Origin of the sequence: Allobosea sp., from assembly GCF_030695125.1 — a bacterium.
Taxonomy (GTDB): Bacteria; Pseudomonadota; Alphaproteobacteria; order Rhizobiales; family Beijerinckiaceae; genus Allobosea.
The window spans coordinates 110,887-167,047 of record NZ_JAUYTP010000031.1; the positions used below are offsets into that span (position 1 = coordinate 110,887).

Sequence of the window (56,161 nt, forward strand, 5' to 3'; positions counted from 1 at the left end):
CCGGTGAGGCCCAGCCGCTCGACATAGGGGCTCTTGAACAGGTCGGCCCAGCCCTTGGGCGGGGTCGCGAACTTCTTGGGGTTGTAGGCGATGCCGACGACCTGGGCGTTGCAGGTCACGCCATGCGACTTGATCAGGCCCGCGGGCACCTTCGCGGCATTGGTCAGCTTGGCGGGGTCGATCGGCTCGAACAGGCCGGCGGCCTGCGCCGCCGCGGCCGGGCCGGGATCGAGCACGAAGCAGTCGAAGGGCGGCACGCCGCGCGCGGCGCGCACCTTGGCGACCTGATCGACGGCAAACAGCGCGTCGAAGGCGACGTCGACACCAGCGTTCTTCTTCAGCGCAGGCGCGACGACGCCGCGATAGGCCTCCTCCCAGGTGCCGGGATAGATCGCGGCGGTGAGGCTGCCGGAGGCGCTGGCGCGCAGCGGCAGGAGCGACGCCAGGCCGAGCGCGCCGGCGCCGGCCAGGAGATCTCGACGGTTCATCTGTGTCATCGGCATGGGCTCCGGATCAGGGTTGAGAGGCGGGAAAGAGAACGGGGCGGGCGTGGTCGGCGAGCCCGCAATAGGCGGTGCCCGAGCGGCCCGAGGCCATGCCGGGACGGCGCGACATGGCAATCTTCAGCGAGCTGCCATCGGCACTGGTGACGTCATGGATCAGTTCGCCGCCGATCGGCAGGCTCAGCTTGAGCTCGACCGGGAAACGGCCCTCGCCGGCTTCGTCGGCGAGCCGCATCTGCTCGGGACGGACCGAGACGAGAACCGGCTGGCCCGGCGCGAAGCGGGCGGCGGACGGCACGGTCCAGGCGGCGCCGTTGCCCAGCGTCACCGCGTAGCCGCCCTCGACAGGCGCCGCGATCTGCCCGCTCAGCAGGTTGCTCGAGCCGATGAAGCTGTTGACGAAGAGCGTGGCGGGCTCGTCATAGATCTGCACCGGCGTGCCGAGTTGCTCGATTTTGCCCTGGCTCATCACGGCGATGCGGTCGGCGATCGCCATCGCCTCGTCCTGGTCGTGCGTGACCATGATCGCAGTCAGGGCGAACTGGCGCTGCAGTCGCTTGATTTCGATCTGCATGTCGAGGCGAAGGTTCTTGTCGAGCGCCGCGAAAGGCTCGTCGAGCAGCAGGATGCGCGGCCGCATGGCCAGTGCCCGTGCCAGCGCGACACGCTGCTGCTGCCCGCCGGAGAGCTGCTTGGGCTTGCGGTCGCCGAAGCCCGCCATCTGCACGGTGGCGAGCATCTCCTCGACACGCTGCGTCTGGACGGAGCGGCTCTCGCCGCGGGCGGCGAGCCCATAAGCGATGTTCTCGGCCACCGTCATATGCGGGAACAGCGCGTAGTTCTGGAAGACGATGCCGATCTCGCGGCGGTTGGGCGGCAGGGTGTCGATCGGGCGGCCATCGATCAGGACCTTGCCGTTGCCCTGCTGGATGAAGCCGGCGACGATCCGCAGCAGCGTGGTCTTGCCGCAGCCGGAGGGGCCGAGCAGCGCGACCAGTTCGCCGCCCTTGACCTCGAGCGTGACGTTGTCGACCGCCAGCCCGCCGCCATAGCTGTGCGTGATGCCGTCGAGCGTCAGCGGCTGGGCGGACATGGTCGCGGAAGGGGCAGGCGCAGACATCGTGATGGCGACGATCCTCAGGCGGGCCAGAGCCGCCTCGTGAGCAACTGCCATGCCAACCGGATTCCGCAGATCCCGTCGCAGATCGCCGGACGCCTTTCGAGGGCGGGACGCTGCCGTCGCGGCCTTCTGCCTCGATATCTCTCCCGTCCCCGGGCCAATTCGCCCGCTTTGCGAGCGAATGCCTTAAATTCAAGCAAGCCCTATCAGGCGACCCCGCTCTATGCGCTCAAGCCAGCATGCGGGTGTCGCCGCAGACCGAGATCTCCTGTCCCGAGATCGTCTTGGCGAAGGGCGAAGCGAGGAAGACGATCTGTTTGGCGATGTCGGCTGGATCGACGAACTGCTTGATCGAGACGCCGGCGAAGAGGCGCTGCGTCATCTCTTCATGCGAGACGTTGAAACTGCGTGCCTTGTTGGCGATGACGCTCTGGATGCGCGGCCCCTCGACAAGGCCGGGGCAGATCGCGTTGGCGCGGATGCCGAATTCGCCGAGTTCGGCAGAGAGCGCCTTGGTGAAGCCGATGACGCCCCATTTCGCCGCGGCATAGGGCGAGCGCAGCGGGAAGCCGTGCTTGCCGGCCTGGCTGGAGAGATTGACGATCGAGGCGTTTGTCGACTGCTTGAGATGCGGGACGGCGAGCCTGGTGCAGTTGAACTGCCCGGTGAGGTCGATGGCGACGCAAGCATCCCAGTCCTCGGGGGCGATCTCGTCGACGCGTCCCGTCGGGCCCGCGATGCCGGCATTGTTGACCAGGCAGTCGAGCCCGCCCAGCGCCGCCAGCGCCTCCTCCATCAGCCGCGCGACGGCGGCCCGGTCGGAGACGTCGCAGACCGACTGCGTCATCGCCGGATCGCTCTTCGCCATGTCGGCTAGCGCGGCGCGATCCACATCGCAGATATGGACCTTCGCGCCCTCGGCCGCGAAGGCGCGCGCCGTGGCGCGGCCGATGCCGTTGGCGCCGGCCGTCACCAGCACGCGCAGCCCCTCGATCTGCAGATCCATTGCGTCTCTCCCCGTCAGGCCCGAAGCTGGCCCGTTTCCGCGATATGCGCGGCGGCGGCCGCGATGTCGTCTTCGAGCGCCGCGCGGGCGGCCGGCGCGTCCCGGCGGCGCACGGCCTCCAGCAGGCGGGCATGGGCCTGCATGGCGCTGCCGCCTTCCAGCCGGCGCGGCTCGTGGCGCATGTCGAGATTGAGGATCGGGCCCGCCTTGAGCCAGAGCCGCTCGATCATCTCGATCAGGCTCGGCATGGCGGCCGCCTCGTAAAGCGCGAAATGAAGGTCGCGATTGGCGGCGACGGCCGCGGCGCTGTCGGGCGGATCGGCGCTCGCCGCCTGGCGAAAGGCCGCATCAAAAGCCACGATCCGGTCGATATCTGCCGGCGTCGCCTGCCGCGCCGCCTCCTCCGCCGCGAAGCCCTCGACGACGAGGCGCAGCCGCGTCAGCTCGCGAAACTGCGCCAGCGAGAGCACGGGCACGCGCACCGCCCGGCCGGGCAGCACCTCGAGCGCGCCATCGGCCGCGAGCCGGCTGACCGCCTCGCGCACCGGCATCATCGAGACACCCAGCGCCTCGGCCACGCGGCGCAGTGACAGCTTCTCGCCGGGCGCCAGACGGCCCGCAACCAGCAGCGTGCGCAGCTCGCCTGTGACGCGCTCGCCCAGCGTCTCGCGCGGCAGCGCGCCGATGGCGTCGAGCGCCGAGGCGTCGGTCTCCCCCGGGGGAGCCGACCGCTCGGAGGCGGTTCGCAAGGGCTGGACAGCGGCGTTCATGTCTGCCAACCTAACTGTGATCACAGATCACGACAAGCGGCATCAGACCGCTAAACACCATCCGCCGACGCCCCAACGGCGCGGCACTCGTTCTGGGAGGAACGTCCATGTCAGACCTGTTGAAGACGACCCGACTCTCGCGCCGGCAGGCGCTGGCCGGACTCGGCGCCGGCACCGCCGCCGGCCTGATCGCCAGCCCCTCGCTCATCCTGGCGCAGACGCCCGACGCGATCCGCTTCGGCCATCTGACGCCGCGGACGGGCTTTCTCGGCCCGCTCGGCGAATATGGCGTGATGGCGGTCGATCTCGCGGTCGAGGAGATCAACGCGGCGGGCGGCGTCAACGGCCGCAAGCTCGAGGCGCTCAAGGAGGATTCGGTCAATCCGCAGACCGCCTCGACCAAGGCCGAGCGCATGATCGAGCGCGACAAGGTCACCTGCATCCTCGGCGAGATCTCCTCGGCCTCCTGCCTGACGATTTCGCAGGTGGCGGCGCGCAACAAGACGCTCTTCGTCAACACCGGCGGCAATTCCGACGCGCTGCGCGGCGAGAGCTGCAACCGCTACATGTTCCATGTCGAGCACCAGAACTCGATGTATGTGAAGAGCTGCGGCCGCTCGCTGATGGCGCAGGGGCTGGTGAAGGGCAAGAAGTGGTTCTCGCTCACCGCCGACTACGCTTTCGGCCATGACCTGCTGAAGGTCGCCAAGCGCTTCATGGAGGCCAATGGCGGCCAGTTCGCCGCCGACAAGCTGGTGCCGACCGACGCGACCGACTTCTCCGCGCTGCTGCTCGAAATCCGCGCCGCCAAGCCCGATCTCGTGATCTCGAACCTCGCCGGCAATCAGATCACCAACTTCCTGAAGCAGTATTCGGAGTTCGGCCTGACCTTCCCGGTCGCGGGCTTCGGCTTCGACACGGCGCTGGCCTGGGCCGCCGGCAAGGACAATTTCGCCGGCATCTGGCCCTGCGTCTGGCACCATCTGATCGACACCCCCGGCACCAAGGCTTTCGTCGCTGCCTTCACCAAGAAATACGGCAAGCCGCCCGAAAACCAGGCCTGGGGCGACTACATGGCCGTGAAGATCATGGCGCAGTCGATGAACGAGCTGAAATCGACCGAGACGGCCAAGATCCTGGAGCATTGGGAGAAGGGCGCGAAGTTCGACGTGCTCAAGGGCCGGCCGGGCTATTTCCGCGCCTCCGACCACCAGCTCATCAGCGAGATGTACACGATCACGGCGCTGCCGGCCGCGCAGGTCAAGAACCCGTGGGATCTTTTCACCTCCTCGGCCGCCGTGCCCGGCCCCAACGAGGACATGGAGGTCATCGCCACCAGCGGCGACGAGGCCGTCTGCAAGATGAGCTGATCGGGCTTATTCGCCCCTGACACCCGCGCCGTCATCCCGGACAAGCCGCGAAGCGGCGCCGATCCGGGATCCATTCCTGAACCGTTCAGGCATGGATCCCGGGTCTCCGCTTCGCTCCGCCCGGGATGACCGCGCGTTTCCTAGCCTCCATGTCCGACCGGAAGTCATTCCTTGCTCACCCTCTTCATCCAGCAGGTGCTGAACGGGCTGCTCGACGGGGTCTATTACCTCCTGATCGCGCTCGGCCTGTCGCTGATCTTCTCGCTCGGCGGCATCGTCAACCTGGCGCATGGCGCCTTCTATGCGATCGGCGCCTATCTCACGATCGTGCTGGCCCCGCATATCGGCTTCGGCGGTGCCATGGTGGTCTCGCCGGTGCTGGTCGCTCTGATCGGCATCGTCGTCGAGCGCGGGCTGTTCCAGCGCTTCTACCGCTCGGACCCGATCCTCTCGCTGCTTTTGACCTTCGGGCTCGCCATGGTCGCCGAGCAGTCGCTGCGGATGATCTTCGGGGCGCCACCGCTGTCCTTCTCGATCCCGCCGGCGCTGCGCGGCCAGATCTTCATCGGCGACTTCATCTATTCGCGCTACCGGGCGATGCTGCTCCTGATCGCCGCGGCCTGCGTACTGGGCCTCTGGTTCCTGCTGCAGCGCACCGCCTTCGGCCGCGTCGTGCGCGCCGGCGTTCAGAATCCCGACATGGTCGGCGCGCTCGGCATTTCGCTGCAACCCTACATGGTCGCGGTCGCCGGCATCGGCATCGGGCTGGCGGGGCTGGCCGGCGTTCTGCTGGCGCCGATCTATTCGATCCATCCCGCCATGGGGCAGGAGATCATCACCCCCGCCTTCGTCGTCGTCGTCATCGGGGGCCTGGGCTCGTTCTGGGGCGTGGTGGTGGCTGCGCTGATGGTCGGGCTGGTGAAGGGCATCACCATCGGTCTCGGCTACACGCAATGGTCGACCGCCGTGATCTACCTGATGATGCTGCTCGTCCTGCTGTTCCGGCCCCGCGGCCTGTTCGGCGAACGCATCCAGCGTTTCGAGTGAGGACGCGATGACTCCCCTCCAGCGCGACCACGCGCCTCTCTTCATCGCCGCTGCCGGCCTCCTCGCTTTGCCCTTCCTGATGGACGTCATCGGGCTCGGCACGACGTCGGCGACCGAGATCGTCGTCTTCGCCATCGCCTGCATGGCACTGAACATCCTCGTCGGCACGACGGGACTGGTTTCCTTCGGCCATGGCGCCTGGTTCGGGCTTGCCGCCTATGCCGCCGGGCTGATCCAGCGCAACTGGCTGCCGGGGCAGTTCGCCCTGCCGATCCTCCTGGCTGTGCTGTTCGTCGGCCTGATCGCGTTTGCGTTCGGGGCGCTGATCCTGCGCCGCAAAGGGGTCTACTTCTCGCTGCTGACGCTGGCGCTGGCCGCCATGACCTACTCGGTCGCTTTCCGCTGGACGGCAGTGACCGGCGGCGAGGACGGGCTCGGCGGCATCAAGCGGCCGCTGTTCCTCGGCATCGATTTCGAGCAGGCCTCGCGCTTCTATGTCCTCGTCGCGTTGATCGGCATGGCGGTGGTCTATGGCCTCTGGCGCTTCCATCGCTCGCCCGTCGGCACCGTGCTGGTGGCGATCCGCGAGAACGAGCAGCGGGCGCGCTTCCTCGGCTATGCCACCGACCGCTACAAGCTGATCGCCTTCACGCTGTCGGCCGCGCTGACGGGGCTGGCCGGTTCGCTGCTGCTGTTCAACAACCGGATGACCTCGGCCGAGCCGATCTCGGTCGCCTTCTCCGGCGAATTGCTGGCGATGGTCGTCATCGGCGGCATGCGCTCCTTCCTCGGGCCGGCGCTGGGCGCGCTGTTCTTCGTGATCTTCCGCGACTACCTCTCCAGCATCACGCCGAACTGGCTGTTCTGGTTCGGCCTGCTCTTCGTCGGCTTCATCGTGTTCTCGCCGACCGGCATCGTCGGCTTCGGCGAGCGCCTGCTGCGGCCCTTCCGCAAATCAGTCGTGGGCGATGCCGCGATGTCGGAGCGCAAGGCCGGCACTGTGACGCTGCCGGCCTTCATGAAGCCGAGCGACCCGACCGACGGGCCGATCCTGACCGCGCGGGGGCTGGCCAAGAGCTTCGGCGGCATCAAGGCGGTCGAGGGCGTCGACATCACCATGGCCGACCGCCGGCTGCATGCGCTGATCGGCCCCAATGGCGCCGGCAAGACCACGGCCTTCAACCTGATCTCCGGTCTGTTCCCGCCTGATCGCGGCGAGGTGCGGCTGCGCGAGCGCTCGATCGGCGGGATGTCGCCCGAGGCGATCACGCAGGCCGGGATCGGGCGCGCCTTCCAGATCACCAACCTGTTCCCGACCTTGTCGGTCGAGGAGAATGTCAGGCTCGCCGTGCAGGCCCGCGCCAGCGCACGCTTCGGCTTCTGGCGGCCGGCCGGGGCGCTCGACGAAGTCAACGCCCAGACGACCACCGTGATCGACACGATGGGCCTGCGCGGCATCGAGACGGCGGAGGCGGGATCGCTGAGCTATGGCGGGCAGCGGCTGCTCGACATGAGCCTGGCACTTGCGACCAAGCCGCGCGTGCTGCTGCTCGACGAGCCGCTGGCGGGCCTGGCGGCGGCCGAGCGCGAGCGCGTCGGCAATCTGATCAAGTCGATCTCGACCGACCTGCCGGTGCTGCTGGTCGAGCATGACATCGACCGTGTCTTCGCCATTGCCGACCATGTGACGGTGATGAACGAGGGCTCGGTGCTGGTCGACGGCACGGTCGAGGATGCGCGCTCATCGCCGCGCGTGCAGGAGATCTATATCGGCTCGGGCGCCCATGCACTCGCCGAGAAACCGCGCCAGAGCGCGGCGCGATCGGGCGTTCTGCTCGGCCTCGACAAGGTCGATACCTTCTATGGCAAGAGCCACATCCTGCGGCAGGTCTCGCTGGACGTGCATGAAAACGAGATCGTCGCGCTGCTCGGCCGCAACGGCGCCGGCAAGTCGACCCTGCTGAAGACCATCACCGGCATCGCCCCGCCGGCGACAGGCACGATCACGCTGGCGGGCCAGAACATCGCCGGCCAGCCACCGGCCTCGATCGCGCGCGCCGGCATCGCCTATGTGCCGCAGGGCCGCGGGCTGTTCGCTGGCATGAGCGTCAAGGACAATATGGAGCTCGGCCGGCTCAAGCGCGTCACCGGCAACGGCACGCATTGGGACGACGACAAGATCTTCGCCTTCTTCCCGCGCATCAAGCAGCGCTGGCACTCGCCGGCGGACTATCTGTCTGGCGGCGAGCAGCAGATGGTGGCGGTGGCGCGCGCGCTCTCGGGCGACACCCGCGTGCTCCTGCTCGACGAGCCCTTCGAGGGGCTGGCGCCGGCCGTCGTCGAGGAACTGTTCGAGGCCTTCGACAAGCTCCGCCAGGAGATCGGCATCGTCATCGTCGACCACCATCTCGACCTCGCGCTGGCGTTGTCGGACCGCACCGTCGTGCTGGAGCGCGGCACGGTGGTTCACACCGGCCCCTCGCGGGCGCTGAGCCAGGATCTCGCGCTCCGGCGGCAGGTGTTGTGGCTGTGAGCCAAACCGTTCTCTTTCTCAGCCCTCATCCTGAGGAGCCGCGCAGCGGCGTCTCGAAGGATGGTCCAGGAGATTCCGGAAGCATCTGGAGCATCCTTCGAGACGCGATCCTGCGGATCGCTCCTCAGGATGAGGGCCGAAACATGACTTGCCCGAAGGACTACCTCCCATGACCAGCATCGCCATCGTCGGTTCGGGCCTGATCGGCCGCGCCTGGGCCACCGTCTTCGCCAGCCATGGCTGTTCCGTCGCGCTGCATGACGTCGCGCCCGGCGCGGCGGAGGCGGCGCGGGCCCATATCGGCACCAATCTCGAGGAACTCGCGGGCCATGGGCTGGTCGCCGACCCGGCGGGCTCGCTGTCCCGCATCCGCGTCGCCGGCGACCTCGCCGACGTGCTGACCGGCGCCGACCTCGTGCAGGAGAACGGGCCGGAAACCGTCGCGGCCAAGCAGCAGCTCTTCGCCGAGATGGATGCGCTCTGTCCGCCATCCACCATCCTGGCCTCCTCGACCTCCTTCATCATGGCCTCGGTGTTCAGCGAGACCCTGGCGGGCCGGTCGCGCTGCCTCGTCGCACACCCGGTCAACCCGCCTCATCTCGTGCCGATCGTCGAGCTGGCGCCGGCGCCCTGGACCGACCCGGCGGTGGTCGAGCGGGCCAAGGCGATCTACGAGCAGGCCGGCCAGGTGCCGATCGTGCTGCGCAAGGAAAAGCCCGGCTTCGTTCTGAACCGGCTGCAGGCCGTGCTGCTGGCGGAGGCCTTCCGCATCGTCGGCGAGGGCGTCGCGAGCGCCGAGGATGTCGACAAGACGATCCGCGATGGCCTGGGCCTGCGCTGGTCCTTCATGGGGCCGTTCGAGACGATCGAGCTCAACGCGCCCGGCGGCATCCCCGACTACTGCGCGCGCTATTCCGCCTCGCTCGACCGCATGGTGAAGTCGTCCGAGGGGCTCGGCAATCCGTTCGACACGGCGACGGTCGAGACCGTGATGAGCGAATGGCGCGGCGCGCAGTCGCCCGACCGCGTCAAGCGTCTGAGCGACTGGCGCGACACGCGGCTGGCGGCACTGCAGGCGCACAAGCGCGCCTCGAAAAGCAAGCCGGAATGAAGAGCCTTAGCCGTCATTGCGAGCGCAGCGAAGCAATCCAGGGGCGGCCGCGCTCGATGTCCTCCTGGATTGCTTCGCTCCGCTCGCAATGACGATGAGCCGACAGACGATACGAACAGCCGAAAGGACACCTCTGCCATGGCGAAGAACCGCAAAGTCATCATCACCTGCGCGGTCACCGGCGCGATCCATACGCCGTCGATGTCGCCGCATCTTCCAGTGACGGCGGAAGAGATCATCGACGCGGCGGTGGGGGCGGCGGAGGCCGGGGCGGCGCTGGTGCATGTCCATGCGCGCAACCCCGTCACCGGCCAGCCCGACCAGTCGCCCGAGGCCTTCGAGCCCTTCCTGAAGGTGATCAAGCAGCGCTCGAACTGCGTCATCAACATCACCACCGGCGGCGCGCCGACGATGGGCGTCGAGGAGCGGCTGGGCCCCTGCGCGCATTTCAAGCCGGAGGTCGCCTCGCTCAACATGGGCTCGATGAATTTCGGGCTCTATCCGATGCTGGCGCGGTTCAAGGACTTCCAGCACGACTGGGAGAGGCCCTATCTCGAAGGCTCGAAGGACCGGATCTTCAAGAACACCTTCCAGGACATCGAAAACATCCTGACCACCTGCGCGGAGAACAACACGCGCTTCGAGATCGAGTGCTACGACATCGGCCATCTCTACACGCTGGCGCATTTTGTCGATCGCGGACTGGTGAAGCCGCCCTTCTTCGTGCAGTCGGTCTTCGGCATCCTTGGCGGCATCGGGCCGCACCCGGAAGACGTCATCCACATGAAGCGCACGGCCGACCGGCTCTTCGGCGATCAGTACCAGTGGTCGGTGCTGGGCGCGGGACGTCATCAGCTCCCGATCGCCGCCATGGCGGTCTCGATGGGCGGCAATCTGCGGGTGGGCCTGGAGGATTCGCTCTGGCTCGGCCCGGGTCAGTTCGCCAAGTCGAACGCCGACCAGGTCCGGGCGGCGCGGATGATCATCGAGGGACTCGGCCTCGAAGTCGCCACCCCCGACGACGCCCGCGCAGTGCTTCAGCTCAAAGGCGCCGACAAGGTCAATTTCTAGACGCGGCGGCAGACCCTTGCTGCTTCGTCCTGGAGAGCGTGTCGCCAGGGTCTGGGTTACTTCCCCCAGCGCAGGGCGAGCGGATCGAGTTCGCGGGCGAGCTCGATCAGCCCCTCGCGGGTCTTGGGATGCAGCGGCGTCAGCGGATGGCGCACGGCCTCCGACTTGATCACGCCGCCCTCCTTCATCACCGCCTTGGCCGAGCGCAGGCCGCATTGGCGGTTCTCGAAGTTGATGATCGGCAGGACCTTCGCATAGAGGGCCGCCGCCTGCTTGCGGTCACCCGCCGCATGGGCGGCGAGGATCGGCTTGATCAGATCGGGGATCATGGCTGATGTCATCGTGCCGGTCGCGCCGGCGTCGAGATCGGCCATCAGGGTGATCGCCTCCTCGCCGTCGAAGGGGCCCACCACCGCATCGCCGCCGGCCTCGATCAGCGCGCGCAGCTTGTTGGCCGTGCCGGGCACCTCGATCTTGAAATAGCGGACGAGCGGCACCTCCTTCGCCAGCCTGATCATGAAGGGCACGGTCAGCGTGACGCCCGAGAGCGGCGCATCCTGCAGGATGACGGGCAAGCCGCAGGCCTCAGTGACCTGCTTGAAATGCTCGATCATGCCCTGCTCGTCGGCCTTCAGGAGCGCGCCGTGATAGGGCGGCATCATCATCAGCATCTTGGCGCCGGCATCGGCGGCGGCCTTGGCGCGCTGGGCGGCGATGCGGGTCGAGAAATGCGAGGTGGTGACGATCACCGGCACGCGCCCGGCGACCTGCTCCAGCGAGAGATGCATCACCTGCTCGCGCTCGGCATCGGTGAGCAGGAACTGCTCGGAGAAGTTCGCGAGGATGCAGATGCCGTCGACGCCCTGGTCGACCATCAGATCCATCACGCGGCGGTTGCCGTCGAGATCGAGGTCGCCATTGTCGTGGAAGATGGTCGGAGCGATCGGCAGGATGCCCTTGTAGGGTTCGGTCATGGTGGGTCTCATCGTTGCGGGAAGAGCGGGATGGATTCGGCCGCGCGGCATCGAGGCGGCGGCATGATCAGTCGGACAGGCCGATGACGAAGCCAATCGCGGCGGCGATCCGTGTCGTCTCGTCGGAGCTCAGGCGCCCGATCGGGTCCCCGATCCGGCTGCGCATCAGCGTGACGGGCTTGTCGGCCATGACCTGCGAGCGCTCGCGCAATCCGTTTGTTGGCGTCGGTTCTATCGTGATGCGGAAATCCGGAGCATCGATCAGCAAGGACGTCATCTGGCAAAGGACCACGGAAGCGTGCGCATCGGGCATGGCCCGGCTCTGCATCACGACCGCCGGTCGCGGCTTGCCATAGTCGCCGGCGGCCGAGACGATCACGACGTCGCCGCGGCGAAGGCTCATTCGGGTTCGTCAGGATTGTCGAATTCGGAGACCGACTCGATCCAGCGCAGCGCTGCCAGCTCGTCATCGGGATCGAGGCGGGCGACCTGTTCGGCAATCCGGGCGCGAACCGCGGGCGAGCGCGCGTCAGGCAACAGCAAGCGCACCTCGCGCAAGCCCTGCTCACGCCGACGTTGCCGCATCTCGCGCATCCGTTCTGCGACCGCGGACATGAGACGGCCTCCCGTTTCGAGCGGAGATCGTAACGCGTTACGCCAGGACCCGCAATCGGTAGCGGCATGGGCGGCTCAGCCCTTGGCCGCGACCGTCACGGTCCGGCCGCGCAACGTGCGGACGGCCGAGCCGATCAGCGGCAGCAGCAGCAGGGCGAGCCCGATGCCCATCAGCGTCGAGACCAGCGGGTTCGACCAGAAGATCGAGAGCGAGCCCTGGCTGAAGATCATCGACTGGCGGAAGGCATCCTCGGCCTTGTCGCCGATGACCATGGCCAGGATCAGCGGCGCGATCGGATAGTCGAGTTTCTTGAAGATATAGCCGACAATGCCGAAGGCGAGCGCGACCCAGATGTCGAACTCCTTGCTGGCGACCGTGTAGGCGCCGATGAAGCAGATCATCACGATCAGCGGCGCGACGATCGAGAAGGGGATGCGCAGGATCGAGGCGAAGAGCGGGACCGTGGCGAGCACCACGACCACGGCGACGACATTGCCGAGGTACATTGAGGCGATCAGCCCCCAGACGAAGTCCGGGCGCTCGATGAAGAGCATCGGGCCGGGGTTGAGCCCCCAGATCATCAGGCCGCCCATCATCACGGCGGCGGTGGCCGAGCCGGGGATGCCCAGCGCGAGCATCGGCAGCATCGCGGCGGAGCCGGCGGCATGGTCGGCCGTCTCGGGCGCGATCACGCCCTCGGGCTCGCCCTTGCCGAACTTCTCCGGGTTGCGCGACGAGCGCTTCGCCATGGCGTAGCTCATGAAGGAGGCCGCCGTCGGACCGCCCGGCGTGATGCCCATCCAGATCCCGATGGCGCTCGAGCGCAACAGGGCGACCCAGTAGCGCGGCAGCTTCGCCGCGGTCCGCAGGACATCGCGGACGCGAACCTTTGCGGCGACGCCCTCGAAGCGCAGCCCCTCCTCCATCGTCAGCAGCAACTCGCCGATACCGAACAGGCCGATCACCGCGATCAGGAACGAAATGCCGCCGAGCAGGATGTCGAACTCATAGGTCAGTCGGATGTTGCCGGAGACCGAGTCCATGCCGACCGAGGCGAGCGCGAAACCGACGCCCATGGCGACGACCGCCTTGAAGGGCGAGGCGCCTCCGAGCCCGATGAAGCTCGCGAAGGTCATGAAATAGACGGCGAAATACTCCGGCGAGGAGAAGCGCAGCGCGAATTTCGCGACCCAGCCGGAGAGCAGCGTGATCAGGATGACGCCGGCCAGCGCCCCGATGCCAGCCGAGAGGAAGGCGAAGGAGAGGGCTTCCGTCGCGCGGCCCTGCTTGGCCATGGGGTGGCCGTCGAAGGTCGTCGCCACCGAGGAGGGCTCGCCGGGAATGTTGAACAGGATCGATGTGGTCGAGCCGCCAAACAGCGCGCCCCAGTAGAGCGAGGTCAGCAGGATGATCGCCGAGACCGGGTCCATGGTAAAGGTCAGCGGCAGCATCAGCGAGACGCCGTTGGGCGCGCCGAGGCCCGGCAGCACGCCGACGAGGATGCCCAGCAGCACGCCCGCCATCATCAGCATGATATGGTGGGTGGTGAGCACGACCGAAAAGCCGTGCATCAGCGAGGCGATGTTGTCCATGGCGGCGTCCTCGTTGGCGAACGGCGGGCTCTAAAGCCCGATCAGGCGCTCGACCGGGCCCTTCAGCAGCCCGATCTGGAAGAAGCGCTCGAACACGAGATAGAAGACGAGCGCCGCGCCCAGCGCGCTGGCGACCGACACAAGCCAGCCATAGCCGCCCTGGAAGCGCATCGCGTAGAAGAGATAGGCGATGGTGGCGACATACATGCCGGCGAACGCCGTGATCAGCACGAAGCCGACGAGCGGCGCGAAGAAGGCGATCACGCGGCCGGCCCGCTCGCGATCTAGGAAGATCTCCCCGACGATGGGCGCCCCGCGCCGGCGCTGGGCGAAGGTGACCACCAACGTCCCGACACTGGCGAGCGCCACGAGGGCGCCGGTGTAGAAGGGAAAGGCACCGGGCTGCGGACCCGACGAGTCCCAGCCGATCCCGAATTCGAGCGCGCCCCAGACGACGACCAGCCCGAAGGCGAGCGTGACGAGCGCGGTCGCGGTTTCCGCCCAGAAGCGCGTGATCATGGAGCGTTTCCTCCCGGCCGGAGCGGCCGCTCGAAACTGGCAGGGAGTGTTCGAAGACAAGCCGGACGGCCGGGAGGCCGTCCGGAGAGGCATCGGCCGGGCTGCGTCAGTTGACGACCCAGCCCTCGGCCTGGAAGACCTTCTTGTTGGCCGCATCGTCCCTGGCGACGAAATCGGCAAGCTCCTTGCCCTTCATGAACCGGGCGGTCTGGGCCGTGCGGGTAACGAACTCCTGCCACTCCGGCGTCTTGGAGACCTTCTCCAGCACGCCTTCGTAGAAGGCGACCGCATCGGCGGGCACCTCGGCCGGCAGCCAGACGGTGCGGGGCATCTGGAAGGTCTCGATCGGCAGGCCGGCTTCCTTGCAGGTGGGAATATCGCCCCAGCCCTTGCCCTCGAAGACGGGCTCGCCCTTGGCGAGGCGCACCGGCGAGAAGACGCAGAGCGGCTTCACCTGGCCGGCCTTCCACTGGCCGATGTTCTCGTTGGGATTGTTGACGTTGGAGTCGATGTGGCCGCCGGCGAGCTGCACGGCCGCGGCGCTGCCGCCCTGGAACGGGACGTAGATCATCTTGGCGCCAGTGGCCTCCTGGATCATCATCGTCAGCGTCTGGTCGGTGTCCTTGGACTGGCTGCCGCCCATCTTGAAGCCCATCGGCTTGGCCTTGATCGCCTCGATGTAGCTCTTGGCATCGGCATAGGGCGCATCGCCCTTGACCCAAAGCAGGAACTCGTCGAGCGCCAGCGCCGCGACCGGGGTCAGGTCGGAGACCTTGTAGCCGAGCTTGGCGACATAGGGCAGCAGATAGGCGTTGTTGGTGCCGAAGACGACGCGGTGGGCGTCGCCCTTGCCGGCCTTGCCGTGGATATAGCCCTCGGCGCCCGAGCCGCCGCCCTTGTTCACCACCACGATCGGCTGGTCGATCAGCTTGTGCTTGCTGATGATCGACTGGATCATGCGGGCGAAATTGTCGGTGCCGCCGCCGGCGCCCGAGGTGACGACGAATTCGACCGGCTTGGTCGGCTGCCATGCATGGGCGGCAGTGGCTCCGCTGATCGCGATGGCGCCGGCGAGTGCGGCTGTGATGCTGAAGCTCTTCATGCGTTGTCTCCCTGGATGATCGGTTTTCGCGGCCGCTCTTGGATGGCGGCTTTTGAAAGGATGGCCGGCTCAGGCGGCGGCCTTGGCCCTCGCCTTGCCGTCCTGCGCCATCTTGATGGCGAGCGCGAGCGCGGCCCGCGTCGCGCCGAGATTGGCGATGCCCTTGCCGGCGATCTCGTAGGCGGTGCCATGGGCGGGGGTGCAGATCGGGAAGGGGAAGCCACCGATCAAGGTGACGCCGCTGTCGAAGCCGATCAGCTTCATCGCGATCTGGCCCTGGTCGTGATACATTGTGAGAACGGCGTCGAAATCGCCGTTGCGGGCGCGCAGGAACACGGTGTCGGAGGGAAACGGCCCCTCGACGGTGAAGCCCTTCGCCTTTGCGGCCTTCACCGCGGGCTCGATGGTGTCGATCTCGTCGCGGCCGAAATTGCCGCCGTCGCCCGCATGGGGGTTGATGCCCGCGACCGCGATGCGCGGCGGCTCGAAGCCGGCGAGGCGCAGATTGGCGTCGGCCAGCGTCAACGCCTTGAGGATGCGCTCCTGCGTGACATTGGCGGCAACCTCCGAGAGCGGAATATGCGAGGTCACCCGCGCATTCCAGAGCTTGCCGAGGATGTTGAACTCGCTGGCAGGGCCTTCGAAGCCGATGGCGTCGCGCACAAAGCGGATTTCGTCGTCATAGCCGGGATAGGCAAAACGCATCGCCGCCTTGTTGAAGGGCGTGAAGAAGACCGCATCGGCCTGGCCGGCGGCTGCGAACTGGAGCGCGCGGCGGAAGTTCTCGGTCGCGGCCTTGCCGCCCGCGAGCGTCGCCTTGCCACGCTGCAAATCGGCTGGATCGTGATTGCCGAGATCGACGAAGACGGGCCGGTCGCCAAGCGGAAGGGGCTCGCCGTCCCGCACGAGCCGCACCTGCGGATCCACCGAGCCGTCTTCGATGCCGAGCGCGAGCAGCCGCGCATCGCCGAAAACGACATAGCGCGCGGCAGCGCGCAGATCGGGCTCGGCCAGGATGCGGGCGGTCAGTTCCGGGCTGATGCCCGAAGGGTCGCCCATCGCCACGGCGATCACCGGCAGTCCGCCCTCCATCCGCTCGCTCATGCCCTGCTCCATTTCCTGCCTTGTCGCTGCGAGGCCATCTGGCTAACACAGGACTTTCTTGCCGGCAAGTATGCTGCATGCAGCATATTCAACTCCCCCGGCAGGCAAGGTGATTGGGCACTTTCGGACAGCGCGGGCTGCGTCCGGCGTTTGACAGCGCGCGGTGCGCATGTCGTAACCGGCGCAGACAGGACAGGTACACAAGCGATGAGCGAGCCTGCGATCGACTATCCCCGGATCACGCGGCGGACCCTCCATGACGAGGTGCTGGAGCGGGTTCGCGACATGATCATCGAGGGGCGGCTCGAACCGGGGCAGCGCATCAACGAAGGTCTGGTCGGGGCGCAGCTCGGCGTCTCGCGCACGCCGCTGCGGGAGGCGATCAAGACGCTGGCCAGCGAAGGTCTCGTCGAGATCCTCCCGGCCAAGGGCGCGATCGTCAGGCGCTTCTCGGCCCGTGATCTCGCCGATGTGCTGGAGGTCCTGAAAGCGCTGGAGCAGCTCGGCGGCCGCATCGCCTGTGAAACCGCCAGCGATGCGACGATCGAGGGGATCCATGCGCTGCATCGCGAGATGATGGCGCTCTATCAGACCCGCAACCGCCTCGAATATTTCAAGCTGAACCAGGCGATCCACAGCGCGATCGTCGCGGCCTCCGGCAATGCCGCTCTGATCGAAATGCACGGGACGCTGCAATCGCGAATCAAGCGGCTGCGATTCGTCGGCAATGAAGGCCCGGTCAAATGGGCCGGCGCGGTCGCCGAGCATGAGGAGATGATGTCCGCCCTGCTCAAGCGCGATGCCGCGGAGCTGAGCCGCATCATCGGCCAGCACATGGACTCCACCCTGCTGCGGGTCCGCGAGGTCCTCTAGCGGCAACAGACAGCGGCGGCCCCTGCGGGGCCGCCCGTGTTTATGGCGGCAGGACGGCGGGATCAGCCCTGCCGGCCCGTCGGCCGGTGCGCGAGCGCCGTCATGACGCCCCTCAGTTCGGCCAGGCCACGCAGGCGGCCGATCGCCGGATAGCCGGGGAAGCTGCCACGGCCGATGTCGTCGAGGATCTCGTGGCCATGGTCAGGCCGCATCGGGATCTCCCAGTCGTCGCGCCCTTCGGCGCGGCGCCTCGCCTCCTCGTCGAGCAGCACCGCGATCAGCGCGACCATGTCGGTGTCGCCGCCGAGATGCTCCGCTTCCATGAAGGAGCCATCGGGGTCCTTGGCGACGTTGCGCAGATGCGCGAACCAGATCCGGTCGGCGAAACGGCGCGCGATGGCCGGAACGTCGTTGTCGGGATGGGCGCCGAGCGAGCCCGAGCAGAGCGTCAGCCCGTTCGCCGGCAGATCGACCATGGCGAGGACGGCTTCGATGTCGCTTTCCGTCGAGACGATGCGCGGCAGGCCGAAGAGCGGGCGCGGCGGGTCGTCGGGATGCACGCACATGCGGATGCCGAGCTCCTGCGCGGCGGGGATGACCGCGCGCAGGAAGCGGGCGAAGTTCGCCCGCAGCGCCTGCGCGTCGATGCCGGCATAGCGCGCGAGCATGCCGCGCAAGGCCGGCACGTCGTAGCGGTCATAGGCGCCCGGCAGGCCGGCCATGATGTTGGCGAGCAGGCGGTCGCGGTCGGCTTGGGACGACGCCTCGAACCAGGCCTTCGCCCTGGCGCGCAGCTCCGGGGACTGGCCCTCTTCCGCGCCGGGCCGCTCGAGGATCAGCCAGTCGAAGGCGAGGTATTCATGGGCGTTGAAGCGCAGCGCGCGCGCGCCGGCCGGAAGCGGATGGTCGAGCTCGGTCCGCGTCCAGTCCAGCACCGGCATGAAGTTGTAGCAGATCGTCTTCAGGCCGCAGGCGGCGAGGTTCGCCAGCGACTGGCGGTAATTGGCGAAGATCGGCTCGAGATCGCCCTCCCCGAGCTTGACGCGCTCGTGGATGGGCAGGCTCTCGACCACCGACCAGTCGAGCCCGAAGCCCGGCGCCGCGATCTCGGCCTTGCGCTTCTCGATCTCGGCGACGCTCCAGACTTCGCCATAGGGGATGTGGTGGAGGGCGGTGACGATGCCGCTCGCGCCGGCCTGGCGGGCGGCGGCGAGTGTGACGGCGTCGTCGGGGCCGAACCAGCGCCAGGTCTGTTTCATCGGATCAATCTCGGATCACATCAGGAGGTTGGGGAGGAACAGCACGACGCCGGGGAACAGCGCCAGGAAGCCGACCACGACGAGGATCGCGGCGATAAAGGGCAGCGATTCGACGAGATACTCTTCGATCGAACAATCGAGGATCGAGCAGACCGTGTACATCGCCACGCCGACGGGCGGCGTCATCGAGCCGAGCGTCACGATCGACATCATCAGGATGCCGAAATGCACGGGGTCGACGCCGAGCTTGGTGATGATCGGCACGAAGATCGGCGTCAGCAGCAGGACGAGCACGGTGCTCTCGACGAAGAAGCCGGCGACCAGCAAGAAGAACAGCACCAGCAGCACGATCGCCAGCGGGTTCTGGGACAGGCCCAGCATCCATTCGGCGACCTCCTGCGGCGCCTGCTCGAAGATCAGCGCGTAGCCGACCATGCCCGAGAGCAGGATGATCAGCATGATCACGCCGACATCGAGAACCCCCTCGCCCAGCGCCTCCATGAAGCTCTCGAAGGTCAACTCCTTGTGCAGGAAGATGCCCACGACCACGGCGTAGACGACGGCGAAGGCGCCGATCTCGGAGGGGGTGAAGATGCCCGCCCGGATGCCGAACAGCAGCGCGACGGGGAAGAGCAGTGCCCATTTGGCGTCGACGACGGCGCGCCAGACGGCCTGCCGGGTGGGCAGTTCCTTCGTCGCGGAATGGTAGCCGCGCTTGCGCGCCACCAGCCAGACCACCGTCATCAGCGCCGCCATCATCAGCAGGCCGGGAATGACGCCCGCCAGGAAGAGGCGGCCGATCGAGACGTTGCCGACGAAGCCGTAGAGGATCAGGCCCAGGCTCGGCGGGATCGTCGCCGTGATCAGGGACCCGACCGCGATGGCCGCGCAGGTGAAGCCCTTCGAATAGCCCTTGCGGATCATGTCCGGGCCGAGGATGCGCGCTTCCATCGCCGCATCCGCCACGGCCGAGCCGGAGACGCCACCCATCAGCGTCGAGAGCAGGATGCAGACCTGGGCGAGACCGCCCGCCATCCAGGACACCAGCACGTTGGAGCAAGCGATCAGCCGGTGCGTGATGCCGGTCTTGTTCATCATGTGCCCGGCCAGCACGAAGAACGGTACGGCGAGCAGCGGGAAGCTCTGCGAGGCGGTAGCGATCTGCTGGACGCCGATGCCGAGCGGAATCGAGCCGGAGAACACGAAGAAGGAGAAGCCGGACATACCGATGGCCAGCGCCACCGGCATGCCCAGGAACATCAGCAGGAAGAAGAGACCCCAGAGCATCAACATTGGTTACGCCTCACCCGAGATGGCTGTTGGAGCTGCCAGGGCTCCGGTCGGTGGCGAAGACCAGCGAACGCGTCCGCAATGCATGGACGAGATTGATCGCGATGGTGACCGCCAGCAGTGCCGCCCCCACGGGCACGGCCGCCGTGACCCAGGCATAGGAAATGCCGCTGTCGCCATAGACGCGCTGCCAGTTCAGGAGGGTCAGGCGGTAGCCGGAGACGGCCAGCGCGACGAGGAAGGCGAGCGCCAGCAAGGCGAGACCGATCTCGATGAACCAGCGCGGCGTCCGCGGGAGCTTCCGCACGAACAGATCGACGCCGATATGCGCCTTGAGCCGCATCGCCCGGTTGGCCCCGAGGAAGCAGACCCAGATGAACAGCAGCTGCGCCATATCGATCGACCAGATCAGCGGGTAGCCGAAACTGCGGCCGAGCGCGGCGAGGAAGACGAGGACCACGATCGCCGCCAGCAGCACCTTGGCTACCAGGAATTCGGCCGAGATCAGGAATTGCGACATGGCGGCTTCGTCCGTTCGATGCGCGCGGAAAGGCGGCGGCGCGCGGAGGCGCGCCGCCGGGTGGGAGCTGGCGAGACGCCGGCGTCGTTACTTCAGGAGCTTCAGGACCTCGGCGCGCAGATCGCTGTAGCCGAGCTTCTCGTAGACGCCCTGGGTCGCGTCGATGAAGGGCTTCTTGTCGACCTCGGTGATGGTCATGCCGTTCTTCTTCATCGTCTCCTCGAAGCCGGCGAGCGAGTCCTCGGTCAGCTTGGAGGCGAAATCACCGGCGGCGAGCGATTCCTCGCGCAGAATGGTCTGCAGCTCGGGCGTCAGCTTGTCGAACCAGGCGGCGCTGGTGACGATGCCGGTGATCAGGTTGAAATGGCTCGTCTTGGTGACGTGCTTGGCGACCTCGAAGAGCTTCGAGCCGACGGTGGCGGGGTGCTGCGCCTCGACGGCGTCGATCACCTTCTGCTGCATGGCGGGATAGACCTCGCCCCAGCCCATCGGCGTCGGGGTCGCGCCCATGGCCCGGATCGTCTCCATCCAGACCGGTGCGCCCGGGGTGCGCATGCGCACACCGGCGAGATCGGCGGGGACCTTGACCGGCTTGTTGGTGATCAGGTGGCGATCCCCCTGCCACCAGTTGAACGACAGGACCTGATGGCCCGAGGTCGTCCTCAGCTTGGCGACCCAGGTCTCGAACAGCGGCGAGGTCACGACCTTGCGGACGCCCTGGAAGCCATCGGCGAGATAGGGCGCGCTGAGCACGCCGAACTCCTTGACGAAAACGGCCAGCCGGCCGCCATCGACCACGACGGCGACATTGGCGCCGGCGCGGGCCTGCTCCAGCACGTCCTCATCCTTGCCGAGCTGCGAGCCCGGGAAGATGCGGATGGTGAGCTGGTTCTTGGAGCGCTCGGCGACACGGTCGCGCATCCGCTCGAGACCCTTGTAGAGCGGGTCGTCACGGGTCAACGCGGTGTTGACGTTGAGCTGGGCCTGCGCCTGGGCGGCGGCGGGCAGCGCGAGGGCGACAGCCCCCATTGCGAGCGCGCACAGCGTGCGCCTGTTCACGGTAAACATCTGATACCCTCCCTTGCGGTGCTCGACGCGTCTCGGGACGCATTGATGTATGGCACCATACCGGTATGATACCCCTACCTTGGGAGAAGGCAAGCCGTATGCACAGCCCTGTTGCGCTGAAACTGGCGGACCCCATCGTCCCGCAGATCATCCAGATCCTGCGGCAGGCGATCATCGAGATGCGCCTGAAGCCCGGCGAGGCGCTTTCGGAGAAAGAGGTCGCCCTGCGCTATGGCGTCAGCCGCCAGCCGGTGCGCGAGGCTTTCATCAAGCTGGCGGAGGCCGGCCTGCTCCAGGTCCTGCCGAGCCGGGGCACCTATGTCGTCAAGATCTCGGTGCGGGAGGTGCTCAACGCCCGCTTCGTGCGCGAGGCGATCGAATGCGCGCTGGTGCGCAGCGCCGCCGAACTGATCGATTCAGCCGGCGTGGCGCGGATCGAACAGCTCGTCGCCGACCAGAAGCAGGCCGCGGAGGCCGGCGATTCAGCTCGCTTCTATGCGCTCGACGAGGCCTTCCACCGCGCCATTGCCGACTGCGTCGAATGCGACCCGGCGCTGCGCGTGGTCGAGAGCGCGCGCGCCCAGACCGACCGGGTGCGCTATCTCAGCCTGCCGGACGCCTCGCCGCTGGCGCTGCTGATCGCCCAGCACGAGGCCATTCTCGAGGCCATCAAGGCGCGCGATCCCGAGCGGGCCGAGGCGGCGATGCGGACCCATCTGCGGGAAATCCTGAGCGCGCTGCCGCGCCTGGCCGACCGCTTTCCCGACGTGTTCGACCGCAGCGACGTGCCCCCGCATGCGCGGCCGATGCCGGCTTGAGGCTGCAGGCCTTGATCAGCCGATGGAGGGCGGCGGCGCCGTCGCGGCGTCGAGCCGGGCCACGGTCTCTTCCAGGCTCTCCGCTACGCCGAGCATGAAGTCCTTGCCGAAGGCGATGATCGTGTCCGGCGGCTCGCCCTTGAACGCGTAGACGACGCTGACCTGGTCGGGGTTGACGTAAACCGGCTTGCCGTCGGCCGGCGAGGTGAACTGGCAGAGCTTGGCCATGGAACTCTCGCGATTCGCTGAAGTTCGTGAGCTATACGACGGACGCGCCGTTCTGTTGACCTGTCTCGGTTGACCTGCCTCGGTTGACCTTGCCCCGGACCTGCCGGCGGCGCGACCCGCATCGTAAAACTTCGAGATCGCTTGCGCTCGATCAGGGCGCGCGGCCAGACGGCGTGGTCCCTTCCGCCGGCAACCGCGAAGGACGCCTCCGATGAGCCAAGCAACGCCGAGCCCGAGCCCTCTGAGCCCCGAAGAGTTGTCGCTCCTCCACCGCTACTGGAGCGCGGCGAATTACCTCTCGGTCGGCCAAATCTATCTGCTGGACAATCCGCTGCTGCGCGAGCCGCTGACGCCCGAACACGTCAAGCCGCGCCTGCTCGGTCATTGGGGCACGACACCGGGGCTGAACTTTATCTACGCCCATCTGAACCGGGTGATCGCGGCGCGCGACCTCGACATGCTCTATGTCTGCGGCCCGGGCCATGGCGGGCCGGGCATGGTCGCCAACACCTATCTCGAAGGCACCTACAGCGAGACCTATCCCGATATCACGCGGGACGCGGAGGGCCTGCGCAAGCTGTTCCGCCAGTTCTCCTTTCCCGGCGGCATCCCCAGCCATGCCGCGCCGGAGACGCCGGGCTCGATCCATGAGGGTGGCGAGCTCGGCTATGCGCTGGTTCATGCCTTCGGGGCAGCCTTCGACAATCCCGATCTGATCGTCGCCTGCGTCGTCGGCGATGGCGAGGCCGAAACCGGGCCGCTCGCCGCCGCCTGGCATTCGAGCAAGTTCCTCGATCCGGTGCATGACGGCGCCGTCCTGCCGATCCTGCATCTCAACGGCTACAAGATCGCCAACCCGACGATCCTCGCCCGCATGCCGGCCGACGAATTGCGCAGCCTGCTCGTCGGCTATGGCTATGAGCCCTTCTTCGTCGAGGGCAGCGAGCCGGACCTGATGCACCAGCAGATGGCCGGGACGCTCGACCTGGTCTGCGACCGCATCCGCGCGATCCAGGCGCAGGCCCGCTCCGGGGCCGGGGTCGCGGGGCGGCCGCGCTGGCCAATGATCGTGCTGCGCAGCCCCAAGGGCTGGACCGGGCCGAAGACCGTCGACGGCAAGAAGGTCGAGGGCTTCTGGCGCTCGCATCAGGTGCCGATCGCCAATGCACGCGGCAATGCGGAGCATCTGAAGCTGCTCGAAGACTGGATGCGCGGCTATGCGCCCGAGACGCTGTTCGACGGCGACGGGCGCCTGAAGCCGGAGTTGCAGGCCTTGGCGCCGTCGGGGACACGCCGGATGGGCGCCAATCCCCATGCCAATGGCGGACTGCTGAAGCGCGAGCTGAAGCTGCCCGACTATCGCCGCTTCGCCATCGCCCTGCCCGGCCCCGGAGGCGCGGTCGCCGAGGCGACGCGGGTGATGGGCAAATTCCTGAAGGACGTCGTCTCGCTCAATGCGGAGGCCCGTAACTTCCGGATCATGGGCCCCGACGAGACGGCGTCAAACCGGCTCGACGCCGTCTTCGACGTCACCGAGCGCGTCTGGCGGGAGGCGATCCTGCCCGAGGACGTGCATCTCGCGCCGGAGGGCCGTGTCATGGAGGTGCTGAGCGAGCATCTCTGTCAGGGCTGGCTCGAGGGCTATCTGCTCACCGGCCGGCACGGCCTGTTCTCCTGCTACGAGGCCTTCATCCACATCGTCGATTCGATGGTGAACCAGCATGCCAAATGGCTGAAGGTCTCGCGCGAGATCCCCTGGCGGCAGCCGATCGCCTCGCTGAACTACCTCCTGACCTCGCATGTCTGGCAGCAGGACCATAACGGCTTCAGCCATCAGGATCCCGGTTTCCTCGACCTGATCGCCAACAAGAAGGCCGATACGGCGCGGATCTATCTGCCGCCGGACGCCAACACCCTGCTCTGGGTCACCGACCACTGCCTGCGGACCTATGACCGCATCAACGTCATCGTCGCCGGCAAGGCCCCGGCGCCGCAATGGCTGAACATCGAAGATGCGGCCATCCATGCCGCCGCCGGAATCGGCATCTGGGACTGGGCAGGCAGCGAGCGTCGCGGCGCGCAGCCCGACATCGTCATGGCCTGCGCCGGCGACGTCCCGACGATCGAGACGCTGGCCGCCACTGCCCTGCTGCGCGAGGCGCTGCCGCAGCTGTCCATCCGCGTCGTCAACGCGATCGATCTGATGACGCTGCAGAGCCGCAAGCAGCATCCGCACGGGCTCAGCGACGCTGATTTCGACGCGCTGTTCACAGCGGACAAGCCGGTGATCTTCGCCTTCCACGGCTATCCGCAGCTGATCCACCGGCTGACCTACAGCCGCGCCAACCATGCCGGCCTGCATGTCCACGGCTACCGCGAGGAAGGCACCACCACGACGCCTTTCGACATGCTGGTGATGAACGAGCTCGACCGCTTCCATCTCGCCATCGCGGCCATCGACCGTCTGCCGGAGCTCGGCTCCGATGCGGCGCGGGCGCGGCAGCATTTCCGCGACCGGCTGATCGCGCATGCGGCCTATATCCGCGAGCATGGCGAGGACATGCCCGAAATCCGCGACTGGCGCTGGCCCCATGAGGGGTCGGCCGGCTGAGGCAGGCGAGGAGGCCCAGCCGTCAGGCGCGCGTGTCGGTTTTGGGTGTGTCCTCGGCTTGCAAGGCGCTTCGGAACGCGTCGAGCCTGGCGCGATAGCCTTCGGCATCGCCATATTCGAGGAATTCATGGTAGCGTCGGTGAGGATCGCTGACGCGCAGCGCGTGCTTGATCGGACACCAGTATTGCTCGGTGCGGCTTCCGATTTCGCGGACATAAGCGACGACGCCGTTCGCATAGCTGCAATACAGGCAGTTCAGCGCCTCGATCCAGTTGAGGTACTTCAGATGGCGCCTGTCGAGCGAGATGTAGGCGCTCCGGCGGACACGGGGGATGCCATAGGCCCGAAAACAGACCGCCTGGTAGAGGCTCGCCCAGGCATCGAGCAGAGCCATCGGGATGATCAGCGAGTAGATCACCGGCGCCGTCAGGATGGTCAGCAGGGCGGAGCGCCTGAGGAAGCTCGCCACGCCCAGACGCAGACGCCGGTGGTCAAGAGCGATGCCCTTCTCGAAAGCGACGATGCGCTTTCTGACCTCCCAGCCCAACACCTTGCGACGCGCCTCGATCTCACGATCGAGCTCTCCCTGGAGACGAACGATCTCGCTGGCGATCTCCTCCATGCGGATTGTCATGAGGCGAACACGCCTCCCGTGACCGGCAAGCGGCAAACGGGCCCCATGAGCAGGGAACGGAGCAGGCTTGTCATCGTGGCGTCCTTTGGTGAGGGCGCCGGGCCGGCGCATCGCACAGGGCGGCGCGGCCGGGCGAACGCGGTTGCGGCATGGGGGCAGGACGAATGTGTGGTTCGCGGGAGACCAGGCTCCTTGAATGACCGCCCCTGCGGTGACCGTATCATCATATGCCGGCAACGTCGCATCGGCGAGCGTGCGGGCGGGAGGAAACTCTGCCGCGCGGGCGCAGGGCTGACCGGCCGCGGCATCGCGCGCGCGGCTTTGGCGATGTCAAAACGCGGCGCTTCATAGTATCGGGAGCGGCATGGATCCCGCCGCGCTGCTCGCCTCCCTCGCCGCTCACGGCCCGCTGCTGCTGACGGCGATCCATGTCGCCACCGCCGGCACGGTGACGATCCACGCCCTGCTGCGCAAACGCGACGTGCCGGCCGCAATCGGCTGGATCGGGCTGGCCTGGCTGTCGCCCTTCTTCGGGCCGCTGCTCTATCTCGGTTTCGGCATCAACCGCGTGAAACGGCGGGCGCGGCGTCTGCGTGGCGTCGACGAAAGCGGCACGGCGCGCCACCGGGCGCTCGCGCCTGCCGGTCCGACCGGCAGTCTCGAGCGGGCGGTCGGCCGCATCACCCGTTCGGCGACCGAGCTCGGCACGGTTTGTGCCGTGCTGGAATGCGGCGACGAGGCCTATCCGCGGATGCTGGCGGCGATCGAGGCCGCGACCTCCAGCGTGGCGCTCTCGACCTTCATCTTCCGCACCGACCCGCTCGGCCAGAGCTTCATCGCGGCGCTGGTGCGGGCGCATCGCCGCGGCGTGGCGGTGCGCGTCCTGATCGACGGCTTCGGCGGCGGCTTCCTGTTCTCGCGCGCCTATCACGCACTGAGACGCGAGGGCGTGCCGGCGGCACGCTACCTGCATTCCCTGCTGCCATGGAAGATGCCGCTGCTCGATCTGCGCCTGCACAAGAAGATCCTGCTGATCGACGGCCGGACCGCCTTTCTCGGCGGGCTCAACATCGGCGCCGAGAATGTCCTGGCGACGCGGCCGCGCGAGCCGGTGCGCGATGTCCACTTCATCGTCGAGGGGCCGGTCGTCCGGCAGGTCATGGAGAGCTTCCAGGACGACTGGGCCTTCTCGACCGGCGAGCTGCTCGACGGGGCCCTCTGGCTGCCGGTAACGCATGCGGCTGGCACGGCGCCGGCGCGGGTGATCTCCTCGGGGCCCGACCAGAGCGTCGACCAGCTGATGCTGGTGCTGCTCTCGGCGATCAACGCCGCCGCATCCTCGCTGCGCATCGCGACGCCCTATTTCCTGCCCGACGAGCAGGTCATCACGGCGCTGCAGCTGGCGGCGCTGCGGGGTGTCGAGGTCGATGTCGTGATCCCGGCCCGCAACAACCACCGGCTGATGGGGTGGGCGATGCAGGCCCATATCCGGCCCCTCCTCAAGGCCGGATGCCGGATCTGGCGCTCGCCTGCGCCGTTCGACCATTCCAAGCTCGTCACCATGGACGAGCATTGGTGCCTGATCGGCAGCGCCAACTGGGATGCGCGCAGCCTTCGCCTCAACTTCGAGATCACGATGGAGCTTTATGCCGCCGATCTGGCCAAACGCATCGGCGGCCTGATCGACGCCAAGCGCGGCGCCCTTGTGACGCTGGAGCAGATCGACGCGCGGTGGCCGATCGTGAAAATTCGTGATGCGGCTGCCAGGCTGCTGATGCCCTATCTGTGATGGTGATGAGCGAGGTCGCGTGAAGGTCGCATCCTACAATATCCATAAATGCCGTGGCACCGACCGTCGCGTCAGACCGGACCGGATCGTCTCGGTGCTGGCGGAAATCGGCGCCGACCTGGTGGCGCTGCAGGAGGTCGATCGGCGCTTCGGGCAGCGCACCGGCCTGCTCGACCCCGCCGCGATCCTGCGCGAGACGGGGCTGCATCTCCTGGTTCAGTCTGACGTCGTCGACGGCCATGGCTGGCATGGCAATGCCCTGCTGGTGCGCGGTGAGCCCCTCTCCTACCGGCGCTTTCGCCTGAAGCTGCCCGGCATCGAACCGCGCGGCGCGGTGGTCGCCGAACTCGACCTCGGCGAGGGGCGCTTTCGCGTCATCGCGGCCCATCTGGGCCTGCTGCGGCGCTCGCGCGTCGACCAGGCGACGACGCTGCTGCACGCCTTCCTCGAACTCACCCCGATGCCGACGATCCTGCTCGGCGACTTCAACGAATGGCGCCGCGGCCGCCGCTCGGCTCTGGATGTGCTCGTCCCGCATTTCGCCGATATGAAGCACCCGCCGAGCTTTCCCTCGCGCCGGCCGATGCTGCCGCTCGACCGCATCCTGGCCTGGCCGGAAGGTCTGATCTCCGAACTTGCGATCCATGACAGCACGCTGGCGCGCAAGGCGTCGGACCACCTGCCGCTGACGGCGCGGATCGACATCTCGCGGTGGCAGGCCGGGCTGGAAAGCGCCGCCTGAGGCAGCGTGGCGACCGGCTCAGGCCGCCTTGCCGGTGGCCGGGGCTTTGGCGGCGACCGGGGTTTCGTCCTCGCCCCGCGGCAGCATGCGCGCCGAATTGCCGAGGAACACCAGTTCCGAACCGACATGGATGAAGGCGGCGATGACCGGGTTGAGGAAGCCGGTCGCGGCGAGAGCGATGCCGATCGCGTCGACGGTGAGCGTTCCCGCGAAATTCTGCCAGATCACCGTCCGCGTTCGCCGCGCGATCAGCAGCGTGTCGACGAGCTTCAGCAGGTCGTTGCCGATCAGGATGATGTCGGCACTGTCCTTGGCGATGTCCGTGCCGGCGCCCATGGCGATGCCGAGGCTTGCGGCCGTGAGGGCTGGCGCGTCGTTGACGCCGTCGCCGACCATTCCGACGACGCGGCCCTCTTTGACCAGCGCACGCACGCGCAACAGCTTGTCCTGGGGAAGCATGTCACCGACCGCCTCGGCGATCCCGATCTCGCGCGCGACGCTCGTCGCAACCGCGGCCGTATCACCCGAGAACAGCAGGGTCCTGACGCCGATGGCCGCGAGCGCCGCCATCGCCGCCTTCGCCTCGGGACGCAGGGCGTCGGCGACGATGATCTCGCCGATGAAGCGCCCATCCGCCGCGACCACGATATCCGAGCCGATCACCGGGTGGTCGCGCCCCGGCACCGCGACGCCGGCTTCCTCCAGCAGCGCCCGGTTCCCGACCAGCACCGTGCGGCCCTCGACCACCGCGGTGATCCCGCGCGCCACCTTGAACTCGGCCGATGATGGCTCCGGCACCGACAGGCCCCGCGCGCTCGCCTCCTCGACGACGGCGCGGGCGAGCGGATGCTCGGAACGCATCTCCGCGGCCGCCGTCAGGCGCAGCAGTTCGAGCGGATCGACGCCCGGCGCCGGCAGGATCTGCTCGACGCCCGGCGCGCCCAGCGTCAGCGTGCCTGTCTTGTCGAGGACGAGGGTGTCGACGCGCCCGAGCGTTTCGAGATGGATGCCGCCCTTGATGATCGCGCCCAGGCGCGCCGCGCGGCCGATCCCGCCGAGGATCGCGATCGGTGTGCCCGCCGCAATGCCGCAGGCTCCGGCGACGATGATCACCGAGATCGTGTCGCGCATGTCGCGCGTGATCAGCCAGGTCAGGGCAGCGCAGATCGCCGCAACGTAGACCAGGTAGCCGGCGAGCCGGTCGGCGAGCTTCTGCACCGGCGCACGGCTGTGCTCGGCCGCCTCGACCGCCTCGATGATCTGGCCATAGCTGGTATCGCGGCCGACGCGCTCGACCCGGATCTCGAGCGCGCCCATGTGGTTGATCGACCCGGCATAAACCGCCCCGCCCACCGTCTTGTCGACGGGCATGGACTCGCCGGTGATGCGGGACTGGTCGACCGAGGAAAATCCGGCGACGACGTCGCCGTCGACGGGAAGCTTCTCGCCGGGATTGACCAGCACGATGTCGCCGAGCGCCACCTCGTCGACCGGCACCATCACCGTGTCGCCGCCGCGCCGGATGCGCGCCTCGCGCGGGATGAAGGCGACGAGATCGCCGATCGCACGACGGCCGCGGGCGATCGTCAGATGCTCGAGTTCCTCGGCGACGAGGACGAAGAGGGTGACGACGAGCGCCGTGAAGATCTCGGCGATCGCGGCTGCGGCGACGATGGCGATGAGCATGGAGAGTTCCATGGTCATGCGCCGCGCGAGCAGATTGGCGAGCGCCTCCCGCAGCACCGGCCAGACGCTGAAGGCGAGCGCCAGCAGCCCGATCACGCTGACCTGCTCAACGGGCTCGTAGACGCGGAACCAGACGGCCGCGGCCCCCAGCGCCGCGATCGCGATGCGGATGACCGCAACAGGTTCGAACGGGTCGTGTTGATGAACGTCGTCGTGAGCCCGGCGTCGCGCGCCTGGCACGGGCCGCTCCGGTATGGCGGCTTGGCTGTCGAGCGTCGCCATGGGATGCATCCTCCGCTTCGGCGGCCGCCTGGCCGCCATGACCCGTGCCGCGTCGGACGATGCCTCCGGCAACGCTAGCCCGGCCGGCGCAGCGCCGCCTTGCGAAGGATCAATCCCGGCCAGAGCTGTCGGGAGGCCGGGTCGCCGGGGTCAGGCGCCTCCTCCCGGACGCATGAAGCGGGCCTCGACGGCGGCGATATAAGCGTCGCGCGACGGACCGAGATGCTGGCGGCAGAGCGCGACGAGACGGCTGCGGTCGCCTCCGGCCAGCGCCTCGACCATCGCGGCATGCTCGTCGCGCGCGAGCGCGAGATGCTCGGGGCTCGCGGCGGTGATCGAGCGGGCGCCATGGACCTTCTGGGCGAGCCCCTGGATCAGCTCGACCAGATGAGGGTTGCCGCAGGCGCGGAACAAGGTCTCGTGGAAGCGGATATTGGCGCGGAAGGCGCCGCGCGCATCGCCGGCCGCCACGGCCTCGGCATGGAGCTGCTGCAAAGCGCGCAGCGGCGCCAAAACCTCCGGTGCAACGGGCAGCGGAATCTGCTCGGCGGCGAGCGTCTCGAGCACCTCGCGGACGGAGTAGATCTGCCGCACCTCGGCGGGGTCGAGCAGCCGCACCACGGCGCCGCGGTTGGGAATGCGCTCGACCAGCCCGACCCGCTCCAGCTCCGCCAGCGCCTCGCGCACGACATGGCGCTTCACGCCGAGCCGTTCCGCCAGCTCCTCCTCGACGAGGCGCTCGCGCGGCAGGAGCCAGCCGAGGACGATCTCCTCCTCCAGCCTGGCGGCAACGGTGCGGACGCGATCGGCGGTCTGGGCCTTCAGGGCGGTCTCCGGCATGCGCGATCGTAACCCCCGCCAGGATTGTTGACAATCATGGCGACAGCCATGATGCTGCCCCTCATGAGCGCTTCCGACGACGATATCCCATCCGCGGCTCCTGCGGCACGCGGCCTGCGCCGCAATCTCGCGACCTATGGCGATCCCGGCTTCTCGCTGTTCCTGCGCAAGGCCTTCATCAAGGCGGCCGGCTTCTCCGACGACGCGCTCGACCGCCCGATCATCGGCATCACCAACACCTTCAGCGACTTCAACCCGTGCCATGGCAACGTGCCGCGGCTGATCGAGGCGGTGAAGCGCGGCGTGATGCTGGCGGGCGGCCTGCCGATGGAGTTCCCGACGATCTCCATCCACGAATCCTTCGCCAATCCGACCTCGATGTTCCTTCGCAACCTGATGGCGATCGACACCGAGGAGATGATCCGCGCCCAGCCCTGCGATTCCGTGGTGCTGATCGGCGGCTGCGACAAGACCGTTCCGGCCCAGCTCATGGGTGCGGTGAGCGCCGATGTTCCCGCGATCCAGCTCATCACCGGGCCGATGCTCGTCGGCCACCACAAGGGCGAGGTGCTCGGCGCCTGCACCGATTGCCGCCGCCTCTGGGGCCAGCATCGCGCCGGCCAGATCGACGAGGCCGAGATCGAGGTGCTGAGCGGGCGGCTCGCGCCAACGCAGGGCACCTGCATGGTGATGGGCACGGCGAGCACGATGGGCTGCCTGGTCGAGGCGCTGGGCATCGCGCTGCCCGGCTCGGGCACCATTCCCGCCACCCATGCCGACCGCATCCGCGCCGCGGAAGCCAGTGGGCGCGAGGCCGTGCGCCTGGCGCAGGGCGGGCCCAAGCCGAGCGAACTGCTGACCAGGACCGCCTTCCGCAATGCGCTGACCGTGCTGCAGGCGATCGGCGGCTCGACCAACGGGCTGGTGCATCTCGCCGCCATCGCGCGGCGCGCCGGGCTCTCGATCGATCTCGAGGAGTTCGACGCGATCGGCCGCAAGGTACCTGTGCTGATCGACCTCAAGCCGTCGGGCGACCATTACATGGAGCATTTCCACTGGGCCGGCGGCGTGCCCAAGCTAATGAAGGAACTCGGCGACCATCTCGACCGCTCGGCGCCGACCATCGACGGGCGTACCATCGGCGAGATCGCCGATGCGGCCGAAGACATCCCGAACCAGACGATCATCCGCACCGCCGCGAGCCCGGTGAAGCCGACCGGTGGCATGGCCGTGCTGCGCGGCAATCTCGCGCCGGGCGGCGCGGTGATCAAGCATTCGGCCGCCTCGCCTGCCCTGCTGACGCATACCGGCCGCGCCGTCGTCTTCGCCTCGGTCGAGGACATGGTGCGGCGCATGGACGATCCGGCGCTCGACGTGAAGGCCGACGACGTGCTCGTCTTGACCAATGCAGGGCCCAAGGGCGCGCCCGGCATGCCCGAGGCCGGCTACATCCCGATCCCCAAGAAGCTGGCCCAGGCCGGCGTCAAGGACATGGTCCGCATCTCCGACGCTCGGATGAGCGGCACGGCCTTCGGCACCATCGTGCTGCACATCACGCCTGAATCGGCCGTCGGCGGCCCGCTCGGGCTGGTGCGCGACGGCGACCTGATCCGGCTCGACGTCGAGGCGCGCGAGATTGCGCTGCTGGTAGACGAAGCCGAACTGGAGCGGCGGAAGGGCGAATGGCAGCCCCCTGCGCATCTGGCCGAAGCCTCGCGCGGCTACCGTCATCTCTATCTTACAACCGTGCTGCAAGCCGACGAAGGTTGCGACTTCGACTTCTGCTGATCAGCCAGCCCGGCTCAAGCTTGATGAGCGAAACTCGGCCCGGCCGTTCGCCTGCCGCCTGCCCCTTAGGAGATTTTTGCATGTTCAACCGTCGTCATCTCGTCGGACTGCTGGCCAGCCTGTCGTTCGTCGTTCCGGCAACGGCCTTCGCCCAGGCCTATCCGCAAAAGCCGATCACGCTGGTCGTGCCCTATGCGCCGGGCGGCGCGACCGACATCATCGGCCGCGTCGTCGCGGAAGAGATGTCGAACAGCCTCGGACAGCGCATGGTCGTCGAGAACCGGCCAGGTGCCGGCGGCAGCGTCGGGGCGGCGGCGGCCTCGCGCGCCCAGCCCGACGGCTACACCTTGCTGCTCGGCGCGCTGACCAGCCACTCGATCAATATGAGCCTGCAGGCCAAGCCCGGCTTCGACCTCAAGAAGGACCTCGTCCCGGTTGGGCTCGCCGGCAATGTCGGGCTGGCGCTCGTCGTCCACCCATCCGTGCCCGCCAAGACGGTCTCCGAGTTGATCTCGCTGATCAAGGCCAAGCCCGACGATTACTCCTATGCCTCGTCCGGCCAGGGCTCGCCGCAGCATCTCTCGGGCGAACTCTTCAACCTCAAGGCCGGCACGAAGATGCCGGTCGTGCCCTATCGCGGCTCCGGCCCGGCGATGACCGACATGGTCGCGGGCCAGGTCAAGATCATGTTCGACACCATCCCCGCCGTGCTCCAGCATGTGAAGGGCGGCTCGCTCAAGGCGATCGCGACCACGGGTACGGAGGTCTCGCCCTTCATGCCGGAGACGCCGACGGCGATCTCGCAGGGCCTCGCCGGTTTTGAGGTGTCGTCCTGGTTCGGCATGCTGGCGCCGGCCGGCACGCCGCAGCCGATCCTGGACAAGCTCAACACCGAACTGAACAGGGCTCTCCAGAGCCCGAAGCTCAAGGAGGCGCTCGCGCTGCAGGGCGTCGTGCCGAAGCCGAGCACGCCGGCGGAGGCCGCCGCGCGCATCGACAGCGAGATCGCCAAATGGGGCGATCTGATCAAGAGCAGCGGCATCAAGGCCGAGTGAGTGGTTGGGATCCATCGATCATGAACCAGCCCGTCCAGCATCTCGCCATCGTCGGCGCCGGCATGATCGGCGCGAGCTGGGCGGCGCTTGCCAGCGCCCATGGCCTGAGCGTCAGCGCCTATGACCCGCATGAGGCGGCGCGCGAGCGCTTCCTCGGCCATGTCGAGCGGGCGCGCGCGCAACTGACCGAACTCGGCCTGACCGGCGACGGTCCGGTCGCGTTCTCGACGGACCTCGCCACAGCGCTCGCCGGCGCCGGCTTCGTCCAGGAGAACGGGCCGGAAAACGAGGCGGTCAAGCGCGCGCTGCTGGCGCAGATCGACGTCCTTCTTCCGCCGGACGCGATCATCGCCAGCTCGACCTCGGCTCTGGTGCGCAGCGCCATCGTCGCCGATTGCGCGAGGCCGGAGCGGGTCGTGGTGGCGCATCCGTTCAACCCGCCGCATCTCGTGCCGCTGGTCGAGATCGTCGGCGCGGATGAAGGCGTCGTCGAACGGGCCGCCGCGTTCTATCGCGGGCTCGGGCGCAGGCCCGTCGTGCTCAATCGCGAAATGCCAGGCCATATCGCCAACCGGCTGGCCTCGGCGCTCTATCGCGAGGCGGTCTACCTCGTCGAGCAGGGCGTCGCGAGCGTCGCCGACATCGACGCGGCGCTGTGCAACGGGCCGGGCCTGCGCTGGGCCTTGATGGGGCCGCACATGACCTATCATCTGGGCGGCGGCGAAGGCGGCATCGCCGGCTATCTCGCCCATCTGGGCCCCAGCCAGGTGCGGCGCTGGCAGTCTCTCGGCGATCCGTCGCTCGACGCCGAGACGCAGGCGAAGATCGTCGCCGGCGTCGCCGAGGAGGCGCAGGGGCGCAGCATCGCGGAGCTCGAGTCGCGCCGCGACGAAGGGCTTCTGGCCGTGCTGAAGGCCCGCACGCTGGTCAGCGAGTGACGAGGCAGACGACCCGATGACCCCGATCACCGACGCCGCCCCGCGCATCGCGCTCATTCACGCGCTTGAGGAATCCGTGCTGCCGGCGCGGACCGCCTTTGCCGCGCACTGGCCGGAAGCCAAAGCCTTTGATCTGCTCGACACCTCGCTCGCCACCGATCTGGCGGCGCGGGGCAGCCTCGACGCGGCGATGACCGAGCGCTTTTTGACGCTGGGGCGCTATGCGGCGGCGACGGAAGCCACCAACGGCCCGGCCAAGGCCATCCTCTTCACCTGCTCGGCCTTCGGCCCGGCCATCGACGCGGTGAAGCGCGCCCTGCCGATCCCGGTGCTGCGGCCCAACGAATCCGCCTTCGCCGAAGCCTTGGCCCTGGGCGGGCGGATCGGACTGATGGTGACCTTCGCCCCCTCCCTGCCCTCGCTGACCCAGGAGATCCGCGAGATGGCGGGCGCGCCCGTCGAGGTGACCGGCGTCATGGTCGAGGGCGCGCTCGCGGCGTTGAAGGCGGGCGACGGAGCCACCCATGACCGGCTGGCGGCCGAGGCGGCTGCCCAGCTTTCGGGGGTCGACACGCTGATCCTCGGGCAGTTTTCGCTGGCCCGCGCCCGGCCCGCCATCGAAGCGGCGACCGGTCTTCGCGTCGTGACCACGCCGGAAGCCGCAATCCGCGGGCTGAAGCGGGCGATCGCGGCCTGAGGCGCCGCGACCACCCGGCGGCTCAGGCCTCGCCGACGCGGGCGGCGCCGCCGCGCGTCTTGAACAGGCTCCAGACGATGCCGGCGGCGATGATGCCGAGCGTGACGCTCAGCGAGACGGCCGGCGGGAATTTCTCCAGCCCGAGCAGGTCGGCGATGAAGATCTTCGAGCCGATGAAGACCAGCACGATCGCCAGCGCCGGCTTGAGATAGCGGAAGCGCTCGATCACCGCGGCCAGCGCGAAATAGAGCGCGCGCAGGCCGAGGATGGCGAAGATGTTCGAGGTGTAGACGATGAACGGGTCGGTCGTGATCGCGAAGATCGCCGGCACCGAGTCGACCGCGAAAATCAGGTCGGCGATCTCGATCGCGATCAGCGCCATGAAGAGCGGCGTGACGAACCAGGCCGGCTTGCCGGTCGCCGGATCGGGCTGCTTCACGAAGAAGCGCTCGCCATGGTGCTCGTCGGTGACGTTGAAGCGCCGCCGCATCAGCCGGATCAGGGCGTTGTTCTCGAGCGCAGGCGGCTTGTCGCCCATCACCAGCATCTTCACGCCAGTAACGATCAGGAAGACCGCGAAGATGTAGAGCACCCAGCCGAACTGGGAGACCAGCGTCGCGCCGAGCCCGATCATGATCGCGCGCAGCACGATGACGCCGAGGATGCCCCAGAACAGAACGCGATGCTGGTATTTGGGCGGCACTGCGAAGAACGCGAAGATCAGCGCGATGACGAAGACGTTGTCGAGCGCCAGCGTCTTTTCGACGACGAAGCCGGTCAGGTAGTTCATGCCCGGTTCGGCGCCGAGATACCACCAGACCCAGGCGCCGAAGGCGAGGCCCAGCCCGATATAGGTGCCCGAGAGGACGAGGCTTTCGCGCACCTCGATCGGCCGGTGCTCCTTGTGGAGCACGCCGAGATCGAAGGCGAGCAGCGCCGCGACGATGCCGATGAAGGCCAGCCACATCCAGGCGGGCTTGCCGAGCCAGTCGGCGGCGAAGAAAGCGAAATCCATGATCGACCGTCAGCCGGGCGCGACATCGGAAAACGATCCGACATCGCGAACGCGCCGGCAGCGCTCGCCAGAGGGGCCCGGATCAGCGGGTGCGCCCGAGGTGGGAACCGGATTGTCACCGGTCAAGAGTCGACATGCAAAAATATTTACTCTGACCCGCTCTTGACGCATGCGATCCGACTCCCAATTTCAAGGCAGAACCCGGGTCCGGGCCCCTCTGGCAGCGACGCTGCGATGTCGGACTCTTCCACCTGACGAGCGCTCACGCGCTCCGATCTTGGGAGTACCGACGCCATGTCGATCGCCTACGACCTGTCACCCCAGCGCTCTCGCGCCGAGACGCTCGAGCGGCTCGACGCCATCGCAAGGCTGCTCGATTCAGCCATCCGCGTGCCGGGCACCAATGTCCGCGTCGGCGCCGACGCGCTGCTGAACGTCATCCCCGGCATCGGCACAGCCGTCGCAAAGGGCGTCTCGGCCTATCTGATCTTCGAGGCCCGCCGTCACGGCCTGCCGACGCTGACGATCTGCCGGATGGCGGGTCGGGTCGGGATCGACCTGGCGATCAGCGCCGTCCCGGTGGTCGGCTGGTTCGGCGACGCCTTCTATCGCGCCAACCTCAAGAACATCGACGAGTTGCGCCGCCATCTCGGCGCGACGGACGGCGCTCGCTCCGCCGCCGTCTCGGGCGCGGGACGCTGAACCATGCGGATGTCCGTCTGGATTGCCGCATGCGGTGCGCTCGCCATCTGGAGCCTGTTCGCCTGGATCGGGCATTCGCTGCTCGACTGGACGAGCGAATGGGCGGCGGTCAACGCCGATGCGGTGTCGTCCGTCCCCGCGATTGTCGAAACGGTCTCCTGGGCGTTCCGCAGCCTGGGCAACGCCAGCGAGATCATCGTGGTGATCGTCTGGGCGCTGGGGGCGATCCTGATCATCGGCGTGGCCGGACTCGCCAACCGATTTCTCGCCAAGCGCAACGCCAAGTTCCGAGACCTCAAGACCTGGAAAGGATAGGCCATGCCGACCCGCCAAAGCCGGACGCAAGCAGACCTCCAACGCGATCTCGACCTCTGGCATGACGAGGAGGCGAGCCTCCAGATCGAGACGATCGCCGCAGCCTGCGCGCTGATCGCCTATGCCGACGGCATCGTGCGCCCTGCCGAGCATGACAGCATGGCCGCCTCGCTCTCCCGCTTCGGGCTGGTCGACGAGCGCTCGCGCCAGGAGCTTCTTGCCGAATTCGAGCATGCGACCGCCCGCTTCGAAATCGATCCGTCGACCGGCGAGCGCGCCGCGCTGGCGGCGATCGACCGCCTGCGCGGCAGGGCGCGCTTCGGCCGCGCCCTGATCGAGACCTGCCGGCTGATCGGCGAAGCCGACGGCCAATACATCGTCGAGGAGCAGTCGGCGCTCGTGAAGATCTGCCGGCAGCTGGGGCTCGACCCGGTGGAAGCAGGGGCCTTCCCCTTGGCGGCGAAGGTCTGAAACCCGGCCGCTCATCCATGCTCGCGTTTCTCGACAGCCTGATCGGCCTCGGCGCGCTCGCCTCCTCCTTCGTCTGGTGGCTCGCCAGCCGGCAGCGCCTGCGCCGGCTCAGCCGCCTCGACGAACTCGAGGCGGGCGACATGAACCGCATCGTCACCGCTCTCAACCGCACGCAGATCCTGAATGCGCGCGCCGCGCTCCTGGCATCCGCCACCGCGCTGCTGGCCGCCGTCAGGATGGGCTTTCAGACCGTGCTCGACAGTTGAACGCCCCCGGCCGGATCGCTCCTGCGTGCGTCAACCGTAGAGCATCCGCGCCATCGCGGCGTAGAGCGGAATGCCAAGGATCAGATTGAAGGGGAAGGTCAGCGCCAGCGCGGCGGTGAGGTAGAGGCCCGGATTGGCGTCGGGCAGCGCCATGCGCACGGCTGCGGGCGCGACGATGTAGGAGGCGCTGGCGGCGAGCGTCGCCATGACGACGGCCCCGCCCTGCGACATGCCCGCCAGCCACGCCGCCGTGACGCCGAGCACCGCGTTCAGAACCGGCGCGACGATGGCGAAGACCGCAATAGCAGGCCCGTTTTCGCGCCAGGCTTCCGCCCGTTCCATCGCCTGCCGCCCGAGATCGAGCAGGAACAGGCAGAGCAGCCCGCGAAACAGATCCCCGAACAGCGGCTTGACCGGCGCCAGCCCCTGATGGCCGACGACAAGGCCGATGATCAGGCCGCCGAACAGCAGGACGATGCTCTTGCTGGAGAGAATCCGCGCCAGCACGGCACCGAGCGCCTGGCCGTCCTTCTGCCCGCGCCCGGCGAGCAACAGCGCGACAACGATCGCGGGCGCCTCCATCAGCGCCAGAAGCGCGGTGACGGTGGGCTCATAGCGCATGCCGATCGCATCGAGATAACTCAGCACGGCCAGGAAGGTCACCGCCGAGACCGAGCCGTAATGAGCCGCCAGCGCCGCCGCGTCGCGTGGCGCCAGCCCGACCAGACGGCGCAAAGCGGCATGGCACCAAAGCGGAATGACGATGCACAACGTCAGCGCCGCCAGGATCGGCAGGGCCATCGTCGCGGGCGAGACGGTTGCGAGATCGGCCCCGCCCTTCAGCCCGATCGCCAGCATCAGATAGATCGACAGGGCGGTGAAAACCGGCTCCGGGAGGCGCAGATCGCTGCGAATGAGGGCCGCGAACCCGCCGAGCACGAAGCACAGGGTCATCGGCGAAAACAGGTTGGCGGCGGCCAGTTGCAGCGACGTCATCGGCAGGTTCCAGGTGGAGGCTGCTGCCGATAACGCACCGATTGCATTGCGCAAACACGCCAATACCAATCCAAACGATTGATAAATTCAATCGATCGAACGTCCCACCGGACGCAGCGAGGGGCGGCAGCCGGTCACCCCCGTGCGGCGGCCGCTTCCAGGGACTGTACGATGTGGTCGCCCAGGCGCTCCGCCGCGGGCGCGCGCGCCCCCGGCGCCCGGTAGAGGACGATCTCGGTCGCCGGCAGAACCGGCAGGCGATGCTCCGCTTCGCCGAGGACGACGAGATCGGCAGGGACCATCTCGCGCGGCAGCACCGTGACGCCCAGCCCCGCCCGCACGGCCGCCTGCAGCCCGGCGAGGCTGGGGCTGGTCAGCACCATGCGCCAGGGACGGCCCGCCGCATCGAGCGCCGCCAGCGTGCCGCGGCGATAGACATCCGGTGCGGGCGCCAGCACCAGCGGCAGTGGCTCGCCCGCGGCGAGAACCAGCCGCGCGCCCGCGACCCAGACCAGGGCCTCGCGCCAGACGGCGGCACCGCCGGCATCGGCCGCGTCGGGCGCCTGATCGGGCTGGAGGGCGCGCTTGAACAGGACGAGGTCGTATTGTCCCTTCGAAAAGCCGTCGAGCAGATTGACCGTGAAGTCGCAATGGACGGCGAGCGCGACCTGCGGATAGGCCCGCGCGAAGCGTGCCAGCACATCGGCGAGATGGACGGTGGCGAAATCCTCGGGAGTGCCGAGCCGGACGATGCCGCCGACCTCCGGCTCCATCAACCGCGCCCGCGCCTCGTCGCTGATCTGCAGGATCTGTCGGGCATAGGTCACCAGGATCTCGCCCTGCGGCGTCAGGACCGTGCGCCCTCCGCGCCCGCCCTCGCGCAGGAACAGCGTCTGGCCAAGCCCGGCCTCGAGGCGCTTGATCTGCAGCGAGATCGTCGATTGCGTGCGCCCGATCCGCTCGGCGGCCCGGGAGAAGCCGCCGCAATCGGCAATCGCCGTGAAGCTGCGCAGCAGGTCGAGGTCGAAAGGCGGAAGCGGTGTCGGCATCGCACGGTCCCGTCGGAGATCGGAGCCGGCGACATAAGCACGGGCGCGCGTCGATGGGCTATGCGGCCCCCGCCCGGTGTCGTTCCGGACGCCCGCTTGCGGACCCGCCCCGTCGGAGCGGGTCCGCCGGGGCGAGCGCAGGCTGTCGGCGGCGTCGGCCTACTGACCGATCTTCACCTTGAGGAACTCGCCGATGGTGCCGTTCCAAGTGGTGACGCACTCCGCCCCGCAGCGGCTGGCGAAGGCGGGCAGGATGACCTTGGTCAGCGCATCCTTGCGCAGCGCCTCATCCTCCGGCGTCACCGGCACGAGCCTCATGGCGGCCGGCGGCCCCTCGCTGCAGGCATTGCCGGTGTTGCAGTCGAGGCCGGTCTGGGTCTCGGTCTTGGCCTGGTCGAAGATCGAATCCTCGAGCTTGCGCAGGTTGGTGGTCAGGAAGGCCTGCACCTTCGGATCGAGCGTGTTCCACCACTTCAGATTGGCGAGCTGCGCCGAGAGGCCGAAATTGATCGGCATCGGGGAGATGAACTTCGCGCTCTCATGCCATTTCGAGCGATAGCCGGAGAGCGCGCCGGTGATGGCGCAGTCGATCACGCCGCTGGCGAGCGCCGGCTGGACCTCGGCGAAGGCGAGGTTGATCGGCGAGCCACCGATATGGCCGACAAAGGCCTGCTGCGAGGCGCCCGACGCGCGGACCTTGCGGCCCTTGAGGTCGGAGACCTTGGTGAAGGCGTCGCGGCAATAGATCACCTGCGCCTGATAGGTGCCGAAGCCGAGCAGCTTGAGGCCGTGCTTCTCCTCGAGAAACTTGGCGTAGGTCGGGCGGAAGACCTCGACGACCTTCTGCAGTTCCTCGACCGAGCCGACGAGGCCGACGAGATCGGTCGCCTCGTTCATCGGGACTTCGCCCGAATTGTAGTTCAGCACCGTGGTGGCGAATTGCAGCGTGCCGGCCGAGACGAGGCGGAAGATCTCGGGCCCCTTGAAGCCGAGCTCGGTGAAGGGCTTGACCTGAACCTTGATCGCCCCGCCCGATTCCTTCGGCACCGTCTCATTCCAGAACGGCACCTCGCGGTTGGTGTACATCGACAGATTGCCGATGCTGCCGACGGCATTGAAGCTCGTCGCGGGCAGCCCCTGGGCGTGGGCCGCGCCCCCGAGGAGAGTGGCGGCAAGGGCGGCGATCGGGACCAGGCGTTTCATCGCAGGCTTCTCCTCTGTAGGGCGGGTCATGGTCGGGCGGGGCATGGCGGCTTCAGCCGCCGGCTTTCGGGTTGAGCAGGGTCGGGAGCCAGAGCGCGAGCTGCGGAAAGGCGATCAGAAGCCCGATCATCAGCAGCATCGCCAGCACGAAGGGCAAGGCGCCCAGGCAGAGATCGGCGAAATTGCCTTTCCCGCGCACGGCCTGGACGACGTAGAGGTTGAGGCCGACCGGGGGCGTGATCAGCGCGGCCTCCATCAGGATCACGAAGATGATGCCCCACCAGACCGGGCTGTAGCCGAGCGCGGTGATGACGGGCAGGACGACCGGCGTCGTCGCGATCATCATCGACAGCGTCTCCATGAAGCAGCCGAGGACGAGATAGAACACGACGATCGCGACCAGCATGCCGAGCGGCGGCCAGCCCAGCGACAGGACGAGATCGGTGATCGCCTTCACCAGCCCGATCGAGACCATCACGAAGTTGAGGAAGAAGGCGGCGATGACGATCAGCATCACCATGCAGGTCGTGCGCACCGTCCCCTCGAAGGCGCGCAGCAGCACCGGCAGGGTGAGCTGCCGGTTGGCCGCGACAAGCAGCAGCGTCGCCATCAGGCCCAGCGCAGCCGCCTCAGTCGGCGTCGCGATGCCGGCATAGATCGAGCCGACGACGACGAGGAAGAGCCCCAGCGGCGGGATGAGATGGCGCAGGCCCGCGACGCGCTGGCGCCAGAGATCGCTGGTGTCGACCTTGGGTCCAGCCCAGTCCGGCCGGTAGAGCGCCAGACCAAGCACCATCAGCGAAAACAGCCCGGCGAGCATAAAGCCGGGGATGAAGCCCGCCGCATAGAGATCGGCCACCGAGGTGTCGGTCAGCACGGCGTAGATGATCATGTTGATCGAGGGCGGGATCAGGATGCCGAGCGTGCCGCCGGCCGCGATCGAGCCCAGAAACAGCGGCCGGTTGTAGCCGCCCTTGTCCATGTTGGGGATCGCGACCGTACCGATCGTCGCCGCGGTAGCCACCGACGAGCCGGAGGTCGCCGCGAAGATCGCGCTCGCCGCGATGTTGGTGTGGATCAGCCTTCCGGGAACGCGGGCGAACCAGGGCGAGAGCGCTGTGAACAAGCGCTCGCTCATGCCAGACCGGTGCATCAGCTCGCCCATCATGATGAACATGGGCGCGGCGATCAGGATGAAGTCGTTCGACGAATTCCAGGCCAGCTCGCCGACCGCGCCGGTCATGGGGAAGAAGGCATAGTTGGCCTGCAGCACATAGGCCATCAGGGCGAGCGCCGCCGCGACCGGGATGCTCAGCCCCACCAGCGCGACGAGCAGGGAAACCGCGGTCCCGATCACGAGCGGGACTCCGCGCCGGCGGCCGGGTTCTCGACGCCGGACTGCTCGATTTCCTCGGTCACCCGCAGCGAACCGATCAGCGCGTCGAAGCCAGCGCGGTCATGCGCGATCAGCCGGGCGATCGCCTGGATCGGGATCAGCACAGCCATGCAGGCGAACCACACCAGGCCGACGCACCAGATCCCCTGCGGCAGCACCATCGGCGTCTGCAGTTGCGACACCGACTTGGCGTTCAAGGCCCAGGATTGGGCCAGCGTGCCCCAGGCGAACCAGGCCAGCGCCACGGCGATCAGCGCCAGCGCCAGCGAGGCGATGATGTCGCAGACGATGCGGGCCTTGCCGGGCAGCACGCCAAGCAGGATGTCGACGCGGATATTGGCCTTGGACGTGACGGTGAAGGCCAGTCCCAGCCCGATGCAGGCGGCCAGCGCGTAGCCGGAGATCTCGAAGCTCTCGACCATGCCGCGCTTGAACAGGTAGCGCGTGATCACGTCGATGGTGATGAGGAAGCTGCAGCCGACCAGGACGATCGCTCCCGCAGCCCAGGCCAGGATGCGCGAGATGCGCTGCGGCAGCGGCTCGTCGGGAAGAAGACGGGAGAGGTCGCTCATGGACGCGCCGGGCTGCGCGGGCGGGTTGTCATTTTCATCAAGGCCGGTCTCCGGGCGCCCGCTGCGCGTCACTTCGCATGTGACCACGCGTCAGGGTCGCCATGCAATAGTCCCGCCAGCACGGCGCGCCGGTCACGAGACGTAGCCATCGGCCCTGTCGGCGGCGATGGCCGCGGGATCGCGCTCGCGGGGGTCGCCATGGCCGCCGCCGCCCGGCGTCTCCATGCGGACGATGTCGCCGGCCCTGAGCACACAGCCGATCGTCTTGGCCGCCAGTTCCGTGACCTGTCCGTCGCGGATCAGGCTGAGGCGCCCGCCGCGTCCGGGCTCGCCGCCGGCCAGCCCGTAAGGCTGCGAGGCAAAGGCGTCGAAGGAGGCGTTGAGCAGGCCGTGTTCGGCGATGAAGCGCCATTCTCTGACCAGCCCGAGGCCGCCGCGCATCCGACCCGCGCCGCCTGAACCGGGCAGGAAGCCGTAATGCGTGAAGCGCAGCGGGAAGATCGCCTCGATCATCTCGATCGGCGTGTTCTGGCCGTTGTGGAAGCCGGCCGAGAGACCCGAGGGGCCGTCAGCCTCCGGATGGCCACCCCAGCCGCCGATCTCGGCGTCGAAATAGACCTGCCGGCGGCCATCGGCATGGCGGATATTGACCGCGTGGTTGAAGGTCACGCCGTAATAGGAGGCAGGAATGCGCTCGGGGATCGCCTCCGCGAAGGCCCTCAGCACCGCGGTCGCGATCCGGTGGCCGGTCAGCATGCGCATCGAAACCGGTGCCGGAAACTGGGCGCTGACGAGAAGACCGTCGGGCGCGCTGACGGTGATCGGCCGGTAGCAGCCCGAGTTGGCGGTCGCCTCGATGCCGGACGCCGCAATCACGGCGTAATAGACAGCCGAGCGCGTCGTCGCCATCGTCGCATTGATCGGCCCGCGCGCCTGCGGCGAGGAGCCCTCGAAATCGACGGTGAGCCGGTCGCCCGCGATCGTCAGCGTCACCGCGATGCGCTTTTGCCCGGCCTCCATGCCGTCGCCGTCGACGAAATCCTCCGCCTGGTAGACGCCGTCGGGCAGCGCGGTCAGAGCGGCGCGCATCGCCGTCTCGGAATGGTCGAGCAGGGCCTGCCCGACCTCGCGCAGCGTCTCGACGCCATAGCGCGCCGCGAGCTGTCGCATCGCCCTGGCGCCGACCTCGAGCGCCGCAATCTGGCTGAGAAAATCGCCGCGGAAGGTCTCGGGCTCGCGGACATTCTGCAGGATGGTGGCGAAGAGATCGTCCTGCATCTCGCCTTCGCGGACGATCTTCACCGGCGGCAGCCGCAGGCCCTCCTGGAAGATCTCGACGGCATGGGCGTTGTAGCCGCCGGCCGCGCCGCCGCCGACATCGACATGGTGGATCAGGACGCAGGTGATGGCGATGCGCGCGCCTTCGACGAAAACCGGCTTGAAGGCGAGGAAATCCGGCAGATGCTGGCCGCCGCAATAGGGATCGTTGGTGACGACGACGTCGCCCTCCCGCCAGCGCTCCAGCGGCAGATGCCGGGCGATGATCTCCTGCAGGCAGAGCTCCATCGAATTGAGATGGACCGGCATGCGCGCCGCCTGGGCGATGTTGCGGCCCTCCCCGTCGAACACCGCCGTCGAATAGTCGAGCAGCTCGCGCACCGTGGTCGAACGACTGGTGCGCCAGACCGTGATCGACATCTCCTCGGCCGCCGAGACCAGCGCATGCGAGACGATTTCGAGGAGGACGGGATCGACCTTGCTATCGACCTGGCTCATGACAGCGTCTCCCGGGTCGCGACGAGATCGCCCGAGGGCCGGACGACGAGCCGCCAGCCGGCGGGGATGATCAGCGTGGTGTAGGCCTGCTCGATGATGGCCGGGCCATCGACGACCGTGCCGGCGCCGAGCTTGCCCTGCTCGTGGACCGGGGCTTGCGTCCAGGCGCCACCGAGATGGACCTGGCGCTGTCGGGCAGTGTCTGCCTGGCCGGCCAGCGGCGCACTGGCGGTCGCCATGCCGCCGAGCAGCCCGACCGCCGCCAGCCGCATCGTCACCAGCTCGACCGTCTCGTCGGGGTCGTCGAAGGAGAAGCGCTGGCGGTGCGCCTCGTGGAAGCGCTCGCAGAGCCGCGCGAGAGCCGCGTCGTCCTGCGGGACCTCGTCCAGCGGCACCAGCAGCTCGAAGGCCTGGCCGCGATAGCGCAGATCGGCCGCGAGTTCGAGGCGACGCTGCTCCGTGGGCAGGCCGTCGGCCGCCAAAAGCGCCTCGCCCTCGGCCAGCAGTTCGCCGGCGAGCACGGCGAAAGCCGGAGCGGCGCCGGCTTTCAGCGGCAGGACGCGGGTGCGGGCAAGGTCATGGACGATGTCGGATTGCAGGATGCCATGGGCCGAAAACGTCGAGGGATCCTTGGGAAAGATCACCGTGGTCATGCCGAGTTCCTCGGCGACCTCGACGGCATGGAGCCCGCCCGCCCCGCCGAAGGACATCAGCGCGAAATCGCGCGGATCGAGCCCGCGCTCGAACAGCGAGAGCTTGATCGCCCCGGCGAGCTTGGCGACGACGACGGCGAGGATGCCGGCCGCCGCGCGATCGCGGTCGAGTCCGAGCGGTCCGGCGATGCGGGTCTCCAGTGCCGTGCGGGCGCCGTCGAGATCGAGCGCAAATTCGCCGCCGAGGAAGGTCACGGGGTCGAGCCGCCCGAGGATGAGGTTCACGTCGGTGACGGTCGGCTCGGTGCCGCCGCGCCCATAGCAGACCGGGCCGGGCCTGGCGCCGGCGCTGCGCGGGCCGACCTGGAGCCGCCCCGACGCGTCGAGCGAGGCGATCGAGCCACCCCCGGCACCGATCGTGCGCATGTCGACCATCGGCACGCGCACCGGCAGGCCGTCGATATCCCCCTGCGCGACGACGGCGCGGCGGCCCTCGCGGATGACGGCGACGTCATAGCTGGTGCCGCCCATGTCGACGCCCACGACATTCGGAAAACCGAGCTGGCGCGCGACGCCCTCGGCCGCCAGCACGCCGCCGGACGGCCCCGAGAGCAGCAGCTTGACCGGCGCCTCGCCGGCCGCACGCGGCGTGGTCGCCCCGCCATTGGATTGCACGAGATAGAGCGGCGCGGTCAGCCCCTCGGCGGCGATCCGCGCCAGCAGCGCGTCGATATAGCGCCGCACCACCGGGATGAGCAGTGCGTTGAGCACCGTCGTCGAGGTCCTCTCGAACTCGCGAATCTCGGGCGAGACCTCGTGCGAGCAGGACACCGCCAGATCCGGCAGCCGCGCCAGCAGGCGGTCGCGGATCGCGATCTCATGGGCCGGGTTGGTGAAGCCGTTGAGCAGCGCGATGGCGCAGACGCTCGCGCCCGAGGCGGCGACGCGGTCGATCGCCGCCTCGACGCTGGCTGCGTCGAGAGCGGTCAGCACCTCGCCAACGGGTCCGATGCGCTCGACCACGCCGAAACGCCGCCGCCGCGGCACCAGAACGGCCTGCGGCTCCGGCTTGAGGCGGTAGATCTCCTTGCGGGCGTGACGGCCGATCTCCAGCACGTCCTCGAAGCCCGCCGTGGTGATCAGCGCGCCCTCGGGCAGGTTGCGGGTGAGCACCGCATTGGTCGCGATCGTGGTGCCATGCATCAGCAGGCCGACATCGGCCAGCGCGAAGCCGAAGCGCGAAGCCGCGCCCTTGATCGCATTCATCAGGCCCAGCGACGGGTCGTCGGGTGTCGTCGCGGCCTTGAAGCTCTGGGTCTGCCCGCTCGCCTCGTCGAGGAATTCGAGGTCCGTGAAGGTTCCGCCGATATCCACGGCGATGCGGATCCGTCTGGCCTGCATAAGATGTCTTGGATCCAAACTGAGGAGGGGCTGATCGAGGCGCATCAGGATGCGATACCCTGCAACCCGAAGTCCAGCGGCAACCGAGGTCGACTGACGGCTCTTCGCGATCGCCCGCGCCGTCCGTCGAGTCTCGTTGACAGCCGACGGGGCGCCATGACACCACCATGTCCGTCGAACGGCCGGCGCCGGCCAGCAGATCCCCCGATATCGCAAGCCATTGCAGTATCGTCTTCGAATTGAAGACCGCGGCTAGACAGATCAATGCGATGACGATGAAGCAAAGCGCGCCTCGCCTGAGTGGACCGCAGGCGCCTGGCCTGACGGCGCAAATCCTGCCCTCGCTTCTCGTGCTGACCTTCGCGGCTGCCGCGCTCCTGGCGCTGTCGCTTCCCCTGCGGCTGCCGTTGGGCGCCTTCTACTGGGACGTCGCTGTCTATCTGGACGCGTTTCAGCGGATTCGGGTCGGCCAGATGCCGGCTGCCGATTTTTTCGCCCCGGTGGGCCCGCTCGGCTACTATCTCGGCGCGCTGCTGCACCAGGCATTCCCCATGGCGCAACCAATGCTGGTGGTGAACTGGGCGGTCCTGCCCGTCCTCCTGCCGCTGGCGCTCGTGATCCTCGCCCAGCGCGGGGCCAAGGAGCATGCCGTTGCGCTGCTCATCCCGTTCCTGATCTTTGCAGCTTTGCCGATCAATCTGTCGGTGTTCTACCCTGCCCCCGGGCTCGACGGATTCGGCAACTACAACCGCCACGCCGCCCTGCTGCTGTACTGGCTGGCGGCGACCTTGCTGTTCGTGCCGCGTTCGCGGACGCAAACCGCGCTCATCGCGGCCTTCATGCTGGCGCTGTTCCTGACGAAGATCACCGGGGCCGTCGTCGGCGCGATTCTCGTCGGCTATGCCTGCCTGGCGGGGCGCTTGCGCCTCAAGGACGCCGCGGCCGCGGCCCTGGCGTGCATCCTCGCGCTGGCGGCCCTCGATGGAGCAACGGGTCTGGTCCGCGCCTATCTGGGCGACATCCTCACCCTTCTTAGCCTCAACACGGATACGCTCCTGCCGCGGCTACTGACGGTCGCATCCGCCAAATTCGGTGTCGTGCTTCCCGCTTCGGCTCTGGTCGCCCTGCTGATCTGGACCTCATGGCGCGAGCAGGACGGCACGCTGCTCCAGAACGCGCGACGCCTGATCGAAGGACCGGCGGGCTGGCTGGCGGTGACCTTGTTCGCGACGGCCCTCTTCGAGACGCAGAACACCGGGTCGCTCGAGTTCATCGCGCTCTGGCCGGTGCTGCTGCTCATCCTGCTGCAATGGCGTTCGCGGTCCGATCCCTTCAAACCGGCGGTCTTGGCCCTGACGCTGGCGGTGGCCCTGCCCAGCCTGCTGCTGTGCATCGAACGCGGTGCGCGCGCGCTGGGCGGTGCAACCGGCGACGTCGTCGCGCTGCCGGCGTCGGAACTGGGGCCGCTGGGGCGCGTCAGTGTCAAACGCGGCCTCGCTGAGCGCGCCAGCTTCATGATCGACTTCTATCCGAAGCATGCCGAGACCTTTCGCGCCCTGGCCGATGCCGGGCAGGAGCCCTCGGCCATTCTCACGGCGGAGATCGACTATCAGGCGACGTGGCTGCTGGCAGTCCGGCAAGGGCTGCTGGCCCTGCGCGCGTGGGAAATGGGCGAAGGACGCCGGCTGAACGGCGTCTTCACCCTCGACTTCGTCGATCCCTTCAACGCGCTGCTCGACCGCAGCGCGCCGCGCCTCGTGCCGATCGGCATCACGCCGGGGCGAAACCTGCCGCCGCTGACGGCCGACACGCTCGCCGCGCTGGCGCAAACCGATGCGATCCTGGCACCGAAATGCCCGCAAACGCCGGCGCGAGCGCTTCTGGCCGAGCATTATGCCCCAGCCCTGGCCGGCCGACGCATTGTCGCGCTCTCGGCCTGCTGGGAGATGCACGTCGCGGCCCGATGACGAGGCTGACGTCTTCCGCGGGTGACGAGCGCGGCCAGCCGATCGAGGTTTGAGGCAGCGACGCCGGCGCTTCAGGGCCTTGCGCGGGTGAACTCGTTGATCACCCGCATCATCGGCTTGGGCCGATAATTGGCGTCGAGCGGCAACGGCCGGTTGGGCCTGCCATCCTTGCGGCTGAACCAGATCGGGACCCAGGTGAACTTGTCGGTGATACCCCAGGTCAGCACCGCCTCGGGGCGGCAGACATCGCCGATCGCCTGCAGGAAAGCTTCGGCGCGCATCGCCACGATCTCGTCGCGCACGAGGCTGTCGGCCGGCAGCTTGTCGTCGATCACGTCGAGTTCCGTCACCAGGATCGCCAGCCCCATGCCGTGAAGCTCGGCGACGAACCGCGAGATGCCGTCCCGGTCGATCTCTTTTTCGCCCGGGAGGTGGCCTTGCAGGCCGATGGCGTGGACCGGGACGTCGCGATCCTTCAGCTCCTTCACCAGCCGCAGAAAGGCGGTGCGCTTCGCCCGGCACTGATCGGTCGGATTCTCGAAGCCGAAATCATTCAGGACCAGTTGCGCCTGCGGATCGACGGCGGCCGTCCGGCGGAAGGCCATGTCGATATGCTGCGTGCCGAGAAGATCCTGCCAGATCGACCTGCGCATCGGCTTTTCGATGGCGGGATTGTCGCTGATCGCCTCATTGACGACGTCCCAGCTCGGAATCCGTCCCTTGTAGCGCCCGACAACCGTGTCGATATGCTCGTAGAGCGCGTGCTCGGCCGCCTTCTTCGTCTTGATCGCCTCGGTCCATTTCGGCATGCCGGCATACCAGGCGAGGGTATGGCCGCGCATCCGCATGCCGTTGGCATCCGCGAAGGCGAGCAGGCGATCGGGATGGTCGAAGACGAACTGGTTTTCCTGGGGGCGCAGGTCGATCCATTTCAGCCCCCCCTCCCCGACCACCAACTGGCAGTTGCCGAGAACCGCCCGGCGATAATCGAGATCATCGCGCAGCAGGTCGACCCTGATCGCGGCGCCGAAGGGAATTGCCGCACGCGGCGACGGCTTTGCTTTGGACAGCGCCAGCGCCGGGGTCGCCCCCGCGCCCAGCCCCGCGCTCAAGCCTCCAAGGACAAACTGCCTCCTGCGCACTGGACGCTCCCTCGACACGGCAAAACAACGCGGCCCGCAAAGGCACGGTCTCTGAAATAACATAGAAATTGCTGCAAATCCGGCGCAGATCAGCGGTCTGTTATGGCATACTTAACGTGATCGCCGTCTCATGCTGCGGAGTCTGTCTTTCGCCATTTCTGTTGGCGACAGCGAAAACCACAAGCGCCGACAGGGATCGATGAGCCCGATACAGGTTGGTCCGTGCGCGTGACGAGAGGCCTCAGCGTGTCGCAGACGCATTCTGTCCACGGTGCCGAAAGCGGCGGGTTGTCCTCGCTTTTGCTCGTCGTGGTGTTCTGCTTCTTCTGGATCGGCCTCGAGCCGTTTCCCAACCCCAACGCGTCGGGGTTGCTGACGGCGTATGGCACGTCTTCGAATGTGGTGAACCAGATCATCGTCATCACGCTGGCGGGCCTGGTTTTCGGAGCGATCGCCCAGCACCCGGCCCGCGGGCTCCTCCTGCGTTCGTTTGGCCCGCTCGCGGTGATCCTCTGCTGGCTCCTGTTCACCAGCCTGTTTTCCGAGGTTCCGGCGACGGCGTTTCGACGGATCGTCTACGCCATGCTGGTCTGCCTGTGCGCCAGCAGCGTCCTCCTGCTGCCCCGCGACACCGACCAGTTCGGCAAGCTGCTCGGCGCCTGCGTGCTGACGGCGGTGCTGCTGGCATTTCTCGGGGTGTTCGCCCTGCCCCAGCGCGCCATCCACCAGGGCTCCGATGCGCTGGAGCACCAACTGGCCGGCGCCTGGCGCGGCCATTTCGGCCACAAGAACGTCGCCGCGGCGGCGATGGTGTTTGCCGTCTTCTTCGGCCTCTTCTTCATGAAAACCAGGGTGTTCTGGCAGGGCGCGCTGATCGTGATCTGCGCCACGGTGTTCCTGCTGAACTCCGGCGGCAAGACCTCCGCGGCCATGTTGCCGGCCATCCTCGCCGTGGCCTGGATCTTCGAACGGATCGGGCCGTTTCGCGCCCCGTTCCTGCTCATATGCCTGGCGATGATGAACTACCTCCTGTTGTCGGCGGCCGTATCGCGCGAGACGCAGGATCTGCTGGTTTCGTGGGGGATCGACCCGACATTCACGGACCGCGCTTCGGTCTGGCGGTTGGCGCTGGACGCGATCGCAGAGCGGCCTTGGCTCGGGCACGGCTTCCAGAGCTTCTGGCAGATGGAGGGGCTCGTCAACGGCGAGGTGGCCGACAGCAGCTGGGCCGTGACGGCGGCCAATGCCCATAACGGCTACCTCGACCAGGTCATCAATGGGGGCTTCCCGCTGCTGTTCCTGATGATCGTCTGGCTGGTGATCCTCCCCTGTCGCCACGCCGGATTGGCGTTCAAGCGGGCGCAGCATCCCGACCTCGTGCGGCTTTTCATGCGCTGCTGGCTGTTCATGCTGTTTCTGTCGTGCCTCGAGAGCCCGTTTTTCGACAATCGCGGTCCGGTCTGGTTCACCATGCTGATCTCGGTCTTCGGCTTGCGGATGCTCGCATACGGAAATTTGACGGCAACCCGCTATGCAGGGGCTCCAACCCGCATTCAGCCCGCCCTCTGACGCCACGCGCGGTCGGTGATCACAAACGGCTCCTCATGACCGATCCGCAGCGCCCGCTCTCTGTTGACGCCGTCATCTGCATTCCGACGTTCCGACGCCCGGCGTGGCTGCGTCGGACGCTGGATTCAGTGCTCGCACAGCACTGCGACAGCGGGTTTGCCATCGTGGTCGTCGACAATGACGGCGGCAACCCGGTCGGCGCCGCCCTGGCCAGCGCGATTCTGGCGCCCACGGCCTTGCCGCATACGGTGGTCGTCGAGCATCGGCAGGGCAATTGTCACGCAATCAACCGGGCCTTCGAGACGGCGCTCGCAACCTATCCCGCGGCGTCATACGTTCTCATGATCGACGACGACGAAATCGCGCTGCCGGGCTGGCTGCAAGCGATGATCGGACTGGCTCGCGACCAGGGGGCCGATCTCGTCGGCGGACCGGTGATACGCCAGTTCGAGGTGCAGCCGGATGCCACCGTGATGCAGCACCCGCTCTTCGTCTCGATCGACGGCGTCACCCGTCAGATCGACCAGCTCCACGGCTCGGGCAACTGCCTGATCCACCGGCGCGTCTTCGAGAGACTGCCCCCACCGCCCTTCGACACCCGGTTCAACTATCTTGGCGGGGGCGACATGGAGTTCTTCACCCGCTGCCGTCTCGCGGGCTTCAAGACTTGGTGGTGCGCGGAGGCCGTGGCGCATGAATTCGTCGCGCCCGACCGCACGACGTCGTCCTTCCTGATGAAACGCTCGGTGCGGACCGGCAGCATCAACTACATGATCGATCGGCTGCACAAGCCGTTGCCGATCGCGCTGGCGAAGAACGCCGCCAGTCTCGTGATGGGCGTGCTGCGCGGTCTGAAGGTGCTCATGCGAACCGGCTCGCCCTTGCTGGCGAGCCATCCGCTGCTCATGCCGGTCGGCCGAATCGTCGCGAGCCTGGGGCTCCTGCCGAAGCCCTATCGCTCCTCGACCTCGCCGCCCCCTTCGATCACCGGCGCATGACCGCCGACCGGATGGTCGCGATCGATGTCTGCGTATGGGACTGGATGGTCAGGGCGAACTGATCGGGGCGCAGCTGGCCGATCAGCGCGTCGAGGCCCTGCTCGTCCAGCGCGGGGCCGGTCCAGTAGGTCAGGCAGGGGGATGTTTCGACCCGCTCATGCCGCTGCTCCAGGACCGGGTCGTTCGAGACCGCAGCGCCATAGGTCAGATATTCGGAGAAACCGCGCTGGCGGGCCAGCACCTGCCACCAGGGCTGGCCGTTCACAGCCTCGATCCGGTCAGCCATCGCACGAACCGTCGCGCGCTCCCAGGTGATCATCGGCCCGATGAAATCGTCCCCCGGCAGGGGCGGAGCCTCAAGACCCAGCGCCGCGTGCGCCTTTTCCCGCCACTCCACGTGGCGGGGCTGTTCGGCGGTGATCGCGGCAGGGCTGAGGAAGAGCGGGACGCGCGGCGAGGTGGCGAGCCCGGAGAGATCGGCCGGCCGGCAGAAGCAGATGTCGGAATCGATGCAGATGACGCGCTCGGCCGGCTGGGCCAGCGTCACCGCGATCTTGCGCAGCTGCTGGAGATGCCAGCCATAGATCGGCAGCCCGATCCCCGGGCGCCAGCGGTACCGGCGCCCCCGCCAGCGCCCGACGGCCCAGAACGGCGGCAATAGCGCCGATGTGGCGATGACCTCCCGCCCCGGCCCGGCGAATGGCGCGAACAGGCCAACATCCTCATCGTCGACGACGATGTAGTGCCGGGCATGCCCCGTGCAAAAGCGGTCCATCGAGTCGCAGAGCAGCCTGCACCGCTCGAGATCGCCGTGGTAACTCGGCGTCACCACGGAAAGGTCACCGATCATCTGCCGTCCTCTGCCGGCGAAACAGCCGTCTCGCGCAACGCGTCATCGCCGCTCACAGAGCGATCCGTTAACGCGACAATCCTAATTTGAGGTTGCAGCAGTGCGAGACGGAACGGCCCTCCCCAGCATGTCAAAGCGCTATCTCATCCTCCTCTCCTCGGCGGCGGAGACCTGCGGGGTCGAAGAGTTCGCCAGGCAGTTCGCCCGGCGCCTGTCCGTCCGAGGCGGCACCTGGGTTCTCGGCGAAGGCGGCGCCCGGTTCTTCGCCCGACTGCGCGATTTCGACGGCATCGTGCTGAACTTCCCGATCGTCGCCTGGAAGCGCCGGCTCGTCTGGCCGGCGCTGATCGCCCTGGCGACCCGGCTGATGCGCAAGGAGGTCGTCGTCGTCCTGCACGAATGGACGGCGCTGGACTGGAAAAGGCGGGTGGTGCTGGCGCCGGTCGTGGCGCTGGCCACCCGGATCGTCTTCTCGGCGCCGGAGATCGCCGACGAATTCCGCCAGAGCCGGCTGTCGAGCGTCGCGACAGGCGACCGCGACCTGATCCCGATCCCGCCGAACCTGCTGGCGCCGCCCGATCTGCAACCGTCGGCGGTGAGCGAGCGGCTGATCGCGGAGCGGGGCCGGGGCCGCCTGATCCTCGGGCAGTTCGGCTCGATCTACCCGAAGAAGCAGTCGAAAGCGGTGCTGCATGTCGCCGAGCGGCTGATCGCCCGAGGACATGACGTCTTCGTCGTCTTCATCGGCTCGTTCATCAAGGGCAATGACGACGTCGAGCAGGACTTCTTCAGGACCGTGCAGGCGGCGGGGCTCACCGACCGCGTGCTCGTCAGTGGCTATGTCGGCGATGAACGCGAGCTCTTCGCGATGTTCGAGGCCGTCGACGTCTTCTGCTACGTCTTCCCCGAAGGCCTGACCTCCCGTCGCGGGAGCGTGCTGGCCGCCGCTCTGTTCGGCAAACCGGTCGTCGTCAACGCGCCCGCCCGCGCCGATTCATTGGCACATCACGCCCTCTACCGAAGGCTGATCGACGCGCGCGCGCTTCGTCTCGTCCCCACCGATGCCGACGACGACGGCTTCGCCGATGCGGTCTGGGCTGCCGCCACGCTCGCGCCGGAGCCCGTCGCTCTCACCGCCGAAATCGACGCCGTCTGGCGGGATGTCGAAAGCGCCATCTGCCGCTGATCACGTGCCGGTCGCCGCAGGCGAAGCGGGGATCGCCGCCGACGTCACCCCGGCTGCGTCATTTGGAGTGCCGGAGGATCTGCCACAGCGCGACGGCGTTCGTCCTGAAATAGCGGCCGAACAGCCGACGCGGCTCCAGCAGGGTGCGATAGGCCCATTCCAGCCCCGCCGCCTGCATCCAGCCCGGCGCGCGCGAATTGCGCCCCGACAGAAAGTCGAACAGGCCACCGGAGGTCTTGATCACGCCGACCCCGGCAAGCCGGTCGATGTTGCGGGCCACGAAGGACTGTTCCAGCGGAACGCCCAGGCCTATCCAGAGGATGTCGGGCCGCAGGCGCGCGATCTCCGCGACGACCTCCGTCTCCTCGTCGGCCGTGAAGTATCCCGATCGTGCGCCGGCGAAGGCGAGCTTTGGATAGGCTTGGCCGAGGCGCGCGACGGCGGCGCGATTGACCTCGTCGGTGCCGCCCAGGAAGTAGAAACTGACCCCGGCTTTCTCCGCGAGGGCCGCGACGTCATGAATGAGGTCAGTGGTCGCGACGCGCTCCTTCAAGGGGGTCTTCGCAACGAAGGACGACAGATGAACCATCGGCATCCCGTCGGGATGGATCTGGTCGGCCTCGAGGAGAAGCGCGCGAAAGGCGGCGTCGCTGCGCGCCAGCGCGATGACGTGGCCGTTCGCCGAGGTCGAGTAGAACGGCCTTTGCGGCGCTGTGCGGGCGCGCAGCGCCGTGTCGATGAACAGTTGCGCGGAGGCCTGGCGACCCAGCGTCGTGATGGGCAGCCCGCCGATCGTCGTCACCGGCCCTCCCCTGTGGAGCAAACCGCCCTGCCCGCTCGAATCCATCTGGCTTCACGGCCTCCGTCGGCGATGTGATCGCATAGCGGCCCCGCGGATTCCATGGCCGACGATCGTTATCGCTAATGACGCTGTGGCGACGCTCCCATGATGGGGCCGTCGGCCATCGTCTTCGGTCATGTCGGGCCGCCGTCAGGTGCCGGCTTGAGCGCGCGGCGCTCTCCGGTGACGATCCGCAAGGTCCGTGTCACCGGCTTCTCGACCGCGCGATAGACCAGC

At 67.8% G+C, this 56,161-nt stretch carries 53 protein-coding genes (2 of these 53 running past the window's edge); 22 read left to right on the forward strand and 31 right to left on the reverse strand.

The window, feature by feature from the left end; translation table 11 throughout:
• From Q8S38_RS12475 to Q8S38_RS12490, 4 genes are all read right to left on the reverse strand, one after another.
• Positions 1-488, reverse strand: the 5' end (the start) of a protein-coding gene (locus tag Q8S38_RS12475) for an extracellular solute-binding protein (RefSeq protein WP_305680742.1). The gene continues 532 nt to the left of window position 1, outside the view; the window shows 488 of its 1,020 coding nt (coding positions 1-488); its start codon is at positions 486-488; its stop codon lies off the left edge, out of view.
• A 25-nt stretch (positions 489-513) separates the two neighbouring features.
• Entirely contained in the window at positions 514-1,623 is a 1,110-nt protein-coding gene (locus Q8S38_RS12480) for an ABC transporter ATP-binding protein (protein ID WP_465247597.1), read from the reverse strand.
• 229 nt (positions 1,624-1,852) lie between these two features.
• Positions 1,853-2,629, reverse strand: coding sequence for an SDR family oxidoreductase (locus Q8S38_RS12485; protein ID WP_305680744.1), 777 nt, complete (start codon positions 2,627-2,629; stop codon positions 1,853-1,855).
• A 14-nt stretch (positions 2,630-2,643) separates the two neighbouring features.
• Positions 2,644-3,399, reverse strand: coding sequence for a GntR family transcriptional regulator (locus tag Q8S38_RS12490; RefSeq protein WP_305680745.1), 756 nt, complete (start codon positions 3,397-3,399; stop codon positions 2,644-2,646).
• A gap of 107 nt (positions 3,400-3,506) precedes the next feature.
• Between Q8S38_RS12490 and Q8S38_RS12495 the strand changes: the two genes are divergently transcribed.
• The 5 genes from Q8S38_RS12495 to kce all read left to right on the forward strand — a co-directional run bounded on the left by Q8S38_RS12495 (position 3,507) and on the right by kce (position 10,531).
• Positions 3,507-4,769, forward strand: a complete 1,263-nt coding sequence (locus Q8S38_RS12495) for an ABC transporter substrate-binding protein (protein WP_305680746.1) — start codon at positions 3,507-3,509, stop codon at positions 4,767-4,769.
• Between the two features lie 171 nt (positions 4,770-4,940).
• Positions 4,941-5,816, forward strand: coding sequence for a branched-chain amino acid ABC transporter permease (locus tag Q8S38_RS12500; protein ID WP_305680747.1), 876 nt, complete (start codon positions 4,941-4,943; stop codon positions 5,814-5,816).
• Positions 5,817-5,823: 7 nt separating this feature from the next.
• A complete protein-coding gene (locus Q8S38_RS12505) occupies positions 5,824-8,349 on the forward strand; it encodes a branched-chain amino acid ABC transporter ATP-binding protein/permease (RefSeq protein WP_305680748.1) in 2,526 nt (841 codons plus the stop codon).
• Positions 8,350-8,518: 169 nt separating this feature from the next.
• Entirely contained in the window at positions 8,519-9,460 is a 942-nt protein-coding gene (locus Q8S38_RS12510; protein WP_305680749.1) for a 3-hydroxyacyl-CoA dehydrogenase, read from the forward strand.
• 138 nt (positions 9,461-9,598) lie between these two features.
• Positions 9,599-10,531 (forward strand): 3,5-dioxohexanoate:acetyl-CoA acetone transferase, encoded by a 933-nt coding sequence (kce, locus tag Q8S38_RS12515; RefSeq protein ID WP_305680750.1) that lies wholly within the window; start codon positions 9,599-9,601, stop codon positions 10,529-10,531.
• 56 nt (positions 10,532-10,587) lie between these two features.
• On the opposite strand, the gene Q8S38_RS12520 is transcribed toward kce, so the two are convergent.
• From Q8S38_RS12520 to Q8S38_RS12550, 7 genes are all read right to left on the reverse strand, one after another.
• Positions 10,588-11,505, reverse strand: coding sequence for a dihydrodipicolinate synthase family protein (locus Q8S38_RS12520; protein WP_305680751.1), 918 nt, complete (start codon positions 11,503-11,505; stop codon positions 10,588-10,590).
• Positions 11,506-11,572: 67 nt separating this feature from the next.
• Positions 11,573-11,908 (reverse strand): type II toxin-antitoxin system PemK/MazF family toxin, encoded by a 336-nt coding sequence (locus Q8S38_RS12525; RefSeq protein WP_305680752.1) that lies wholly within the window; start codon positions 11,906-11,908, stop codon positions 11,573-11,575.
• Positions 11,905-12,120, reverse strand: a complete 216-nt coding sequence (locus Q8S38_RS12530; protein ID WP_305680753.1) for an antitoxin MazE-like protein — start codon at positions 12,118-12,120, stop codon at positions 11,905-11,907. Before Q8S38_RS12530 ends, Q8S38_RS12525 begins: the two co-directional genes overlap by 4 nt.
• A gap of 75 nt (positions 12,121-12,195) precedes the next feature.
• Positions 12,196-13,713 (reverse strand): tripartite tricarboxylate transporter permease, encoded by a 1,518-nt coding sequence (locus Q8S38_RS12535; protein ID WP_305680754.1) that lies wholly within the window; start codon positions 13,711-13,713, stop codon positions 12,196-12,198.
• Positions 13,714-13,743: 30 nt separating this feature from the next.
• A complete protein-coding gene (locus Q8S38_RS12540) occupies positions 13,744-14,232 on the reverse strand; it encodes a tripartite tricarboxylate transporter TctB family protein (RefSeq protein WP_305680755.1) in 489 nt (162 codons plus the stop codon).
• Positions 14,233-14,338: 106 nt separating this feature from the next.
• Positions 14,339-15,334, reverse strand: a complete 996-nt coding sequence (locus Q8S38_RS12545) for a Bug family tripartite tricarboxylate transporter substrate binding protein (protein WP_305680756.1) — start codon at positions 15,332-15,334, stop codon at positions 14,339-14,341.
• A gap of 69 nt (positions 15,335-15,403) precedes the next feature.
• The gene (locus Q8S38_RS12550; RefSeq protein ID WP_305680757.1) at positions 15,404-16,438 is read right to left on the reverse strand and encodes a 4-hydroxythreonine-4-phosphate dehydrogenase PdxA; all 1,035 of its coding nucleotides are present in this window, start codon (positions 16,436-16,438) and stop codon (positions 15,404-15,406) included.
• A 207-nt stretch (positions 16,439-16,645) separates the two neighbouring features.
• On the opposite strand from Q8S38_RS12550, the gene Q8S38_RS12555 reads away from it, so the two are divergent.
• The gene (locus tag Q8S38_RS12555) at positions 16,646-17,311 is read left to right on the forward strand and encodes a GntR family transcriptional regulator (protein WP_305680758.1); all 666 of its coding nucleotides are present in this window, start codon (positions 16,646-16,648) and stop codon (positions 17,309-17,311) included.
• 62 nt (positions 17,312-17,373) lie between these two features.
• Here the strand turns inward: Q8S38_RS12555 and uxuA are convergent, their stop codons facing one another.
• The 4 genes from uxuA to Q8S38_RS12575 all read right to left on the reverse strand — a co-directional run bounded on the left by uxuA (position 17,374) and on the right by Q8S38_RS12575 (position 21,448).
• A complete protein-coding gene (uxuA, locus tag Q8S38_RS12560) occupies positions 17,374-18,570 on the reverse strand; it encodes a mannonate dehydratase (protein WP_305680759.1) in 1,197 nt (398 codons plus the stop codon).
• A 15-nt stretch (positions 18,571-18,585) separates the two neighbouring features.
• Positions 18,586-19,863: a TRAP transporter large permease gene (locus tag Q8S38_RS12565; RefSeq protein WP_305680760.1), complete on the reverse strand. Its 1,278-nt coding sequence runs from the start codon at positions 19,861-19,863 to the stop codon at positions 18,586-18,588.
• A 10-nt stretch (positions 19,864-19,873) separates the two neighbouring features.
• Positions 19,874-20,380 (reverse strand): TRAP transporter small permease, encoded by a 507-nt coding sequence (locus Q8S38_RS12570; RefSeq protein ID WP_305680761.1) that lies wholly within the window; start codon positions 20,378-20,380, stop codon positions 19,874-19,876.
• Positions 20,381-20,467: 87 nt separating this feature from the next.
• The gene (locus Q8S38_RS12575; RefSeq protein WP_305680762.1) at positions 20,468-21,448 is read right to left on the reverse strand and encodes a C4-dicarboxylate TRAP transporter substrate-binding protein; all 981 of its coding nucleotides are present in this window, start codon (positions 21,446-21,448) and stop codon (positions 20,468-20,470) included.
• Positions 21,449-21,546: 98 nt separating this feature from the next.
• Between Q8S38_RS12575 and Q8S38_RS12580 the strand changes: the two genes are divergently transcribed.
• On the forward strand, positions 21,547-22,266 hold the full coding sequence (locus tag Q8S38_RS12580; protein ID WP_305680763.1) for a GntR family transcriptional regulator: 720 nt from the start codon (positions 21,547-21,549) through the stop codon (positions 22,264-22,266).
• A 15-nt stretch (positions 22,267-22,281) separates the two neighbouring features.
• Here the strand turns inward: Q8S38_RS12580 and Q8S38_RS12585 are convergent, their stop codons facing one another.
• Positions 22,282-22,494 carry a hypothetical protein gene (locus tag Q8S38_RS12585; RefSeq protein WP_305680764.1) on the reverse strand — a complete coding sequence of 71 codons (213 nt, stop codon included), beginning with the start codon at positions 22,492-22,494 and terminating at the stop codon, positions 22,282-22,284.
• Between the two features lie 211 nt (positions 22,495-22,705).
• Between Q8S38_RS12585 and Q8S38_RS12590 the strand changes: the two genes are divergently transcribed.
• Positions 22,706-25,105: a phosphoketolase family protein gene (locus tag Q8S38_RS12590; protein WP_305680765.1), complete on the forward strand. Its 2,400-nt coding sequence runs from the start codon at positions 22,706-22,708 to the stop codon at positions 25,103-25,105.
• A 22-nt stretch (positions 25,106-25,127) separates the two neighbouring features.
• On the opposite strand, the gene Q8S38_RS12595 is transcribed toward Q8S38_RS12590, so the two are convergent.
• On the reverse strand, positions 25,128-25,739 hold the full coding sequence (locus tag Q8S38_RS12595; RefSeq protein ID WP_305680766.1) for a hypothetical protein: 612 nt from the start codon (positions 25,737-25,739) through the stop codon (positions 25,128-25,130).
• Positions 25,740-26,103: 364 nt separating this feature from the next.
• Here Q8S38_RS12595 and Q8S38_RS12600 point away from each other — a divergent pair, with 364 nt between their 5' ends.
• Complete coding sequence (locus Q8S38_RS12600) at positions 26,104-27,528, forward strand: phospholipase D-like domain-containing protein (protein ID WP_305680767.1); 1,425 nt, start codon at positions 26,104-26,106, stop codon at positions 27,526-27,528.
• Between the two features lie 19 nt (positions 27,529-27,547).
• Positions 27,548-28,270, forward strand: a complete 723-nt coding sequence (locus tag Q8S38_RS12605) for an endonuclease/exonuclease/phosphatase family protein (protein ID WP_305680768.1) — start codon at positions 27,548-27,550, stop codon at positions 28,268-28,270.
• A gap of 18 nt (positions 28,271-28,288) precedes the next feature.
• On the opposite strand, the gene Q8S38_RS12610 is transcribed toward Q8S38_RS12605, so the two are convergent.
• Both Q8S38_RS12610 and Q8S38_RS12615 read right to left on the reverse strand, forming a co-directional pair.
• Entirely contained in the window at positions 28,289-30,238 is a 1,950-nt protein-coding gene (locus tag Q8S38_RS12610; protein WP_305680769.1) for a heavy metal translocating P-type ATPase, read from the reverse strand.
• Between the two features lie 150 nt (positions 30,239-30,388).
• Entirely contained in the window at positions 30,389-31,078 is a 690-nt protein-coding gene (locus Q8S38_RS12615; RefSeq protein ID WP_305680770.1) for a GntR family transcriptional regulator, read from the reverse strand.
• A gap of 51 nt (positions 31,079-31,129) precedes the next feature.
• Between Q8S38_RS12615 and Q8S38_RS12620 the strand changes: the two genes are divergently transcribed.
• The 4 genes from Q8S38_RS12620 (at position 31,130) to Q8S38_RS12635 (ending at position 35,556) form a co-directional block, all read left to right on the forward strand.
• Positions 31,130-32,866: an IlvD/Edd family dehydratase gene (locus Q8S38_RS12620; RefSeq protein WP_305680959.1), complete on the forward strand. Its 1,737-nt coding sequence runs from the start codon at positions 31,130-31,132 to the stop codon at positions 32,864-32,866.
• Positions 32,867-32,946: 80 nt separating this feature from the next.
• The gene (locus Q8S38_RS12625; protein WP_305680771.1) at positions 32,947-33,921 is read left to right on the forward strand and encodes a Bug family tripartite tricarboxylate transporter substrate binding protein; all 975 of its coding nucleotides are present in this window, start codon (positions 32,947-32,949) and stop codon (positions 33,919-33,921) included.
• A 20-nt stretch (positions 33,922-33,941) separates the two neighbouring features.
• The gene (locus tag Q8S38_RS12630; RefSeq protein WP_305680772.1) at positions 33,942-34,859 is read left to right on the forward strand and encodes a 3-hydroxyacyl-CoA dehydrogenase NAD-binding domain-containing protein; all 918 of its coding nucleotides are present in this window, start codon (positions 33,942-33,944) and stop codon (positions 34,857-34,859) included.
• Positions 34,860-34,875: 16 nt separating this feature from the next.
• Positions 34,876-35,556: an aspartate/glutamate racemase family protein gene (locus Q8S38_RS12635; protein WP_305680773.1), complete on the forward strand. Its 681-nt coding sequence runs from the start codon at positions 34,876-34,878 to the stop codon at positions 35,554-35,556.
• Between the two features lie 22 nt (positions 35,557-35,578).
• On the opposite strand, the gene Q8S38_RS12640 is transcribed toward Q8S38_RS12635, so the two are convergent.
• The gene (locus Q8S38_RS12640) at positions 35,579-36,571 is read right to left on the reverse strand and encodes a TerC family protein (protein WP_305680774.1); all 993 of its coding nucleotides are present in this window, start codon (positions 36,569-36,571) and stop codon (positions 35,579-35,581) included.
• 294 nt (positions 36,572-36,865) lie between these two features.
• On the opposite strand from Q8S38_RS12640, the gene Q8S38_RS12645 reads away from it, so the two are divergent.
• The 4 genes from Q8S38_RS12645 to Q8S38_RS12660 are packed head-to-tail and all read left to right on the forward strand — an operon-like array spanning position 36,866 to position 38,325.
• Positions 36,866-37,273 carry a DUF4112 domain-containing protein gene (locus Q8S38_RS12645; RefSeq protein WP_305680775.1) on the forward strand — a complete coding sequence of 136 codons (408 nt, stop codon included), beginning with the start codon at positions 36,866-36,868 and terminating at the stop codon, positions 37,271-37,273.
• A gap of 3 nt (positions 37,274-37,276) precedes the next feature.
• Complete coding sequence (locus Q8S38_RS12650; protein WP_305680776.1) at positions 37,277-37,588, forward strand: hypothetical protein; 312 nt, start codon at positions 37,277-37,279, stop codon at positions 37,586-37,588.
• A gap of 3 nt (positions 37,589-37,591) precedes the next feature.
• Entirely contained in the window at positions 37,592-38,059 is a 468-nt protein-coding gene (locus tag Q8S38_RS12655) for a TerB family tellurite resistance protein (RefSeq protein ID WP_305680777.1), read from the forward strand.
• A 17-nt stretch (positions 38,060-38,076) separates the two neighbouring features.
• Positions 38,077-38,325 carry a hypothetical protein gene (locus Q8S38_RS12660; protein WP_305680778.1) on the forward strand — a complete coding sequence of 83 codons (249 nt, stop codon included), beginning with the start codon at positions 38,077-38,079 and terminating at the stop codon, positions 38,323-38,325.
• A gap of 30 nt (positions 38,326-38,355) precedes the next feature.
• On the opposite strand, the gene Q8S38_RS12665 is transcribed toward Q8S38_RS12660, so the two are convergent.
• From Q8S38_RS12665 to Q8S38_RS12695, 7 genes are all read right to left on the reverse strand, one after another.
• Positions 38,356-39,321 carry a sodium-dependent bicarbonate transport family permease gene (locus tag Q8S38_RS12665; protein WP_305680779.1) on the reverse strand — a complete coding sequence of 322 codons (966 nt, stop codon included), beginning with the start codon at positions 39,319-39,321 and terminating at the stop codon, positions 38,356-38,358.
• Between the two features lie 134 nt (positions 39,322-39,455).
• Positions 39,456-40,370: a LysR substrate-binding domain-containing protein gene (locus tag Q8S38_RS12670; RefSeq protein WP_305680780.1), complete on the reverse strand. Its 915-nt coding sequence runs from the start codon at positions 40,368-40,370 to the stop codon at positions 39,456-39,458.
• Positions 40,371-40,529: 159 nt separating this feature from the next.
• Positions 40,530-41,573, reverse strand: coding sequence for a TRAP transporter substrate-binding protein (locus Q8S38_RS12675; RefSeq protein ID WP_305680781.1), 1,044 nt, complete (start codon positions 41,571-41,573; stop codon positions 40,530-40,532).
• A gap of 52 nt (positions 41,574-41,625) precedes the next feature.
• Complete coding sequence (locus Q8S38_RS12680; protein WP_305680782.1) at positions 41,626-42,930, reverse strand: TRAP transporter large permease; 1,305 nt, start codon at positions 42,928-42,930, stop codon at positions 41,626-41,628.
• The gene (locus tag Q8S38_RS12685; protein WP_305680783.1) at positions 42,927-43,541 is read right to left on the reverse strand and encodes a TRAP transporter small permease subunit; all 615 of its coding nucleotides are present in this window, start codon (positions 43,539-43,541) and stop codon (positions 42,927-42,929) included. Before Q8S38_RS12685 ends, Q8S38_RS12680 begins: the two co-directional genes overlap by 4 nt.
• 132 nt (positions 43,542-43,673) lie before the next feature.
• Positions 43,674-45,317 carry a hydantoinase B/oxoprolinase family protein gene (locus Q8S38_RS12690; protein ID WP_305680784.1) on the reverse strand — a complete coding sequence of 548 codons (1,644 nt, stop codon included), beginning with the start codon at positions 45,315-45,317 and terminating at the stop codon, positions 43,674-43,676.
• Positions 45,314-47,371 carry a hydantoinase/oxoprolinase family protein gene (locus tag Q8S38_RS12695; protein WP_305680785.1) on the reverse strand — a complete coding sequence of 686 codons (2,058 nt, stop codon included), beginning with the start codon at positions 47,369-47,371 and terminating at the stop codon, positions 45,314-45,316. The genes Q8S38_RS12690 and Q8S38_RS12695 overlap by 4 nt, the downstream gene beginning before the upstream one ends.
• Positions 47,372-47,640: 269 nt before the next feature.
• On the opposite strand from Q8S38_RS12695, the gene Q8S38_RS12700 reads away from it, so the two are divergent.
• Positions 47,641-49,338, forward strand: a complete 1,698-nt coding sequence (locus Q8S38_RS12700; RefSeq protein WP_305680786.1) for a hypothetical protein — start codon at positions 47,641-47,643, stop codon at positions 49,336-49,338.
• Positions 49,339-49,409: 71 nt separating this feature from the next.
• Here Q8S38_RS12700 and Q8S38_RS12705 read toward each other — a convergent pair whose 3' ends face one another.
• Positions 49,410-50,450, reverse strand: a complete 1,041-nt coding sequence (locus tag Q8S38_RS12705; protein ID WP_305680787.1) for an endo-1,4-beta-xylanase — start codon at positions 50,448-50,450, stop codon at positions 49,410-49,412.
• Positions 50,451-50,726: 276 nt separating this feature from the next.
• On the opposite strand from Q8S38_RS12705, the gene Q8S38_RS12710 reads away from it, so the two are divergent.
• Together Q8S38_RS12710 and Q8S38_RS12715 are read left to right on the forward strand one after the other, a co-directional pair.
• Positions 50,727-52,049 (forward strand): O-antigen ligase family protein, encoded by a 1,323-nt coding sequence (locus Q8S38_RS12710; RefSeq protein WP_305680788.1) that lies wholly within the window; start codon positions 50,727-50,729, stop codon positions 52,047-52,049.
• Positions 52,050-52,084: 35 nt separating this feature from the next.
• A complete protein-coding gene (locus Q8S38_RS12715; protein WP_305680789.1) occupies positions 52,085-53,047 on the forward strand; it encodes a glycosyltransferase family 2 protein in 963 nt (320 codons plus the stop codon).
• On the opposite strand, the gene Q8S38_RS12720 is transcribed toward Q8S38_RS12715, so the two are convergent.
• A complete protein-coding gene (locus Q8S38_RS12720) occupies positions 53,034-53,897 on the reverse strand; it encodes a DUF6492 family protein (protein WP_305680790.1) in 864 nt (287 codons plus the stop codon). The two genes, Q8S38_RS12715 and Q8S38_RS12720, sit on opposite strands and share 14 nt — an antisense overlap.
• 127 nt (positions 53,898-54,024) lie before the next feature.
• On the opposite strand from Q8S38_RS12720, the gene Q8S38_RS12725 reads away from it, so the two are divergent.
• A complete protein-coding gene (locus tag Q8S38_RS12725) occupies positions 54,025-55,083 on the forward strand; it encodes a glycosyltransferase (RefSeq protein WP_305680791.1) in 1,059 nt (352 codons plus the stop codon).
• A 58-nt stretch (positions 55,084-55,141) separates the two neighbouring features.
• On the opposite strand, the gene Q8S38_RS12730 is transcribed toward Q8S38_RS12725, so the two are convergent.
• Positions 55,142-55,885: a WecB/TagA/CpsF family glycosyltransferase gene (locus Q8S38_RS12730; protein ID WP_305680792.1), complete on the reverse strand. Its 744-nt coding sequence runs from the start codon at positions 55,883-55,885 to the stop codon at positions 55,142-55,144.
• Between the two features lie 173 nt (positions 55,886-56,058).
• A protein-coding gene (locus Q8S38_RS12735; protein WP_305680793.1) for an acyltransferase family protein crosses the window boundary here: on the reverse strand, positions 56,059-56,161 show its 3' portion. The gene runs 953 nt beyond the window's last position; 103 of the gene's 1,056 nt are visible here — the last part of the coding sequence; its start codon lies off the right edge, out of view — the gene reads right to left on this strand; the stop codon is at positions 56,059-56,061.

Coding starts and splice junctions, on each gene's coding strand:
- Q8S38_RS12480 (WP_465247597.1), bottom strand. CDS start 1,623: ATGTCTGCGCCTGCCCCTTCCGCGACCATGTCCGCCCAGCCGCTGACG.
- Q8S38_RS12485 (WP_305680744.1), bottom strand. CDS start 2,629: ATGGATCTGCAGATCGAGGGGCTGCGCGTGCTGGTGACGGCCGGCGCC.
- Q8S38_RS12490 (WP_305680745.1), bottom strand. CDS start 3,399: ATGAACGCCGCTGTCCAGCCCTTGCGAACCGCCTCCGAGCGGTCGGCT.
- Q8S38_RS12495 (WP_305680746.1), top strand. CDS start 3,507: ATGTCAGACCTGTTGAAGACGACCCGACTCTCGCGCCGGCAGGCGCTG.
- Q8S38_RS12505 (WP_305680748.1), top strand. CDS start 5,824: ATGACTCCCCTCCAGCGCGACCACGCGCCTCTCTTCATCGCCGCTGCC.
- Q8S38_RS12510 (WP_305680749.1), top strand. CDS start 8,519: ATGACCAGCATCGCCATCGTCGGTTCGGGCCTGATCGGCCGCGCCTGG.
- kce (WP_305680750.1), top strand. CDS start 9,599: ATGGCGAAGAACCGCAAAGTCATCATCACCTGCGCGGTCACCGGCGCG.
- Q8S38_RS12520 (WP_305680751.1), bottom strand. CDS start 11,505: ATGACCGAACCCTACAAGGGCATCCTGCCGATCGCTCCGACCATCTTC.
- Q8S38_RS12525 (WP_305680752.1), bottom strand. CDS start 11,908: ATGAGCCTTCGCCGCGGCGACGTCGTGATCGTCTCGGCCGCCGGCGAC.
- Q8S38_RS12530 (WP_305680753.1), bottom strand. CDS start 12,120: ATGTCCGCGGTCGCAGAACGGATGCGCGAGATGCGGCAACGTCGGCGT.
- Q8S38_RS12535 (WP_305680754.1), bottom strand. CDS start 13,713: ATGGACAACATCGCCTCGCTGATGCACGGCTTTTCGGTCGTGCTCACC.
- Q8S38_RS12540 (WP_305680755.1), bottom strand. CDS start 14,232: ATGATCACGCGCTTCTGGGCGGAAACCGCGACCGCGCTCGTCACGCTC.
- Q8S38_RS12545 (WP_305680756.1), bottom strand. CDS start 15,334: ATGAAGAGCTTCAGCATCACAGCCGCACTCGCCGGCGCCATCGCGATC.
- Q8S38_RS12550 (WP_305680757.1), bottom strand. CDS start 16,438: ATGAGCGAGCGGATGGAGGGCGGACTGCCGGTGATCGCCGTGGCGATG.
- Q8S38_RS12555 (WP_305680758.1), top strand. CDS start 16,646: ATGAGCGAGCCTGCGATCGACTATCCCCGGATCACGCGGCGGACCCTC.
- uxuA (WP_305680759.1), bottom strand. CDS start 18,570: ATGAAACAGACCTGGCGCTGGTTCGGCCCCGACGACGCCGTCACACTC.
- Q8S38_RS12565 (WP_305680760.1), bottom strand. CDS start 19,863: ATGTTGATGCTCTGGGGTCTCTTCTTCCTGCTGATGTTCCTGGGCATG.
- Q8S38_RS12570 (WP_305680761.1), bottom strand. CDS start 20,380: ATGTCGCAATTCCTGATCTCGGCCGAATTCCTGGTAGCCAAGGTGCTG.
- Q8S38_RS12575 (WP_305680762.1), bottom strand. CDS start 21,448: ATGTTTACCGTGAACAGGCGCACGCTGTGCGCGCTCGCAATGGGGGCT.
- Q8S38_RS12580 (WP_305680763.1), top strand. CDS start 21,547: ATGCACAGCCCTGTTGCGCTGAAACTGGCGGACCCCATCGTCCCGCAG.
- Q8S38_RS12585 (WP_305680764.1), bottom strand. CDS start 22,494: ATGGCCAAGCTCTGCCAGTTCACCTCGCCGGCCGACGGCAAGCCGGTT.
- Q8S38_RS12590 (WP_305680765.1), top strand. CDS start 22,706: ATGAGCCAAGCAACGCCGAGCCCGAGCCCTCTGAGCCCCGAAGAGTTG.
- Q8S38_RS12595 (WP_305680766.1), bottom strand. CDS start 25,739: ATGACAATCCGCATGGAGGAGATCGCCAGCGAGATCGTTCGTCTCCAG.
- Q8S38_RS12600 (WP_305680767.1), top strand. CDS start 26,104: ATGGATCCCGCCGCGCTGCTCGCCTCCCTCGCCGCTCACGGCCCGCTG.
- Q8S38_RS12610 (WP_305680769.1), bottom strand. CDS start 30,238: ATGGCGACGCTCGACAGCCAAGCCGCCATACCGGAGCGGCCCGTGCCA.
- Q8S38_RS12615 (WP_305680770.1), bottom strand. CDS start 31,078: ATGCCGGAGACCGCCCTGAAGGCCCAGACCGCCGATCGCGTCCGCACC.
- Q8S38_RS12620 (WP_305680959.1), top strand. CDS start 31,130: ATGCTGCCCCTCATGAGCGCTTCCGACGACGATATCCCATCCGCGGCT.
- Q8S38_RS12625 (WP_305680771.1), top strand. CDS start 32,947: ATGTTCAACCGTCGTCATCTCGTCGGACTGCTGGCCAGCCTGTCGTTC.
- Q8S38_RS12630 (WP_305680772.1), top strand. CDS start 33,942: ATGAACCAGCCCGTCCAGCATCTCGCCATCGTCGGCGCCGGCATGATC.
- Q8S38_RS12635 (WP_305680773.1), top strand. CDS start 34,876: ATGACCCCGATCACCGACGCCGCCCCGCGCATCGCGCTCATTCACGCG.
- Q8S38_RS12640 (WP_305680774.1), bottom strand. CDS start 36,571: ATGGATTTCGCTTTCTTCGCCGCCGACTGGCTCGGCAAGCCCGCCTGG.
- Q8S38_RS12645 (WP_305680775.1), top strand. CDS start 36,866: ATGTCGATCGCCTACGACCTGTCACCCCAGCGCTCTCGCGCCGAGACG.
- Q8S38_RS12650 (WP_305680776.1), top strand. CDS start 37,277: ATGCGGATGTCCGTCTGGATTGCCGCATGCGGTGCGCTCGCCATCTGG.
- Q8S38_RS12655 (WP_305680777.1), top strand. CDS start 37,592: ATGCCGACCCGCCAAAGCCGGACGCAAGCAGACCTCCAACGCGATCTC.
- Q8S38_RS12660 (WP_305680778.1), top strand. CDS start 38,077: ATGCTCGCGTTTCTCGACAGCCTGATCGGCCTCGGCGCGCTCGCCTCC.
- Q8S38_RS12665 (WP_305680779.1), bottom strand. CDS start 39,321: ATGACGTCGCTGCAACTGGCCGCCGCCAACCTGTTTTCGCCGATGACC.
- Q8S38_RS12670 (WP_305680780.1), bottom strand. CDS start 40,370: ATGCCGACACCGCTTCCGCCTTTCGACCTCGACCTGCTGCGCAGCTTC.
- Q8S38_RS12675 (WP_305680781.1), bottom strand. CDS start 41,573: ATGAAACGCCTGGTCCCGATCGCCGCCCTTGCCGCCACTCTCCTCGGG.
- Q8S38_RS12685 (WP_305680783.1), bottom strand. CDS start 43,541: ATGAGCGACCTCTCCCGTCTTCTTCCCGACGAGCCGCTGCCGCAGCGC.
- Q8S38_RS12690 (WP_305680784.1), bottom strand. CDS start 45,317: ATGAGCCAGGTCGATAGCAAGGTCGATCCCGTCCTCCTCGAAATCGTC.
- Q8S38_RS12695 (WP_305680785.1), bottom strand. CDS start 47,371: ATGCAGGCCAGACGGATCCGCATCGCCGTGGATATCGGCGGAACCTTC.
- Q8S38_RS12700 (WP_305680786.1), top strand. CDS start 47,641: ATGACGATGAAGCAAAGCGCGCCTCGCCTGAGTGGACCGCAGGCGCCT.
- Q8S38_RS12715 (WP_305680789.1), top strand. CDS start 52,085: ATGACCGATCCGCAGCGCCCGCTCTCTGTTGACGCCGTCATCTGCATT.
- Q8S38_RS12720 (WP_305680790.1), bottom strand. CDS start 53,897: ATGATCGGTGACCTTTCCGTGGTGACGCCGAGTTACCACGGCGATCTC.
- Q8S38_RS12725 (WP_305680791.1), top strand. CDS start 54,025: ATGTCAAAGCGCTATCTCATCCTCCTCTCCTCGGCGGCGGAGACCTGC.